Source organism: Thiobacillus thioparus DSM 505, from assembly GCF_000373385.1.
Classification (GTDB): domain Bacteria; phylum Pseudomonadota; class Gammaproteobacteria; order Burkholderiales; family Thiobacillaceae; genus Thiobacillus; species Thiobacillus thioparus.
Window position 1 is genome coordinate 228,674 of the sequence record NZ_KB891326.1, and the last position, 57,019, is coordinate 285,692.

58 protein-coding genes and 1 tRNA gene (2 of these 59 cut by a window edge) are annotated in these 57,019 nt (G+C 59.4%); 46 read left to right on the top strand and 13 right to left on the bottom strand.

The genetic code is table 11. The annotated features are described in order from the left end of the window. The 16 genes from B058_RS0108910 to folK form a co-directional block, all read left to right on the top strand. Window positions 1-949 carry the 3' portion of a 2Fe-2S iron-sulfur cluster-binding protein gene (locus B058_RS0108910; protein WP_026240783.1) on the top strand. 89 nt of this gene lie to the left of the window's left edge, so 949 of the gene's 1,038 nt are visible here — the last part of the coding sequence; its start codon lies off the left edge, out of view; it ends in the stop codon at window positions 947-949. A gap of 10 nt (window positions 950-959) precedes the next feature. Then, a complete protein-coding gene (locus tag B058_RS0108915) occupies window positions 960-1,685 on the top strand; it encodes a cyclic nucleotide-binding domain-containing protein (protein ID WP_018508132.1) in 726 nt (241 codons plus the stop codon). A 146-nt stretch (window positions 1,686-1,831) separates the two neighbouring features. Next, on the top strand, window positions 1,832-2,974 hold the full coding sequence (locus B058_RS0108920) for an ABC transporter substrate-binding protein (protein ID WP_018508133.1): 1,143 nt from the start codon (window positions 1,832-1,834) through the stop codon (window positions 2,972-2,974). Window positions 2,975-3,122: 148 nt separating this feature from the next. After that, complete coding sequence (locus tag B058_RS0108925; protein WP_018508134.1) at window positions 3,123-4,445, top strand: ABC transporter permease subunit; 1,323 nt, start codon at window positions 3,123-3,125, stop codon at window positions 4,443-4,445. Next, window positions 4,445-5,308: an ABC transporter ATP-binding protein gene (locus tag B058_RS0108930; protein WP_018508135.1), complete on the top strand. Its 864-nt coding sequence runs from the start codon at window positions 4,445-4,447 to the stop codon at window positions 5,306-5,308. The genes B058_RS0108925 and B058_RS0108930 overlap by 1 nt, the downstream gene beginning before the upstream one ends. Further along, window positions 5,262-6,134: an ABC transporter permease gene (locus B058_RS0108935; RefSeq protein WP_245539284.1), complete on the top strand. Its 873-nt coding sequence runs from the start codon at window positions 5,262-5,264 to the stop codon at window positions 6,132-6,134. Before B058_RS0108930 ends, B058_RS0108935 begins: the two co-directional genes overlap by 47 nt. 12 nt (window positions 6,135-6,146) lie before the next feature. Then, entirely contained in the window at window positions 6,147-7,061 is a 915-nt protein-coding gene (locus B058_RS0108940) for an ABC transporter ATP-binding protein (protein ID WP_018508137.1), read from the top strand. A 268-nt stretch (window positions 7,062-7,329) separates the two neighbouring features. Further along, the gene (locus tag B058_RS0108945) at window positions 7,330-8,184 is read left to right on the top strand and encodes an amidohydrolase family protein (protein ID WP_018508138.1); all 855 of its coding nucleotides are present in this window, start codon (window positions 7,330-7,332) and stop codon (window positions 8,182-8,184) included. A 48-nt stretch (window positions 8,185-8,232) separates the two neighbouring features. Beyond that, on the top strand, window positions 8,233-8,682 hold the full coding sequence (locus B058_RS0108950; RefSeq protein WP_018508139.1) for a GNAT family N-acetyltransferase: 450 nt from the start codon (window positions 8,233-8,235) through the stop codon (window positions 8,680-8,682). Window positions 8,683-8,776: 94 nt separating this feature from the next. Continuing rightward, window positions 8,777-9,529 carry a sulfite exporter TauE/SafE family protein gene (locus B058_RS0108955; RefSeq protein WP_018508140.1) on the top strand — a complete coding sequence of 251 codons (753 nt, stop codon included), beginning with the start codon at window positions 8,777-8,779 and terminating at the stop codon, window positions 9,527-9,529. Between the two features lie 443 nt (window positions 9,530-9,972). After that, window positions 9,973-10,398: a formate dehydrogenase subunit gamma gene (locus B058_RS0108960; RefSeq protein ID WP_018508141.1), complete on the top strand. Its 426-nt coding sequence runs from the start codon at window positions 9,973-9,975 to the stop codon at window positions 10,396-10,398. Next, complete coding sequence (locus B058_RS0108965) at window positions 10,395-11,957, top strand: formate dehydrogenase beta subunit (protein WP_018508142.1); 1,563 nt, start codon at window positions 10,395-10,397, stop codon at window positions 11,955-11,957. Before B058_RS0108960 ends, B058_RS0108965 begins: the two co-directional genes overlap by 4 nt. Further along, window positions 11,954-14,803: a formate dehydrogenase subunit alpha gene (gene fdhF, locus B058_RS0108970; protein ID WP_018508143.1), complete on the top strand. Its 2,850-nt coding sequence runs from the start codon at window positions 11,954-11,956 to the stop codon at window positions 14,801-14,803. The genes B058_RS0108965 and fdhF overlap by 4 nt, the downstream gene beginning before the upstream one ends. Next, entirely contained in the window at window positions 14,790-15,611 is an 822-nt protein-coding gene (gene fdhD, locus B058_RS0108975; RefSeq protein ID WP_018508144.1) for a formate dehydrogenase accessory sulfurtransferase FdhD, read from the top strand. The genes fdhF and fdhD overlap by 14 nt, the downstream gene beginning before the upstream one ends. Window positions 15,612-15,618: 7 nt before the next feature. Then, a complete protein-coding gene (locus tag B058_RS0108980) occupies window positions 15,619-15,855 on the top strand; it encodes a formate dehydrogenase subunit delta (RefSeq protein ID WP_018508145.1) in 237 nt (78 codons plus the stop codon). Next, window positions 15,852-16,409, top strand: coding sequence for a 2-amino-4-hydroxy-6-hydroxymethyldihydropteridine diphosphokinase (gene folK, locus B058_RS16750; RefSeq protein WP_040723950.1), 558 nt, complete (start codon window positions 15,852-15,854; stop codon window positions 16,407-16,409). Before B058_RS0108980 ends, folK begins: the two co-directional genes overlap by 4 nt. Window positions 16,410-16,453: 44 nt before the next feature. On the opposite strand, the gene folE2 is transcribed toward folK, so the two are convergent. Both folE2 and B058_RS0108995 read right to left on the bottom strand, forming a co-directional pair. Further along, entirely contained in the window at window positions 16,454-17,326 is an 873-nt protein-coding gene (folE2, locus tag B058_RS0108990) for a GTP cyclohydrolase FolE2 (RefSeq protein WP_018508147.1), read from the bottom strand. Between the two features lie 20 nt (window positions 17,327-17,346). After that, on the bottom strand, window positions 17,347-17,895 hold the full coding sequence (locus B058_RS0108995; RefSeq protein ID WP_018508148.1) for an SCO family protein: 549 nt from the start codon (window positions 17,893-17,895) through the stop codon (window positions 17,347-17,349). A gap of 308 nt (window positions 17,896-18,203) precedes the next feature. Between B058_RS0108995 and B058_RS0109000 the strand changes: the two genes are divergently transcribed. The 6 genes from B058_RS0109000 to B058_RS0109025 are packed head-to-tail and all read left to right on the top strand — an operon-like array spanning window position 18,204 to window position 23,911. Next, complete coding sequence (locus B058_RS0109000) at window positions 18,204-20,174, top strand: sigma-54-dependent Fis family transcriptional regulator (protein ID WP_018508149.1); 1,971 nt, start codon at window positions 18,204-18,206, stop codon at window positions 20,172-20,174. 4 nt (window positions 20,175-20,178) lie between these two features. Beyond that, window positions 20,179-20,673: a 6-pyruvoyl trahydropterin synthase family protein gene (locus B058_RS0109005; protein ID WP_018508150.1), complete on the top strand. Its 495-nt coding sequence runs from the start codon at window positions 20,179-20,181 to the stop codon at window positions 20,671-20,673. A 22-nt stretch (window positions 20,674-20,695) separates the two neighbouring features. Next, a complete protein-coding gene (locus B058_RS0109010; protein WP_018508151.1) occupies window positions 20,696-21,247 on the top strand; it encodes a flavoprotein in 552 nt (183 codons plus the stop codon). Continuing rightward, window positions 21,223-22,626 carry a DUF6513 domain-containing protein gene (locus B058_RS0109015; protein ID WP_018508152.1) on the top strand — a complete coding sequence of 468 codons (1,404 nt, stop codon included), beginning with the start codon at window positions 21,223-21,225 and terminating at the stop codon, window positions 22,624-22,626. Before B058_RS0109010 ends, B058_RS0109015 begins: the two co-directional genes overlap by 25 nt. Next, window positions 22,623-23,195 (top strand): DUF447 domain-containing protein, encoded by a 573-nt coding sequence (locus B058_RS0109020; RefSeq protein ID WP_018508153.1) that lies wholly within the window; start codon window positions 22,623-22,625, stop codon window positions 23,193-23,195. The genes B058_RS0109015 and B058_RS0109020 overlap by 4 nt, the downstream gene beginning before the upstream one ends. Further along, window positions 23,192-23,911, top strand: a complete 720-nt coding sequence (locus B058_RS0109025; protein WP_018508154.1) for a (5-formylfuran-3-yl)methyl phosphate synthase — start codon at window positions 23,192-23,194, stop codon at window positions 23,909-23,911. Before B058_RS0109020 ends, B058_RS0109025 begins: the two co-directional genes overlap by 4 nt. 126 nt (window positions 23,912-24,037) lie before the next feature. Here the strand turns inward: B058_RS0109025 and dsrA are convergent, their stop codons facing one another. Beyond that, on the bottom strand, window positions 24,038-25,342 hold the full coding sequence (gene dsrA / locus B058_RS0109030) for a dissimilatory-type sulfite reductase subunit alpha (protein WP_018508155.1): 1,305 nt from the start codon (window positions 25,340-25,342) through the stop codon (window positions 24,038-24,040). Between dsrA and B058_RS17850 the strand changes: the two genes are divergently transcribed. From B058_RS17850 to B058_RS0109060, 6 genes are all read left to right on the top strand, one after another. Further along, window positions 25,335-25,556: a hypothetical protein gene (locus B058_RS17850; protein WP_157265716.1), complete on the top strand. Its 222-nt coding sequence runs from the start codon at window positions 25,335-25,337 to the stop codon at window positions 25,554-25,556. The genes dsrA and B058_RS17850 overlap by 8 nt on opposite strands. 183 nt (window positions 25,557-25,739) lie before the next feature. Continuing rightward, complete coding sequence (locus B058_RS0109040; protein WP_018508156.1) at window positions 25,740-26,249, top strand: MarR family winged helix-turn-helix transcriptional regulator; 510 nt, start codon at window positions 25,740-25,742, stop codon at window positions 26,247-26,249. Further along, the gene (locus B058_RS0109045) at window positions 26,246-27,670 is read left to right on the top strand and encodes an efflux transporter outer membrane subunit (protein WP_018508157.1); all 1,425 of its coding nucleotides are present in this window, start codon (window positions 26,246-26,248) and stop codon (window positions 27,668-27,670) included. Before B058_RS0109040 ends, B058_RS0109045 begins: the two co-directional genes overlap by 4 nt. Next, window positions 27,667-28,809: an HlyD/EmrA/EmrK family protein gene (locus B058_RS16755; protein WP_018508158.1), complete on the top strand. Its 1,143-nt coding sequence runs from the start codon at window positions 27,667-27,669 to the stop codon at window positions 28,807-28,809. The genes B058_RS0109045 and B058_RS16755 overlap by 4 nt, the downstream gene beginning before the upstream one ends. A gap of 10 nt (window positions 28,810-28,819) precedes the next feature. Continuing rightward, the gene (locus B058_RS0109055) at window positions 28,820-30,343 is read left to right on the top strand and encodes a DHA2 family efflux MFS transporter permease subunit (RefSeq protein WP_018508159.1); all 1,524 of its coding nucleotides are present in this window, start codon (window positions 28,820-28,822) and stop codon (window positions 30,341-30,343) included. Between the two features lie 183 nt (window positions 30,344-30,526). Continuing rightward, a complete protein-coding gene (locus B058_RS0109060; protein ID WP_018508160.1) occupies window positions 30,527-30,886 on the top strand; it encodes an Lpp/OprI family alanine-zipper lipoprotein in 360 nt (119 codons plus the stop codon). Window positions 30,887-30,997: 111 nt separating this feature from the next. Here B058_RS0109060 and B058_RS0109065 read toward each other — a convergent pair whose 3' ends face one another. Then, window positions 30,998-31,531, bottom strand: coding sequence for a L,D-transpeptidase family protein (locus B058_RS0109065; protein ID WP_169335088.1), 534 nt, complete (start codon window positions 31,529-31,531; stop codon window positions 30,998-31,000). A gap of 86 nt (window positions 31,532-31,617) precedes the next feature. Here B058_RS0109065 and B058_RS0109070 point away from each other — a divergent pair, with 86 nt between their 5' ends. Then, a complete protein-coding gene (locus B058_RS0109070) occupies window positions 31,618-32,649 on the top strand; it encodes a L,D-transpeptidase family protein (RefSeq protein ID WP_026240787.1) in 1,032 nt (343 codons plus the stop codon). 164 nt (window positions 32,650-32,813) lie between these two features. On the opposite strand, the gene B058_RS17855 is transcribed toward B058_RS0109070, so the two are convergent. Then, on the bottom strand, window positions 32,814-33,020 hold the full coding sequence (locus B058_RS17855) for a hypothetical protein (protein WP_157265719.1): 207 nt from the start codon (window positions 33,018-33,020) through the stop codon (window positions 32,814-32,816). A gap of 12 nt (window positions 33,021-33,032) precedes the next feature. On the opposite strand from B058_RS17855, the gene B058_RS0109075 reads away from it, so the two are divergent. Next, on the top strand, window positions 33,033-33,251 hold the full coding sequence (locus tag B058_RS0109075) for a hypothetical protein (RefSeq protein ID WP_211208671.1): 219 nt from the start codon (window positions 33,033-33,035) through the stop codon (window positions 33,249-33,251). A 23-nt stretch (window positions 33,252-33,274) separates the two neighbouring features. Here the strand turns inward: B058_RS0109075 and B058_RS0109080 are convergent, their stop codons facing one another. Further along, window positions 33,275-34,159 (bottom strand): ADP-polyphosphate phosphotransferase, encoded by an 885-nt coding sequence (locus B058_RS0109080; RefSeq protein ID WP_018508164.1) that lies wholly within the window; start codon window positions 34,157-34,159, stop codon window positions 33,275-33,277. A gap of 202 nt (window positions 34,160-34,361) precedes the next feature. Here B058_RS0109080 and B058_RS0109085 point away from each other — a divergent pair, with 202 nt between their 5' ends. From B058_RS0109085 to B058_RS0109100, 4 genes are all read left to right on the top strand, one after another. Beyond that, window positions 34,362-34,589 (top strand): hypothetical protein, encoded by a 228-nt coding sequence (locus tag B058_RS0109085; protein WP_018508165.1) that lies wholly within the window; start codon window positions 34,362-34,364, stop codon window positions 34,587-34,589. A gap of 435 nt (window positions 34,590-35,024) precedes the next feature. Continuing rightward, window positions 35,025-36,944, top strand: a complete 1,920-nt coding sequence (locus B058_RS0109090; RefSeq protein ID WP_018508166.1) for a PrkA family serine protein kinase — start codon at window positions 35,025-35,027, stop codon at window positions 36,942-36,944. Window positions 36,945-36,954: 10 nt separating this feature from the next. Beyond that, window positions 36,955-38,214: a YeaH/YhbH family protein gene (locus B058_RS0109095; RefSeq protein WP_018508167.1), complete on the top strand. Its 1,260-nt coding sequence runs from the start codon at window positions 36,955-36,957 to the stop codon at window positions 38,212-38,214. Between the two features lie 13 nt (window positions 38,215-38,227). After that, complete coding sequence (locus B058_RS0109100; protein WP_026240789.1) at window positions 38,228-39,754, top strand: SpoVR family protein; 1,527 nt, start codon at window positions 38,228-38,230, stop codon at window positions 39,752-39,754. A 244-nt stretch (window positions 39,755-39,998) separates the two neighbouring features. Here B058_RS0109100 and B058_RS0109105 read toward each other — a convergent pair. Continuing rightward, a tRNA-Ser gene (locus B058_RS0109105) sits at window positions 39,999-40,088 on the bottom strand. Window positions 40,089-40,194: 106 nt separating this feature from the next. Between B058_RS0109105 and mltF the strand changes: the two genes are divergently transcribed. Then, on the top strand, window positions 40,195-41,571 hold the full coding sequence (gene mltF / locus B058_RS0109110) for a membrane-bound lytic murein transglycosylase MltF (RefSeq protein ID WP_018508169.1): 1,377 nt from the start codon (window positions 40,195-40,197) through the stop codon (window positions 41,569-41,571). A gap of 22 nt (window positions 41,572-41,593) precedes the next feature. Here mltF and serS read toward each other — a convergent pair whose 3' ends face one another. Continuing rightward, a complete protein-coding gene (serS, locus tag B058_RS0109115; protein WP_018508170.1) occupies window positions 41,594-42,877 on the bottom strand; it encodes a serine--tRNA ligase in 1,284 nt (427 codons plus the stop codon). A 71-nt stretch (window positions 42,878-42,948) separates the two neighbouring features. Further along, window positions 42,949-46,446 carry a chromosome segregation protein SMC gene (gene smc, locus B058_RS0109120; RefSeq protein ID WP_018508171.1) on the bottom strand — a complete coding sequence of 1,166 codons (3,498 nt, stop codon included), beginning with the start codon at window positions 46,444-46,446 and terminating at the stop codon, window positions 42,949-42,951. A 97-nt stretch (window positions 46,447-46,543) separates the two neighbouring features. Here smc and queF point away from each other — a divergent pair, with 97 nt between their 5' ends. Further along, complete coding sequence (gene queF / locus B058_RS0109125) at window positions 46,544-46,963, top strand: preQ(1) synthase (protein ID WP_018508172.1); 420 nt, start codon at window positions 46,544-46,546, stop codon at window positions 46,961-46,963. 4 nt (window positions 46,964-46,967) lie between these two features. Further along, window positions 46,968-48,239 carry an FGGY-family carbohydrate kinase gene (locus tag B058_RS0109130; RefSeq protein ID WP_018508173.1) on the top strand — a complete coding sequence of 424 codons (1,272 nt, stop codon included), beginning with the start codon at window positions 46,968-46,970 and terminating at the stop codon, window positions 48,237-48,239. A 46-nt stretch (window positions 48,240-48,285) separates the two neighbouring features. Here the strand turns inward: B058_RS0109130 and B058_RS0109135 are convergent, their stop codons facing one another. Both B058_RS0109135 and B058_RS0109140 read right to left on the bottom strand, forming a co-directional pair. Further along, window positions 48,286-48,681, bottom strand: coding sequence for a VOC family protein (locus B058_RS0109135; RefSeq protein WP_018508174.1), 396 nt, complete (start codon window positions 48,679-48,681; stop codon window positions 48,286-48,288). Continuing rightward, a complete protein-coding gene (locus B058_RS0109140) occupies window positions 48,674-49,576 on the bottom strand; it encodes a DMT family transporter (RefSeq protein WP_018508175.1) in 903 nt (300 codons plus the stop codon). Before B058_RS0109140 ends, B058_RS0109135 begins: the two co-directional genes overlap by 8 nt. 41 nt (window positions 49,577-49,617) lie before the next feature. Here B058_RS0109140 and dapC point away from each other — a divergent pair, with 41 nt between their 5' ends. The 5 genes from dapC (at window position 49,618) to B058_RS18510 (ending at window position 53,109) form a co-directional block, all read left to right on the top strand. Then, window positions 49,618-50,823, top strand: a complete 1,206-nt coding sequence (gene dapC, locus B058_RS0109145) for a succinyldiaminopimelate transaminase (protein ID WP_018508176.1) — start codon at window positions 49,618-49,620, stop codon at window positions 50,821-50,823. 28 nt (window positions 50,824-50,851) lie between these two features. After that, complete coding sequence (gene dapD / locus B058_RS0109150; RefSeq protein WP_018508177.1) at window positions 50,852-51,676, top strand: 2,3,4,5-tetrahydropyridine-2,6-dicarboxylate N-succinyltransferase; 825 nt, start codon at window positions 50,852-50,854, stop codon at window positions 51,674-51,676. 29 nt (window positions 51,677-51,705) lie between these two features. Then, window positions 51,706-52,482 carry a M48 family metallopeptidase gene (locus B058_RS0109155; protein WP_018508178.1) on the top strand — a complete coding sequence of 259 codons (777 nt, stop codon included), beginning with the start codon at window positions 51,706-51,708 and terminating at the stop codon, window positions 52,480-52,482. Then, entirely contained in the window at window positions 52,482-52,820 is a 339-nt protein-coding gene (locus B058_RS0109160; protein ID WP_018508179.1) for a DUF4870 family protein, read from the top strand. Before B058_RS0109155 ends, B058_RS0109160 begins: the two co-directional genes overlap by 1 nt. A gap of 91 nt (window positions 52,821-52,911) precedes the next feature. Beyond that, entirely contained in the window at window positions 52,912-53,109 is a 198-nt protein-coding gene (locus B058_RS18510) for a GIY-YIG nuclease family protein (RefSeq protein ID WP_425425241.1), read from the top strand. Between the two features lie 159 nt (window positions 53,110-53,268). Here B058_RS18510 and B058_RS0109170 read toward each other — a convergent pair whose 3' ends face one another. Together B058_RS0109170 and tadA are read right to left on the bottom strand one after the other, a co-directional pair. Beyond that, a complete protein-coding gene (locus B058_RS0109170) occupies window positions 53,269-53,763 on the bottom strand; it encodes a L,D-transpeptidase (RefSeq protein WP_018508180.1) in 495 nt (164 codons plus the stop codon). Next, on the bottom strand, window positions 53,760-54,233 hold the full coding sequence (tadA, locus tag B058_RS0109175) for a tRNA adenosine(34) deaminase TadA (protein WP_281166673.1): 474 nt from the start codon (window positions 54,231-54,233) through the stop codon (window positions 53,760-53,762). Before tadA ends, B058_RS0109170 begins: the two co-directional genes overlap by 4 nt. Before the next feature lie 620 nt (window positions 54,234-54,853). Between tadA and B058_RS0109180 the strand changes: the two genes are divergently transcribed. The 4 genes from B058_RS0109180 to B058_RS16765 all read left to right on the top strand — a co-directional run. After that, complete coding sequence (locus B058_RS0109180; protein WP_018508182.1) at window positions 54,854-55,363, top strand: cupin domain-containing protein; 510 nt, start codon at window positions 54,854-54,856, stop codon at window positions 55,361-55,363. Between the two features lie 45 nt (window positions 55,364-55,408). Further along, a complete protein-coding gene (gene arr, locus B058_RS0109185) occupies window positions 55,409-55,861 on the top strand; it encodes an NAD(+)--rifampin ADP-ribosyltransferase (protein ID WP_018508183.1) in 453 nt (150 codons plus the stop codon). A 124-nt stretch (window positions 55,862-55,985) separates the two neighbouring features. After that, window positions 55,986-56,564 (top strand): class I SAM-dependent methyltransferase, encoded by a 579-nt coding sequence (locus B058_RS17540; protein WP_026240793.1) that lies wholly within the window; start codon window positions 55,986-55,988, stop codon window positions 56,562-56,564. A 137-nt stretch (window positions 56,565-56,701) separates the two neighbouring features. Continuing rightward, window positions 56,702-57,019 carry the 5' end (the start) of a HEAT repeat domain-containing protein gene (locus B058_RS16765; protein WP_211208675.1) on the top strand. The gene runs 360 nt beyond the window's last position, so 318 of the gene's 678 nt are visible here — the first part of the coding sequence; it begins with the start codon at window positions 56,702-56,704; its stop codon lies beyond the right edge, outside the window.

Here is a 57,019-nt window from a genome sequence, read left to right on the forward strand (position 1 = left end):
TGTTGGCCTGCCCTATGAATGTGGTAGTGGAACATGTGGAACGTGCAAGGCGCGGCTGATCTCGGGAGAGATCGTCGATGCTTGGCCCGATGCTCCAGGGCGCAAATACCTAAAGGGCGAGGATGAGTTTCTGATGTGTCAGTGTGCGGCTAAAACTGATGCATCAATCGAAGTGGCAAGCTTTGTTCAGACTATGGAAGCGGGCGTTTGCGTACCTGCTGCATTGAAGGGGAATATAAGTTCGGCAAAGCTGTTGACGTCCGACGTGATTCATCTTCAGATCAAGCTGAGCCAGCCGATGGAGTTTGATGCCGGCCAGTTTGTGATGGTCCAGGTACCCGGCGTGGCGGGGTTTCGCGGTTGGTCAATGGTCAACTATCAGCGTGAAGCGGAAAGCCTCGAATTCATTGTCAAGAAGAAGCCGGGGGGCGGGATATCCGAATGGCTGTTCAATAGCCAGTGCACAGGTGTGGAGGTCGAGGTGTTTGGACCTTTGGGCCATGCGACTTTTTACCCGGGCTTGTCAAAAAACATACTTTGTATTGCCGGCGGCAGCGGCATTGCGGGAATGATATCCATCCTGTCGCGGGCTGCACAGGATGATTATTTCCGCCAATATCGGGGTGATGTGTTCTTTGGTGTGCAGACGCTGAAGGATGCCTTTTTCCTCGATGAGTTTTCTCGATTACGGGCTCAATGCGGTGACAAACTGAATGTGACCATAGCCCTCTCGAAAGAGGATCCTCCTGCTTCAGCCCTGAGCGACTATCCGCACCTGAAGTTCGACACGGGTTATGTGCACGATGTAGCGGGGCGTCATATGCAGGGCAGTTATCAAAACGTCAGGGCCTATCTTGCCGGCCCACCGCCAATGGTGGATGCAACCGTCCGAATATTACTTCAGGCGAGATTAACCACCGACAACATTTGTTATGACAAATTCAGTTAGGAATGGCGGAATGAGCAAGATACGCATATGCAATACGGCTGAAATTCCCAGCAATGGAATGAAAGACTATGACGTCGAGGGCGGGCTCAAAGTCCTCATAGCCAACGCGGGCGATTGTTATTACGCGTATCAGGGAATTTGCCCCCATCAGGAAGTTTGCCTGGCCGAGGGCTATTACGATGGCGCAGTGCTTACCTGCCACCAGCATTTATGGCAGTGGGACATTACCACCGGAAAAGCGCTCGGCCTTGCCGAGGCTCCTCTTGAAAAATACGAAGTCAAGGTTGAGGACGGCGAAATATTCGTATTGCAATCCAGCGCGCTGAAGGCGGCACAGTTGTTCATGGATGTTTCTGGCGACACCCTGAAACGGCTTGATTTGCTTGCCCGTCGTGAGAAATACGAAAGCGGGAGCACCCTCTATAACATCGGCGACCCAACCGATGATCTTTATATTCTAGAGTCGGGTCGCGTTGAGTTTCTCATTGGCCGTGATGGCACCAGCCCTGCCGGTTTTGTTTTGCATAAGGGTGAAGTGTTTGGTTGGGCCGCATTACTCGAGAATCAAGCGCGTCGGATTGCAAAGGCCACCTGCTTGGAAGACTCGGTCCTGTTGCGACTGAATGGCGAGGAAACCTTGAAGGTCCTCGAATCCGATCCGGCATCGGGATATCTCGTCATGCGTAAGCTTTCGACGCTGATCACTCGACATCTGGGTTCCCAAGGAGAGAAATAGCCAAAACACTAATAGCGGGATTAGCACCAAGACTTTGCGTTGCACAGCATATGAATTTCGTACAGATATAAAGAGTAATCAGTATTGATTATGACCCGTACCAGGGAAGTGTCTAACAAGAGGAGAATTTCATCATGACTTGCCTTATGAATTGGTTTGATCGTTGCATTGGTCTCGCATTAGCAGTTTTAGTTGCGACTTTTGGCCTTACTGTCGGGAACGTGTCTTCTGCGTTCGCAGGGGAGAACAGCTATGGGAAAGTGGGTGACCCCATTCACTTGGTCATTGGTTACCAGCCGTATTACACGGAGTCTTGGTCCGGTGTGGTAATGCAGCCCATGAAGTTTTATGAGAAATACCTGCCCAAGGGATCCACTGTTGAATTTTCGATCGGCTTGCAGGGCGCCGTTATCGTCAACGCGATGCTCGCAGGCAAGCAGGATATTGGTTACATGGGAGACATGCCGGCCATCGTCTCGACGACCAAACAGAATGTTGCAGATCTTCGTATCGTTGCCACAGCGGGTTTAGGCCACGATCAATGCAATATCTTCCTTGCAAGGACTGACGCCCCTAAATTTGCCAATCAGACAGAGGCCATCAAATGGCTGAATGGCAAACGGGTGGCCGTGCCAAAAGGCTCTTGTACAGATCGTTTTGCACAAGCCGTGTTCAAAAAAATGGGTATTGAACCTGCAAGTTACCTGAATCAGAACATCGAGGTCATTACCAGCGGTTTCCGGGCTGGCAAGATCGATGCCGCGGTTATTTGGGAGCCTACAGCGTCCCGCCTGGTGCTTGAAGGCCTCGCCAAGCGCGTCGCGTCTGGTACGGCAGTGAATGAAAACGACGGTGGATTCATTGTCATGCGCAACGACCTGATACAGCAGCGTCCAGACGTCGTTAAGGCATGGCTGAATGCCGAACTCGATGCCCAGCAATATTTGGCTGACCCGAAAAACGCACAAAAGATTGCGCGTATGGTGAAGGATCAAACCACGGGCTTCACAGAAAAGGTTCTCTGGACATCGCTGTATGGCGAATATCCGGAAGCCCAAGGGGGTACCGCAGTACGGCTCCAGCTGCCTTACACAATTAGCCCGGAAGCTTCGGCGCTAATCACCAAAGCTGCAGCGTTTCTTTATTCCGTAAAGAGCATTAATACGCCTACATTGCGGCCCGACGCCGTCATGCCGGAGTTCACCGAGGCGATATTGAAAGAGCGTGGCCTGAAGAGTCCGATCGGCGTGGTTAAAGCCTTGCCAGCTTCCGCATATAAAGGCGAGTAACTCTCTCCAACACAATTTATCAGGATTGTTCCCAGCTGTGCGCATGGCTTGACGCGTACGGCTGGCGGGAGTCTTGACTTCTGAAATACATCGGCGCCATCGCCGGCGGCCCAAGATTTCAGACAGTATAGCTTCAAGAGGAATATAAATGGACCAGAACCAAACTGTAGCCTTGCTGAAGCGATCTATGCCGTTCCAGACGGTTCCGAGCGACATGCTCGATGCAATTGCTAAGCTGGCTCGATATGAGTCTTATGCTCGAGGGGATGTCATTTATCACCAGGGCGATTTTGCTGACGATGTTTATATCGTGTCCTCAGGTACGGTACAGCACACGCTTGGGATTGGCTTCCAGGCGACCCACCCGGAAAAAATCCTGCATAGCGGCGATGTATTTGGCTGGGCAGCGGTGCTCGATAATCAGCGCAGCCGTTTGGCGAAGACCGTCTGCATGGAACGGACTGAACTGATCCGGATCAACGGCGAGGAACTGATCAATCTCTTCAGGGCTTCGCCCGAAACCGGCGATATTGTCATGAGTCGCTTCGCGACCATGATCAATAAAGAATACACCATGCCGGAAGAAGTGGCGGGGCATGTCCCGCATTTCACGCAAGTGCCGGTCACCATGGCCACCGGTTTGACCTTGACGATGTTCCGTCTGTCGCAGTGGCTGAAAAGTCCAAAGCCCTATCTGATGTTCACGGGATTCGGAATCCTGTTGGCTACCTGGTATTTCACAGTCGAGGTCTGGAAATTGCCCAGGTTTGTGGACATGCCGGGATTGACCGTGGTGATGAAAGAATGGTTCAGCAAAGACCCGGTATATGGTTTATCTATCTATACGCCTGAGTATTACCAGCATATCTGGGTCAGCGTTCGCCGAATCCTGATTGCATTTTTCCTTGCCACGGTCCTTGGCGTACCGCTGGGGCTATTTCTAGGCTGGTCCAAGACGTTCCGCGAATACGTCTTTCCTGTTTTTGAAACGTTGCGCCCCATCCCAATTCTTGCCTGGGTGCCTTTGGCGATCCTAATGTTTCAGGGTTCCGAAACGCCTGTTATCTACCTTACCTTTCTTGCATCTTTCTATGCCACCGCCCTGAATACCATGCTGGGCGTCGAAACTATCGACGAGTCTTACAGCCGGGCGGCCGCTTGTCTCGGCGCAAGTAAGTGGCAAACCTTTAAGGAAGTGATTGTGCCGGGGGCCATGCCATTTATGTTTACGGGCCTGCAAATATCGATCGGTGTTGCCTGGTTCTCTCTGGTTGCAGGAGAAATGGTATCCGGCGAGTTCGGGCTGGGTTATGTGATCAACACGTCTTATACGATGGTTCGCTATCCGACTATCGTGATCGGCATGATCACACTTGGCATAGTTGGCTACACCTCCAGCGCCCTCGTACGCATGGCAGGTGACTACATGATGCAGTGGCGAGTCCGCGAACTTGCCTTGGGAGGTCGTTAATGAGTGCCGTATTGCAAAAATCTGCGAAGGCTGAAAAAGGAGCATTGAAAGGTGCAATCCGGATTGAGGATGTAGTCAAGATCTATGATCCTGAAGGCGCTGCGGTGATGGCTGTGGACCATTGTTCGCTTGATATTCCCGCTGGCGAAATATGCATGATTGTCGGGCCATCCGGCTGCGGAAAAACCACACTGTTGAATGCCATTGCAGGGTTTCACAGTATCAGTTCGGGCAAGATCTTCCTTGATGACGAACTCCTGTGCGGGCCCGAGAAACCCATGGCCCAACCGGGCTCTGATCGCATTGTGGTGTTTCAGAACGGTGCGCTGTTTCCATGGAAATCCAACTTGGACAACGTCGCTTTTGGCCCGTTGATGCAAGGCAAGTTGGGTAAAAAGGAAATCTACGACAAAGCCCGCAGCATGATGGCAGATGCCGGTCTAAGCGGGACCGAGCACAATTTCCCCGGCGAAGTTTCCTCCGGCTTGCGCCGTCGGGTAGAAATTGTACGGGCCCTGATGAATGAACCCAAGGTATTGCTGTTCGACGAACCTTATCGCGCACTCGACTCGCTCACCAAATCGGTGATGCATGAGGCTCTACTGGAAATTTATTACAAAAACAAAGTCACTATCTTCTTTATCACCCACGATCTGGAAGAAGCGATCTTTCTTGGACATCGACTTGTCATCATGTCCTCGCGTCCATGTAAGCCGAAAAAAATTATTGATGTTGATATCCCTCATCCGCGTGATTACAGCGTACTGACCAGTACACGATATCGCCAATTGATGGATGAGACGATAGAACTCGTACATGAAGAAGCCAAGAAAGCTTTTTCGGCTGGCGAGAAAGAAGGGTAACAATATGAATGCCAAACGTTTGAGAAAAGCACTATTTAATCGATCCAAACTACGTGCTGTCATTGCCATTTTCGTGTTCCTCGTATTGTGGGAGATCGGTTCGCGGTCCAAGGAGTGGTTCGGCTTTGCCGTGCCCTGGATTGGCCATGTTCCCGCGCCAACTGCAGTTGTGGTCGCGTGGTACGGATTGCTGGGTGACCCAGGCTACTGGCAAAGCTGGTATATGAGCACGCTCCGTGTGCTGGCGGGATTCTTTGCTGCCATGGTGGTCGGTATTCCCCTGGGCTTATTCATGGCAGTGAACAGGACATTCAACGGTCTGGTTTTTCCTTCTTTTGAAATATTGCGGCCGATCCCGCCACTGGCCTGGGTTCCGGCATCGATCATTTTCTGGCCAAGCCAGGAATTGTCCATTGCATTCGTTACTTTTCTCGGGGCCTTTTTCACGATCGTGATAAACGTTCTGGGAGGTGCGAAATCCATTGATCCCCGCTATTTCCAGTCCGCACAGTCAATGGGCTCTTCGCAATGGGATGTCTTCCGGCGTGTCGTTCTCCCGGCAACGCTTCCTTCGATCGTCGTGGGGTCTGCCGTAGGCATGGGGATCACCTGGGAAGTCGTGGTCGCTGCCGAAATGATTTCGGGCGGTGGTGGGTCGGGTGGTTCGGGTGGTGGATTGGGCTTTTTCATCTGGAATTCATATGTCGGTGGGTCATACGAACAGATCGTTGTCGGCATGATCAGCATCGGCATCGCTGGATTCATCTCCAGCGAGCTTTTACGAAAACTCGGTAGTTACTTAACCCCATGGTTGAGAAAACGGTAAAGGATGATTCGAATGAACGCTATTACTCAAAATCTATCGCCTGCTTCATCGAAGAGTCCAAATGTGAAGATCAAGGCTGCTGAAATCAAAGTTACAAATGTCAGCAAATCGTATGGCGCGGGCCTCTTTACCAAAGAAGTAATCAAGGATTGTTCGTTCACCATCGAACGCAACAAGCTTACTGTGATGATCGGCCCTTCAGGCTGCGGTAAAAGCACGTTGATACGGCTTCTTGCGGGCTTCGAGAAATCCTCGTCCGGCAGTATCGAAATTGACGGGAAACGAATTACCGGTCCGGGGCGTGATCGTCTGGTTGTTTTCCAGGAATCGGCATTGTTTCCCTGGATGACTACCTACGACAACATCATGTATGGGCCCAAAGCGCGCGGCGAAAATACCCAGCTGAATCGGGATCAAGCTGAATATTTGCTGGAAAAGGTTGGACTGACGGCTTTCAGGGAGAAATATCCTCCGCAACTCTCCGGCGGCATGCAGCGTCGGGCTGAATTGGCTCGTGCGATGATCAATAACCCCGATGTCATGATCCTCGATGAACCGTTTCGAGGCTTGGATTGCATGTCCAAGGAATTGATGTGGGAGTACTACTCAGGGCTTTATGAAGAGTCGCATAGAACGAACTTCTTCGTTACCACGGATATCGATGAAGCAATTTTCCTGGCTGATCGCCTCCTGATCATGTCAAACATTCCGGGACAGGTTCGTGCAACCATCGAAGTCGATTTGCCGCGCCCGAGAAGACTGGCTTTTGTTTTTGATAATGAACGGGCCGTTGCCATAAAAATGGAGGCTTTGTCCATCCTTCACAAGGAAGCGATGAAATCCTTCAGTGGTGGAAGCAAGGCGGCGGCAGATTTTGTCGAAGCTTATTCAAAGCGTTCCAGTGGCAGTGGGCCATCCGAACAATAGATCAATTCATCATATAAAACGCCATGCTTAGTCCTGGATAACGGGTGGATTGCTCACGCTCAAATTCACCGATTTCTCTTGTTTTTGTTTAGGTTTGCTTCACGTCTTAATTTGTAAATATTTGTTTTTCCTGGGGAAAATTTTTTCGTTTGAATTATTTATTCTAAGTAAAACAAGTAATTGTTAAAAGGCAAAACGCAAAATTTCGCATGCTGTCCTCGATGTGTATTTGAATGCTGATCGAAGCTTTTAATATTTGGAGATGAAAATGGGAAAAAAAGTAATTGATATGCGCAGTAGGCCTTCATTTTTGCATGATTTTTATGGGGCGACGCCGGGTACCAATGAGTATGAGGTGGTCAAATGGCTGAATAGGCGTGTGGGTTCAAAAGACGACGAGCACTTTACCCGCTCAAAAGATGTCGAGGGGTTTGTAGGCGAAATCAGGGAAGTGGGCATAACAGCGTCTGTGGTGGTGGGCCGAGACATACCAGGAATTCGGCATACAAATGATGAAATCAGTGAAATAACACAAGGACATAAAGAGCTTGTTGGCATGGGCTCTGTCGACCCCTTGGCATTGGGCGTCAAAGGGTCGATTGCCGAAGTGGAGCGGGCCATTAAAAAACTAGGCTTGAAAGGTATCAATCTCGAGCCTGGATTCGGTAGTGCGCCTATGAAGGCCGACAATCCATTGTTATATCCAATCTATGATGCCTGTGATCAATTGGGCGTTCCCGTTTGCCTTATGTCAGGGCCAACCTCTCCTAGTCTCGAACTGACTGATCCCGCTCCTGTGGGACGGATTGCGAAGGCATTTCCTAACCTGTCGATTATTTGTTATCACGGGTTCTATCCCTATGTGAACGAAATAATCGGGGTTGCCTTCCGCTGGGAAAATGTTTTCCTTGTGCCGGATATGTATATATTTCTTCCGGGTGGAAGTCTTTATGTTGAAGCAGCAAACGGTTTCATGAAAGACCAACTCCTGTTTGGTAGTTCATATCCCTTCCGGGCGATGGGGCAGTCAGTTGATGATTATAGAAACCTTGGATTCAAAGATGATGTTATCGACCAGGTCATGTATAAAAATGCCAAACGGGTACTTAAATTAAAAATCTAGATAAATCTGGAAGCATCCTGAAAAAATTGAATTTTATGGCTATTCGAAATGAACGTTGCGATTAGAGAGGCGGAATTGTCTGACCTTTCTCGGTTGGTCGAGCTTTATAAATTGCTTGACTTCTATCCCGAGGAAGATCAGCCATTCGACAAGCTTCAACAACAGTTTATGCGCCATACAGAATATCCCGACTATCACGTCTTTGTCGCAGAAGAGGACAACGTGATAGTCGGTACCTTTGCGCTAATTGTGATCGAAAGCGCAGCTCATGGTGGGAAACCCTTCGGGATTGTCGAAGATGTTGTCGTTTCGAATAAGTGGCAAGGGAAGGGGATCGGTAAGAAGATGATGTTGTTTGCAATGCAACACTGTCAGGCGCGAGGATGTTACAAGCTTGCGTTGTCGAGCCATTTACAACGGGATGAGGCGCATAAATTCTATGAGTCGCTTGGTTTCGCAAAACATGGTTTCAGTTTTCAGATAGCCTGGGCTGTCTAAGTTAGATGATTACAGAAGGCAGGGGGTTCATCAATCAGGTTCAACGTGGCTTCTGCAATCAATGTATTGTTCTTAATCTGATATTGCCGCATCAATGACAATTGCCTGGCTGCTTGCGGTTTCTCTTGTCGTCGGCATGCTCATCGGCGCTGTAGGTATAGGTGGAATCCTACTCATTCCGGCACTCAATATTCTTGGAGGATTGACAATCCAAGAGGCCATGGCAACCGCATTGGCCACATTTATTTTTACGGGGGTTATTGGGACATTTTCATTTCAACGGCGTGGAAGTATCGACTGGAGCATTACTGTACCGCTGTGCATTGGAGCAGCAATCTTTGGATTTTTCGGCGCCTGGGCAAATGCAAAGATCAATGCACAAGCCCTCTCTTTGATTCTGTCTTCGATTATTGTTTTCGCGGGCATTTACACTTTCTATACGAAAAATAAAAAGAAATCGGTCATATTTCAGAATCGTCCACGATTTCAGCAGGCATTATTGATTGGCGTAGGTGCTGTCGTGGGTTTCGGCTCGGGCCTTACGGGTGTCGGAGGACCCGCTTTGTCTGTTCCCATGATGATTTTGCTGGGATTTCCTCCCCTGAGCACAATAGGCGCAAGCCAGGTAATTCAGATCCTGGCAGCACTCTCAGGGACAGCCGGGAATCTGCAATATGGGTCATTCGATTACAAACTTCTGGTCATTTGCACACTTTTTGAAGTCGCAGGTGTCGTAGCAGGCGTGCGGATCGTACATGCCATGAATGCGCAGGTTTTGCGGGGTAGCGTAGGGGTATTGTGCATTCTTGTTGGTGCGGGGCTCATGGTGCGGGCATTGGGGTTTTGATGGCCTATCGGAGTTCCTATAGGGGGAACTCAGCACACAAGACCAGTGTGTAATAGAGCGTTGTTCACCCATCGACATCCATTGGAAGTACGGATCATGCCTGACCCGGCTGATCAAGAAACGAACTGAAAGCCGGAGTCGCCCAAGGCCAAGCTCATACAACTGGCTCAAACCTACTACAAAGTACCCGGATGATTCATTGTGAATCGTGACGGTGTGACAATTTGTGTCGACTCCAGATCACTTTTCTGCCTGATCTGGCATGACATTCTGTCCTAGTACTGGATCTTCCTGCACTGGATTCGCGTGCTTTGCGATTGATTAGGCGGTTGTTTATGCATGATTTTGCAATCGCCCCGGTTTGAAAAATCGATTGGCACGCGAATTGCAGAGAGCTCTCAAACACCCCGCCCCAATGGTTTTCTTGATTGCTCAGAGGATTTATGTCCAGTACAAATCAAGCCGACTTGTTGCCTGCACTGCACCGGCTACAGGAAAAATTCGGCTATATCCCCGACCATGCCATTGCCGAACTGGCAAAAGCCCACAACATGGCGCAGGCAGAAGTGGTCGGCGTCATCGGCTTCTATCATGACTTTCGCCGTACGCCACCCGGCCGCCAGCGTCTTCGGATATGTCGCGCAGAGTCATGCCAGGCTATGGGCGCGGATGCCCTGGCCCTGCACGCCAGCACGCAACTCGGCGTCGAGTTCGGCGCCACCACGGCCGATGGCGAAGTGACGCTGGAAGCGGCTTATTGCCTGGGCAATTGCGCCTGTTCGCCGGCGGTGATGCTGGACGACGAATTGCACGGCCGGGTCAGCGCCGAGCGCCTCGACGCCATGCTTGCAGAAGGACGAGGGGTATGACGCAACGGATTTTTGTGCCTCGCGATGCCAGTGCCGTATCGGTGGGCGCGGAGCGTGTGTGTCGAACGATCGAGAACGAGGCCCGGAACCGCGGGCTGGATGTGGAAATCGTGCGCAACGGCTCGCGCGGACTGTATTGGCTGGAGCCACTGATCGAGATCGAGCTTGACGGGCAACGTATCGCCTACGGGCCGGTTAATCCTGAGGACGTGCTGGGTCTGTTCGAGGCCGGATGGCTGCAGGGCGGTGCGCATGCCTTATGCCATGGCCCCAGTGAAGAGATTCCATATCTGAAGCGCCAAACCCGGCTCACCTTTGCCCGCATGGGCGTCACCGATCCTCTGTCGCTGGAGGACTATCGTGCGCATGGCGGATTAAAGGGACTGGAGCGCGCGCTCGACATGAAGGCCGAAGACATCGTGGATGCCATCGATACGGGTGGCTTGCGCGGCCGTGGCGGCGCAGGTTTCCCCACGGGAATCAAGTGGCGCACCGTGATGAATGCAGGCGGCGGACAAAAATACATCGTCTGCAATGCCGACGAGGGTGACTCCGGCACATTCTCGGACCGCATGCTGATGGAGGGCGATCCCTTTTGTCTGATCGAAGGCATGATCATTGCCGGCCTGGCAGTGGGGGCGGACACCGGTTACATCTACCTGCGCTCGGAATACCCGGATGCCTGGGACGTGCTCGAGGATGCCATCGTCACGGCCACGCGTGAAGGCATACTGGGCGCCAATGTGCTCGGCTCTGGACGACGCTTCGAACTGAATCTTTTCAAGGGCGCCGGGGCCTACGTGTGTGGCGAGGAAACCTCGTTGCTGGAGAGCATCGAGGGCAAGCGCGGTCTGGTCCGCGCCAAGCCGCCGCTGCCTGCGTTGCAGGGCCTGTTCGGCCGTCCCACGGTGGTCAACAACGTCATCACGCTGGGCAGCGTGCCCTGGATCCTGGCGCATGGCGGCGAAGCCTACAAAGCGCACGGCAGCGGTCGTTCGCGCGGCACGCTGCCGTTCCAGCTTGCGGGCAACCTGAAGCAACCCGGTCTGGTCGAGGTCGCCTTTGGCATGACCCTGCGCGAACTGCTATACGATTTCGGCGGCGGCTCCGCCAGTGGACGGCCAATCCGTGCCGTGCAGGTGGGCGGACCGCTCGGCGCCTATCTGCCAGAGTCGCGCTTCGACCTGCCCCTCGATTATGAGGCGTTTGCGGCAGTCGGTGCCACGGTGGGCCATGGCGGGATCGTTGCCTTCGACGACAGCGTCGACATGGCGAAAATGGCCCGCTATGCCATGGAATTCTGCGCCATCGAGTCCTGCGGCAAATGCACGCCGTGCCGTATCGGTTCGGTTCGTGGCGTGGAGTTGCTGGACAGCATGCTGGCCGCGCGCCCGCAACATTCCAACGACGACACCCTGCTGCGCGATCTTTGCCAGACTATGCTGGAAGGATCGCTTTGCGCCATGGGCGGTATGACGCCGTATCCGGTCCTGTCCGCACTCGATCACTATCCTGAAGATTTCGGCCTGTCGCCGAAGCAAGAGGAGGCCTCCACATGAGCCTGCATTGCCATCACGACCGGGGTACCCCGGCACGCACGTCCACCCAACACGTCACGCTGTCCATCGACGGCGTTCCCATTACCGTTCCGGCCGGAACCTCGGTGATGCATGCCGCCGCCGAAGCGGGAATCGATATTCCCAAGCTGTGTGCGACCGAACAGCTGGAATCGTTCGGCTCCTGCCGACTCTGTGTAGTCCAGGTGAAGAACCGGCGTGGCTACCCGGCTTCATGTACCACGCTGGCGGAGGAGGGCATGGAGGTCACCACCGAGAACGATGCCCTGTTCCGTCTGCGCCGTGGCGTCATGGAGTTGTATATCTCCGATCATCCGCTCGACTGCCTGACCTGTTCCGCCAACGGCAACTGCGAGTTGCAGGACCAGGCCGGCCGCGTCGGCCTTCGCGAAGTCCGCTACGCCGACGGCCAAAACCATCTGCAGGAAGCGACGGATACCTCGAATCCCTATTTCGCCTACGATCCGTCGAAGTGCATCGTCTGCTCGCGCTGCGTGCGGGCCTGTTCCGACATCCAGGGCACCTACGCCTTGACCACCACCGAACGCGGATTCGACAGTCGCATCGCGGCAGCGGGCGGCGAGGATTTCATGTCGTCCGAATGCGTGTCCTGCGGCGCCTGTGTCGCGGCCTGCCCCACAGCGGCGCTGATGGAAAAATCCGTCATCGAGATGGGGCAGCCCCAACGCAGCGTCACAACCACCTGCGCCTATTGCGGCGTGGGGTGCTCGCTCAATGCCGAGTTGCAGGGCGAGAAAGTGATCCGCATGGTGCCCGACCTCAATGGTGGCGCCAATCATGGCCATGCCTGCGTCAAGGGCCGTTTCGCCTGGGGCTATGCCACGCATGCCGACCGTATCACCACGCCGATGATCCGCAGTTCGATCCGCGATCCCTGGCGCGAGGTGAGCTGGGAGGAGGCCATCGCCCACACGGCGAGCGAGCTGCGGCGCCTGCAGGAAAAATACGGGGCCGAGTCGATCGGCTCGATCACCTCCTCGCGTTGTTCCAACGAGGAGACCTATCTGGTCCAGAAGCTGACGCGTGCGGCCTTTGGCGTCAACAACGTCGACACCTGCGCTCGCGTGTGCCATTCGCCAACCGGGTATGGCCTCAAGCAGACGCTGGGCGAATCGGCGGGTACTCAGGACTTCGATTCCGTGATGCAGGCGGACGTGATCATGGTGATCGGTGCCAACCCGACCGATGGTCACCCGGTATTCGGTTCACGCATGAAGCAGCGCCTGCGCCAGGGCGCCAAGCTGATCGTCGCCGACCCGCGCGCCATCGATCTGGTCGACACGCCGCACGTGCGCGCCGCCCATCACCTGAAGCTGCTGCCCGGCACCAATGTCGCGCTGATCAATGCCCTGGCGCATGTCGTCGTGGCCGAGGGGCTGGTCGACGAGGATTTCGTCGTGGATCGCTGCGAGGCGGAGGCCTTCAATAAATGGCGTACCTTCATTGCCGATCCGCGGCATTCGCCGGAAGCGACCGCATCCGTCACCGGCGTGCCGGCGGACGAGGTACGCGCGGCTGCGCGACTGTATGCGACAGGCGGCAATGCAGCCATCTACTACGGTTTGGGCGTGACCGAGCACAGCCAGGGGTCCACCATGGTCATGGGGATCGCCAACCTGGCCATGGCCACCGGCAACATCGGGCGCCCCGGCGTCGGCGTCAATCCGCTGCGCGGCCAGAACAACGTGCAGGGCTCGTGCGACATGGGATCCTTCCCGCACGAACTGCCCGGGTATCGCCACGTTTCGGACGTCGCCACCCGCGAGCTGTTCGAGTCGGTCTGGGGTGTGCCGCTTTCGGACGAACCCGGCCTGCGTATCCCGAACATGTTCGACGCCGCCATCGCCGGCAGCTTCAAAGGGCTCTACGTACAGGGTGAAGACATCGCCCAGTCCGACCCGAACACCGGGCATGTCACCCATGCACTGGAGTCCCTTGAGTGTCTGGTGGTGCAGGATCTCTTCCTCAACGAAACCGCGAAATTCGCGCATGTCTTCCTGCCCGGCGCCAGCTTCCTTGAAAAGGACGGCACCTTCACCAACGCAGAACGGCGCATTTCGCGCATCCGCAAGGTGATGCGTCCGCTTGCCACCTATGCGGACTGGGAAGTGACCCAGATGCTGTCGAACGCACTCGGTTATCCGATGAATTACAGCCATCCGTCCGAGATCATGGACGAAATTGCGCGCCTGACCCCCACCTTCCACGACGTGTCCTACGCCAATCTGGACCGGTTGGGCAGCATCCAGTGGCCTTGCAACGCGGAACATCCGGACGGCACGCCGACCATGCACGTGACGGAATTCGTGCGGGGCAAGGGACGCTTCATGCTGACCGAGTACGTTGCCACGGACGAGCGCGTCAACCGTCGCTTCCCGCTGCTGCTTACCACCGGCCGCATCCTGTCGCAATACAACGTCGGTGCACAGACCCGGCGTACCGCGAATAACGCGTGGCATCCGGAAGACATCCTCGAGCTGCATCCAGTGGATGCCGAGGATCGCGGCATCCGTGACGGCGACTGGGTCGGCGTGCAGAGCCGTGCCGGCGAGACCGTGCTGCGCGCGCGAATCAGCGAGCGCATGCAGCCCGGCGTCGTCTACACCACGTTCCACTGGCCCGGCTCCGGCGCCAACGTGGTGACCACGGAGAACTCCGACTGGGCCACCAATTGCCCGGAGTACAAGGTGACCGCTGTGCAGTTGTCGCGTGTGGAACAGCCCTCGACCTGGCAGAAGCAGTTTGCGCAATTCAGCGAGGAACAGATGAAACTGCTGAAGCAGGAGCCGGCCGGTGCGCCTGTGTGACCTGCCCGGCTCCTCCATGACGCTGCCGTCTCCCTTGGTGGAAACCGCCGCGCGCGGTCCGAGTGGCATGCGAATGGACTCGGTGCCGGAAGAAGTACCGGTCGCCTTGTCCTACAACGGCATCTCGCATGTCGTGATGCTGGCCAGTCCGACCGACCTGGAGGACTTTGCCCTCGGATTCAGCCTGAGCGAAGGAATCCTGGCGGACCCCAGCGAGCTGTATGACCTGGATCTGGAGATCGAAACCCGCGGCGTAGTCGTGCAAATGCGTATTGCCGAAGCGCGGTTCGCCGAACTCAAGAACCGTCGCCGTGCGCTGGCCGGCCGTACGGGATGCGGCTTGTGCGGCGTAGAAAGCCTGGATCAGGTGGCCCGCACCCTGGCGCTGTTGCCAGCCGGCCCCGCCATCGCGGCCGCGGCGCTCCATCGGGCGCTGGCCCAGTTGCAGCAGAAGCAGCCGCTGCATGCCAGCACCGGTGGCGTACATGCGGCCGCCTGGGCAGACGCCGCAGGCGATTTGCTGGCGGTGCGTGAGGACGTGGGCCGCCACAATGCGCTGGACAAGCTGATCGGCGCATTGGCTAAAGACCGGCGCGATCCTGCCGCCGGCTTCGCGTTGGTCACCAGCCGTGCCAGCTTCGAGATGGTGCAGAAGGCAGCCAGCGTCGGCATCCCCATTCTGGCGGCGGTCTCCGCGCCGACAGCCTACGCGATCCGGCTGGCCCAGGAAGTGGGGCTGGCCCTGGCGGGTTTCGTACGCCAGGGCCGTTACACCATTTATTCAACCCCGGAACGAATCGAAACCTGAGCAACACATGAATATTGAACACCTGATCCACATGGCCAATCAGATCGGCGCCTACTTCGAGGCCGAGCCCGATCGGGTGGTCGCAAGCGCGGGCGTTGCGGATCATCTGGCCCGCTTCTGGGAGAAGCGCATGCGCCAGAGTCTTTACGCCTACCTGGATTCGGCGCAGGACAGCACCCTGACGCCGTTGGTCAGCGAAGCCCTGACCCGGCATCGTGAGCAGATACTGGGCAAACTCCAATGAGCCGAGCCTTCGTCGCCCTGGGGGGGAATGTCGACGGGCCCGCAGCTCGCCTGCTTGCCGTCATGGATGAATTCGATTCCCTGCCGCATACCCGCCTGTTGCGTGCGTCGTCGCTCTATCGGACGGCGCCCGTGGGCTATGCCGACCAACCCGACTTCATCAATGCGGCCGTTCTACTGGAAACCGGACTGTCGCCGGATGCGCTGATGGGCGAATTGCTAGCGATGGAGACGCGCCATGGCCGTGTGCGTCACGTGCGCAACGGGCCGCGCACGCTGGATCTCGATTTGCTTCTGTACGATGGCCTGATCCTGGATGGCGATCCGGCGCTGATCGTGCCACATCCGCGCCTGCACCTGCGGTCTTTCGTCCTGGCGCCGCTGGTGGAAATCGAGCCCGAGTGCGTGCTGCCCCGGCATGGCCGGGCGGCTTCGATCCTCGAAAGAATGACGGACCGGGATGAGGTCCGCCGCATCGATTTCCCTGGATTGGACGATGGACTGCAGGTTCTGCGCAGACTTGGCCAGGGATTGATGCCCCGCGCCTACGCCTGACCTATCCGGTTGTCTGGTCCCGCCGGCCCCAATGCAGTCCTGACTTATACGGGAAGCGGTGCGGTGCGCTCAATCAGCGCATAGGCGGAATGATTGTGGATCGATTCGAAATTCTCCGATTCGACCACATAGGATTCGATGCGAGCATCCTCGTTCAGAGCGCTGGCCACATCGCGCACCAGGTCCTCCACGAATTTCGGATTCTCGTAAGCCTTCTCGGTGACGTATTTCTCATCCGGCCGCTTCAGTAGACCATAGAGCTGGCTGGAGGCATTCGCTTCGGCGATGTGGATCAGGTCTTCGATCCAGATGAAATCGTTCGTCTTGACGGTGATCGTTATATGCGAGCGCTGATTGTGAGCGCCGTATTTCGAGATGCCCTTGGAACAGGGACACAGGCTGGTGCATGGCACCAGGATTCTGACAGTCTGGTGATACACACCATCCCGGATTTCTCCGATGAACGTGACTTCGTAATCGAGCAGACTCTTGACGCCCGAGACCGGTGCGCGCTTGTTGACGAAGTAGGGGAAGCTCATCTCGATGTGCCCGGAGCGGGCTTCCAGACGCTCGATCATCTGGCGAAGCATGCTTTCGAAGGATTCCACCGTGATCTCGCGATCCTGGCTGTTCAGGATCTCGATGAAGCGGGACATGTGCGTGCCCTTGAAGTGGTGGGGCAAATGCACGTACATGCCGAAGGTGGCGATGGTGTGCTGGGTGCCGCTGCTCTTATCCCGCACCCTGACGGGATGGCGGATGGCCTTGATGCCGACCTTGTCGATGGCGATCCTGCGGGCATCCGGCGTGTTCTGGACATCGGGGATGGCTGCATCGGCAGGCTGGGCAGGCCTGCGGCCAGGCAGGGTTGAAGGGCAGGGCAGGTCGGTTTCGCAAACGGTGTCGCAGGAGGTCATGAGCGTCCTTGGTCTGTTCATCAAGGCAGCAAGGCCGTGACGAGTTTCAGTACATCCTGGGTGGGGGTGCCGTAAGGAATGATTCTCACGAGCTTGCCCTGGGTGTCGATGAGGAAGATGTTCACCGTATGGTCGACGGTATAGCTGGAGCCCGTCGGCACATAGCGGAAGTGCGCGCCATACTGGCCGGCCACTTTGTGCAACTCCTGCTCGCTGCCGGTCAGCGCCAGAATGCTCTTGTCAAAAAAACCCACATAGGGTTCCAGGACATCGGCGGTGTCCCGTTTCGGGTCAACACTGATAAAAATCGGTTGAACCAGGGAGCGCTTGTCGGCAGGCAGCATGGCCAGTAATTGCTTGAATTGCAGCAGTTCCGTCGGGCACATGTCCGGGCAATAAGTGAAGCCAAAATACAGCAACACAGCCTTGCCCTTGAACGACGAAAGCGAGACTTCCTTGTTCTGTGTGGTGCGGAGCGTGAAATCCCCGCCCAGCGTATGCGACCCGGCCCATGCCAGGGACGTGCAGAACAGGAGCAGGGACACGATGCCATAGCGCACAGAATTCATATTTCTCATTGCCTAACAAGTATCTAGTGCCAGAGGCTGCTGCATGAACCGTGCCATGTAGCCCGATGTCTTATGGATCAGGGTGCAGGTGATCCGTCCATTCGGAGCAATATTGGAGAAAAAGGCTTGTGAACGTTCCAGTTTCGGTACAACCTGTACCGTATATTTCACGCGATCTGTATTTCGATCGGCAACTATTTCAGTTTGTCCCCGTTTTTTGGGGACAAACAACGGAATACGACGTGCGCTGGGCACCTTTGTAATGTTGGTGCGGATATTGCTTCCATATTCACGGTAAGGATTTAGCGATGGAAAGGCACGAAATCTTGGAACATGCCCGTATTGTGAATGCTGTGGTCGAGTCGCGTGGCGACATGAACGCGACGGAAGTCGGGCCGGCGATTGCCCAGTCATGGAATCGATGCGTGCGGGACTTCGGCCTGGATCCGGTTCGCGATGAGCCGGTGGTCGTACTGGACAGCCGAGAACTGAAGGATAGGCAGGAGCCTTTGGAGTCCTTGCGTGCGATCGCGCAAGGCGAGATGGCCACGCTATACCAGCAATTGTCGGGATCCGGTTTTTCGGTGTTGCTGACCTACCGCGAAGGCGTGGTACTGGATTATCTGGGCGATCCCTCGTTTTCCGACGCCGCGAGGCAGTGTGGGATGGTGGAGGGGGCGCTGTGGAGCGAGCAGTACCAAGGCACGAACGGTATGGGCACCTGTGCCATCGAGCAGCGTCCCCTTCTGGTCCACCACCATGAGCACTTTCTGGCACGCAATGTCGGGTTGACCTGTTCGGCTGCGCCTATCTTCGATCATGAAGGCAGGCTGATGGCGGTCCTGGACGCCTCCAGCTTTTCCCATCTCGCGCAGCAACATACCCTGGTTCTGGTCAACATGTCGGCGCAGATGATCGAGAACCGTACTTTCCTGTGCAATTTCCGCGATCATTACGCACTACGCTTCCACAGCCGGCCTGAATTCATCGGGACACTCTGGGAAGGCGCGCTGGCCTTGAATGAGGAAGGCTATATCCTGGCCGCCAACCGGAGCGCCCTGTTCCAGCTGGGTTACAAGAAGCATGCCGATCTGGCTGGACTTCAACTACGTGACCTCTTCAATACGGGTATGGACGCCCTGCTCGGACGGAACAACCAGGGATGGCTTAACCCGGTCGCCCTGTATGAGGCCAAGCGGGGGAACCGCTTCTTCGGCCTTGTCCAGCCGCCCGAGTCGCGCAGTTCTGTCCTGTCCGGACGGGCTGCGCGGCAGGCTGTCATCGAGAACCCGCCTGCGGGCGACGAAAAGGTCATACGCCTAAGTGAGCTCCAGTTCGGCGACCAGACCATGGAACATAACGTTCACTGCGCCAAGCGCGTGCTGGGCCGGGATATCCCCATCCTGCTGCTGGGCGAGACCGGGACGGGCAAGGAGGTGTTTGCCCAAGGCGTCCATCAGGAACAGGCTGGCGGCAAGCGTCCCTTCGTGGCGGTGAACTGTGCGTCCATCCCGGAAACCCTGATCGAGAGCGAGCTTTTCGGCTACAAGTCGGGGGCGTTCACCGGCGCCAACCGTGAGGGTCGTCGCGGGAAAATTCTCCAGGCGAACGGCGGCACCCTGTTCCTGGATGAAATCGGCGACATGCCCGTGATGCTGCAGGCCCGTTTGCTGCGGGTACTGGAAGAACGCGAAGTGATCCCGCTGGGTGGCGAAACGCCCGTCAAGGTCGACATCAAGCTGATCAGTGCCACCCACCGTGACCTCAAGGAACTGGTGGCGGAAGGGCGCTTTCGGGAAGATCTGTACTACCGCTTGCAGGGCATCACGCTGAACCTCCCGCCTTTGCGTGAACGAGGCGACAAGCGCGAACTCATCAACCATATCCTGAGCCTAGAATGCGGGGAAAAGGAACGGGTAGGGTTGAGCAAGGGTGCCTTACGGCAACTCGAATCATACGCTTGGCCCGGCAACATCCGGCAGTTGCGCAATGTCCTGAGGACGGCTCTGGCTCTTTGCGATGGCCCTGAAATCACGATTTACGATCTGCCTGAAGAAATCTGCGCGCAAGCGCCCCGGTCGGAAGCCGATGACAGTGCTGGCAGCAGTAAGGAGACCCCGTTGTCCGCGCTGGAGATGGCGGAACGGGAAACTATTTTGCTGAACCTGGAGAAGAGCCGCTGGAACGTCACGCTCGCGGCCCGAAATCTGAAAATCAGCCGCAACACGCTGTATCGCAAGATGAACAACCTGAACATCCGCATCAACAAGGAGGAATGATTTGATGCCGTCCCCGTTTGTCACCTGGGTTGAGCCTGCCGATCTGGGTTTCAATTCCGCTCACTTCATCACCTATGGCAATGTCTGTGAAAATTTGCACGGCCATAACTTTCACACGCGCGTGACGGCGCATGGCGAGGATACGGGCGAAGGCTACGTCCTGGATTTTGTCGCATTGACCCGCCTGGCGCGGGAAATCTGCCAGGAATTGTCCGATCGCGTGATCTTGCCCGCCACCAGCCCTGTTGTCCGCTTGGCCGAGGAAGACGGCCTGGTCAAGGTTGAAAGCTTCGGCAAGCGTTTCTGGATCGAGAAGGAAAGCTGCGCCATTCTGCAGATACCCAATGCCACAGCGGAGTTGATCGCCCGGCATATCGGCGAACGCCTGACCGAGGCACTTCACCGGGAAAACCTGGCAGGAGGCGTCCATTTGCTGGAAGTCGGAGTGGAGGAGGCCGATCGCCAATGGGGGTTCTCCCGACACGTCTTCCCGCAATGAACCCCGAGGCAAGGCCGTGCTAGTGCAAGAAACGCCCCGCATCGCCTGGGGACTGACAGGTTCGGGACATTACCTTCGCGAAAGCCTGGAAATTATCGAGACGCTTCCGGATGTCGATCTTTTCGTCACGCGAGCTGCGGCCGAAGTACTCGGAATGTATGGCATCCCGCTCAAGAGCCTGCGTGAGAAAATGCGCGTCTTTCAGGACCACACGGCCAGCAGCGTGCCGGTAGGCTTTCTCTATAGCGGCCACTACCACACGCTGATTGTCGGCCCGGCCACGTCCAACACCGTGGCCAAATGCGTGGCCGGAATCTCCGACACGCTGGTCACCAATCTCTACGCCCAGGCGGGCAAATGCCGCATTCCCAGTATCGTGTTTGCCTGTGACTGCGAGCCGACGGTGATCACCGAAGCGCCAGGCCAGACCGTCATGCTGTATCCCCGGCCCATCGATCTGGAAAATACCGAAAGGCTGAAGCGCTTTCCCTATACCCAGGTGGCGGAAAGCATCGAGGCATTGAAGTCTGCCATTGACCAAAGAATGACATGTCTGAGCACATCCTCTTCCTGACGGGCCGCCTGGCCGAACTGCAGTTGAGGCGTGTGCTCACGGACATGGGTGACGCGGGCTTTACCTGGGACGTGCAGGTGCCGGGTGTGCAGGTTGCGGCCTTGTTGACGGGCGACATGATCCGTCGCCGCTTGACGGACACCCGAGGGGCTGACCGCATCCTGTTGCCCGGCCGTTGCCGCGGCGACCTTGCGGCCTTGTCCGAACATTTCGGCATCCCGGTCGAACGGGGGCCCGACGAACTCATGGACTTACCGGCGTTTTTCGGCCGGCAGCGCCGCGCGCCCGATCTGTCGCGCCATGATGTCCTCGTGTTTGCCGAGCTGGTCGATGCGCCGCGCATGCGCATCGAGGCCATACTGGACCAGGCTGCTCGTTACGTTGCCGATGGCGCCGACGTGATCGATATCGGCGGCTTGCCTCAGACACCGTTTCCGCACCTGGAAGAAACGGTGCAGGCGCTGAAAGCGGCCGGTTACCGGGTCAGCGTCGACTCCCTCGATCCGGACGAATTGCTGCGCGGCGGCCGGGCGGGCGCGGATTACCTGCTGTCGCTCACCACGGACACCCTGTATCTGGCCGACGAAGTGGCGGCCACGCCCATCCTGATTCCCGCGCACCATGGAGATCTGAACGATCTGATCGAAGCCATGCAACGGATGGAGGCGAACAATCGCCCGTATTTCGCCGACCCTATTCTGGATCCGCTGCCGTTCGGATTTGCTGCGTCGCTGGCGCGCTACCATGAACTGCGCCGGCGAATGCCCGAGGCCGACATCCTGATGGGCACCGGCAACCTCTCCGAGCTCACGGATGCCGACACAGCCGGCATCCATGCCCTGTTGCTGGGGGTCATGGCGGAGCTGAATATCCGGGCGCTGCTCACCACGGAGGTCAGTCCGCATTGCCGCAGCGCGGTACGGGAGATCGACGCTGCACGTCGGATGATGTTCGCCGCGCGCGAGGGGCAGAGCCTGCCGCGCGATTTGTCCGATGCGCTGCTCGGCATGCATCACCGCAGGCCGTTTCCGTACGACCGAGAAGAAATCGCCGCGATGGCGAGCGCTGTGAAGGATCCCAGCTTCCGGATCCAGATCAGCGAGGAAGGCCTGCACATCTACAACCGCGACGGCATGCACAGTGCGACCGATCCGTTTGCGCTGTGGCCGCATCTCAAACTGGAACAGGATGGCGGCCATGCGTTTTATCTGGGTGTAGAACTGGCCCGGGCGCAGATCGCCTGGCAACTGGGCAAGCGTTACAGCCAGGACGAGGAGCTGACCTGGGGCTGCATGGGACTGCGTCGCAAGGAAGAAAACCTCACGGTTCAATGCGGACCCGGCAGCACGCGCACAACCCCTCAAACGGAGCCATCATGAGCATGATTCTGGAAGCCATCCTGACCACCGCCACGCCGGACGGCGGGACGCATATCGCCCCATTGGGCTTCCGGCGTGAAAACGGATATATCGTCCTGTCGCCTTTTCATCCCTCACGCACACTCGACAACCTGCGCGCCACCGGCGTGGCTGCGATCAGTCACCCCACCGACGTGCGCGTATTCGCCGGTTGCCTCACGGGGCGGCGCGATTGGCCGCTTGTTCCGTGTACCCAGGTCACTTGCGGCCGGCTCGCGGACGCGCTCAGTCACAGCGAGTTGATTGTGGAGCGGATCGAGGAAGACGCGGTCCGGCCCCGTTTCATCTGTCGCGAACTGATCCATGCCAACCATGAAGCCTTCCCCGGTCACAACCGTGCCCAGGCTGCCGTCATAGAGGCCTGCATCCTGATCAGCCGGCTCGGCATGCTGCCTGCCGACAAGGTGAAACAGGAAATGGACTATCTCGCCATTGCGATCGGCAAGACGGCGGGGCCACGCGAATTGGAGGCCTGGAATTGGCTGAAGGAAAAAATCGACGCGCATCGCCAGCAGGAGCAGGCGGCATGACGGGCTGGCTCGCCAGCGTGACGGACGTCGGTGAGGCGCGGCAAGTGCTCGCCGCAGGTGCCGACATCGTCGACGCCAAGAACCCGCATACCGGCGCACTGGGCGCCTTGCCTCTGGATACCGTACGTGCCATCGTCAATGCCGTGGGTGGGCATGCGCCAGTCAGCGCGACAGTGGGTGATTTTCCCACCATGGAGCCGTACGGCGTCGTCCATGCCGTCGACATGATGGCCGCTACCGGCGTCGATTTCGTGAAGATCGGGCTGTTCCGGGCCCCGGCGTTGCATGATTGCCTCGCGGCACTGGCGCCCTTGTGCAGCCAGCACCGTCTGGTTGCAGTCTTGTTCGCCGACCGCAACCCGGATATCGATATCGGACTGGCCGATCGGCTCGCCGAATGTGGGTTTGCGGGCATCATGCTGGACACGCTGGACAAGTCCGCGGGCGGCCTGCTTCGGCATCAGCCAGTCGCACGTCTCACCCGCTTTGTTGACCATGCCAGACACCTGGGGCTGATCAGCGGCCTTGCCGGATCCTTGCGGGCAACGGATATCCCCGTCCTCGCGCCGCTTGGTGCGGACTATCTTGGGTTTCGTGGTGCCTTGTGCCGCAGTCATGCCCGTACCCAGTCGCTGGATGCGGGGGCCATGTTTGCCGTCTCCGATGCCATTGTGAAGATGCGAGGGGTATCCGCACAAACAATGGCCTGCGTATGAGCTTGCGCAAGCCCTCGGACTTTCTGGCCATTTCCATGAGCGGCTACGATGGGAGGGGCCGGTAGGGTAGGGCTGGCAGGCCGACACCTGCCAAGCCACGGCCATCAAGCACGTTCAATATCACCGTCACGCCGTTTTGCTGGCCTTGTATTCCAGCCATTTCTCGACCTGCTCGTCCCAGTCGTCGGAACGGAAGAAGGGATTGGAGCGTGGCTGGACGACCATGTTGGGATCGACCGGCAACTCCAAGCCCTCGAGGAAGTTGGTCAGGCCGATACGCTCGATCATCTCGCCGGTGCGCTCGTGTTCCAGCGCATTTTCCGCAAAGAAGTCGATGACATTGCGGCCCAGTTCATTCAGTTTCTCAAAGTCCTCATCGGTTTCCAGCTTCATGAACGGGATCACGACCGTGCCCATGGTAGCGCCGATCTTCAGCACGCCCTTGCCGCCGATGAGTATCGTGACACCCTTGTCCTTGCCTGGCAGGAGACCGCCAGGCATGACATTCAGACAATGCATGCAGCGCACGCAGTTCTTGTTGTCGATACACATGGTTTTGCCGTCGCCCAGGTTGGCAGCGGACACATGTTCGTCGGCCTTGAACTTGTCGGAAGACACCAGGGCGATGGCCTTGGTCGGGCACTTGGTGATGACGTCATTGATGAGATCCTCCATGCCGTGGACCTTGTAGTAAGCCTGAACCAGTTCTTCATTGACCCGGATGTTGTCGCGCCAAGTGCCGATGGTTGCCAGGTCGGAGCGCATGATGGCGTTGACGCAGTCGTTCGGGCATCCCGAAAACTTGAACTTGAATTTGTATGGCAGCGAAGGACGATGCATGTCGTCTATGTTGTTGTTGATGACGGTACGCAGCGCCTTGGCTTCGTCGTAGCAGGACATTTCGCAACGTGCTGCGCCGACGCACGACATTGAGGTACGCAGCGAGGGGCCCGCGCCCCCAAGATCGAAACCCATCTCGTTCAGGCGGTCGAAGGCCTTCTGGACGTTCTCGGTGCGGATGCCCTGGAACATGATGTCGCCAGACTGGCCATGGAAGGCGATCAGGCCAGATCCCCCCGTTTCCTGCCAAACGTCGCACATCTTGCGCAGGAGATCAGAGGTGTAGTGCATGCCGGCCGGCGGCTGGATGCGCAGCGTGTGGAACTCGGCCGCCTCGGGGAATACAGGCTTGCCGTTCCCGTCCTTCAGTTCGGTGAACCGCGGGATCACGCCACCTCCGTAGCCGAATACGCCGACAGTCCCGCCTTTCCAGTAACCGGTCTTGGTCTTATACGACGTTTCCAGCTGACCCAGCAGGTCATGCATCATGTCGCTCTCTTTTGCCAGACGCTTGAGACCAGTGACAAAACTTGGCCAAGGGCCTTTCTCGAGTTCGTCAAGATTAGGGGTTTCGAACAGGGGCTTGCTCATATCGGTCTCCTTCGCGGGTCGTAAATTGCTGATTGGTCAAATGCTTGCGTATTCCACTTTGCAGAGCGCCGATCCCTGGCTAGCAGAAGGGAATATCGGGCAGGAAGAGGCTGGCGAGATTGCACTGCCACTGCCTCATCAAGCAAAGATAGTTTTTTTCGAATATTTAACAAACGATATTTTTTTCTGGTTATCTATCGCATATTTCGATTGATGGAGCCAAATGGGATCGCTCAGGCCGGATGAGCACATGCCTTATTACGCACCGGCTGAACTTGCCGGTCTGAATCCATTACTTCGCATAATGTATATTATGTTAAATAATAAGAATAGTTACATTTGAAACCATTTCTGACACTATGATACTAACCAACCAACTGGCTAGCATGGCAAAGACGTGAACCTGGATTTCACCTATTTCGAGAATGGTATCGGCCGCATATCCGGGCAACTGCCTGGCATGCCCCAGGACCGGGTTGTGTTGAACCGTCTGTTCTTTTATGTTTTCAAGGAATTGGACGATGTTTATAACCAACATCTTTTAGAGTTTGGGCTCAACAGTTCCACCTTCCTGGCGCTCGCCATGATTTTGAGCAGCGAGGACAACCGGCTGAATCCCAGCCATTTGAGCGACGCGCTGATTGCATCCCGCACCAATGTGACCCGTTTGGCGGATGACCTGGTCGGTTCGGGCTGGGTCAGCCGCAAACCGTGCACGCAAGACCGCCGACGGGTGGAACTGTCGCTGACGCCGTCAGGACGGAAACTGATCCTAGTCGTGTTGCCAGTCATCTGGCAACGGATCGAGCAGCAATGGATCGATTTCAGCCCGGCCGAGATCGCCGAGTTCGACCGCTTGCTGAGGAAGATGCTGGAAGGTTTGCGGCGCTTCAGGGTGGCCTCGTGAAGCGACTGCTGCCCAGCGTGTTCCTGGTGTTCATCGGCTGTGCCGAACTGCCGCACGACTTGCCGGCCCGGCCGGCGCTGAAGGCGCCCGAGACGGCGACCACGCTGTCGGCTTTGTCTAACACGTCCGCGGACACTGATATTCCGCTTCTCCAAGAACACTGGTGGACGTCCTTCGGGTTGACCAACCTGGACCGATTGATCGAAACAGCCTTGCAGGATGCCCCCGATCTGGCCGCCGCGCAGGCGCGCCTGCGCACGGCCGATCAAGCCGAACGCCTGGCCCGCCTCGACGCCCAGGTGCACTATGAAACCGATGCCTCCATTGCCCGCGAACATCTGAGCAAGAATGGGCTGTTTCCGCCGCCCATCGGCGGTAGTACCTTTACTCAGACCGATATCACCGAAAACCTTTCGTACACGCTCGACTGGTGGGGCAAGAACCGGGCGTTGATCCAAGCTGCGGGCAACGAGCGGCAGGCAGCACGCGACGAAGCTGATGCCGTCCGCCAGACCCTGGCGGCAGCGGTCGCCGATACGTATTTTACCTGGGCCGATGTCGAGGCGCGCCTGGCAGCCGCGCGCGCATTGACCCAGAGCCACCGCAAGGAACATGCGCTGCTCAAGGCACGTTTCGACCTGGGTCTGGATTCTGCCCAGCCCCTGATCGATGCGCGCAAAAAGTTGGATCTGGACGAGGACTGGACCCGCAGTCTGGACTATCTGGCGCGCGCGCTGCGCTATCGCATGAGCGCCCTGATCGGCAGCGACCCGGACCACGCTGCCAGTCTGCCGATGCCTGAACTCGACGCCCGGCTCCCAGCCCTGCCAGCCCGTCTGCCGTTGGACTGGCTGGCCCGCCGACCCGATGTGGCGGCGTTGCGCAGCCAGGTTGAAGCCGCTTCCGACCGGAGTGCGGCAGCCAAGGCGGATTTCTACCCCAATCTGGATCTGCGCATGATGATCGGCCTGGAAACCCTCGATCTCAGCAAGCTGTTCCAGGCCAACAGCCTGTCCGCATCGATCGGTCCGGCCCTGCATCTGCCGATCTTCAACCGCCAGACCCTGAGCGCGAAACTCGGCATGCGCGAAGCGGATTACGCCGCATCCGTGGCGGTCTATAACCGCACCATCCTGGAAGCTGCCCGCCAGGCCGCCGATGCGTATGCCCTGATTGCGAGCCTGGAGCACCGCAGTCAGGCGCAGCGACTGGCGCTGCATGAAACCGAACAGACCCGTTCCCTGGCGGAACAGCGCCGGCAGATCGGGTTGGCCAGCCCGCTCGACGCACTCGAAGCGAACAGTGCCGTCCTCGCCCAGCGCATGAATGAGATCGAGGTCCAGGCCGCCCGCCTGCGCGCCCGTGTGGCGCTGTTCAAGGCATTGGGCGGCGACGCCCTCCACAAGGACCCTGCCCCATGACCATTGATCCTCCGGAAGCCAATCCGGCCAAACGCAAACGCCTGCTGACGATCCTGGCCCTGATTTTTCTCATTGCCGGGACGATTTGGGGCGTACGCTGGTTCCTGCACAGCCGCGGACACGAAAGTACCGACGACGCCTACGTGGCCGGCAACCTGGTGCGAGCCACGCCGCGTGTCGCCGGTTCGGTGGTGGCGGTACTGGCCGACGACACCGACTTCGTCAAGCAGGGCCAGGTCGTGGTGAAGCTGGACGATACCGATGCCAGGCTGTCCCTCGCCAAGGCCGAGGCCGATCTGGGGGAAATCGTGCGCCGGATCAGCCAGACCTTCGAGGCCCACGCCCAGCAGACCGCCAATCTGGCCGTGAAGCAACGCATCCTGGAACAGGCCGAGGCCGATCTGGTGCGGCGCGAGCGGGCGGTCGCCGTCGATGCGATCTCGCGCGAGGAAGCCGAGCATGCCCGCGCCGCGCGTGACCTGGCCCGATCCGAGCTCGATCTGGCGCGCGCCCAGTTGGCAGCTTCGAAAGCCGAAGTGGGTGGCACCTCGGTGGCGACTCATCCGGCCGTCAAACAGGCTGAAGCCCGGCTGCGCGAAGCCTGGCTGGCCCTGAATCGCTGCGAGATCCGGGCGCCTTCCGATGGACAGGTGGCCAAGCGCTCGGTCCAGGTCGGCCAACAGGTTGCACCCGGCATGGCGCTCATGGCCATCGTGCCAATGACCCAGCTGTGGGTGGAGGCCAATTTCAAGGAAGACCAGCTCAAGGGCATGCACATCGGTCAGCCGGTGCAACTGGTTTCCGATCTCTACGGCAGCGGCACGATCTTCCACGGCACCGTCGCGGGCCTGTCGCCCGGTACGGGCAGCGTGTTCTCCCTGTTGCCGGCACAGAACGCCAGCGGCAACTGGATCAAGATCGTCCAGCGCCTGCCGGTGCGCATCGCCCTCGACACCAAGGAATTGGCCGAACATCCTTTACGGGTCGGCTTGTCGATGAAAGTTGAAGTGGAAACCGCTGCAGCCGGCAAGGCAGACTCGCATCCCGCAACCCGTTACGTCACGCCGGTGGAAGACGCGACCGGTGCGGATGCACTGATCCGCTCCATCCTGCGGGCCAACCTGGTCCATACGGGCTGAGCCGGGCGCCATGGCCCATCCTCCGTTGCACGGTCCCACTCTGGTCCTGCTGACTCTGGGCCTGAGCCTGGGCACCTTCATGCAGGTACTGGACACGTCGATCGCCAACGTCTCGCTGCCGGCGATTTCAGGCGACCTGGCCGTGAGCCCGAACCAGGGCACCTGGGTCATTACTTCCTTCGCCGTCAGCAACGCCATCGCCCTGCCGCTGACCGGCTGGCTGTCGCGTCGTTTCGGCGACGTCCGACTGTTCGTGCTGTCCACCCTGCTGTTCACCCTCGCCTCCTGGCTGTGCGGCCTGGCCTCCAGCCTGCCGGTCCTGATCGCCGCGCGCGTCCTGCAGGGCGCCGTGGCGGGGCCGATGATCCCGCTCTCGCAGAGCCTGCTGCTGAACAATTACCCGCCGGAAAAGAAGGGACTCGCGCTGGCGCTCTGGTCGATGACGGTCATCGTCGCGCCCATCCTGGGGCCGATCCTCGGCGGCTGGATTACTGACAACATCAACTGGCCGTGGATCTTCTACATCAACCTGCCGGTCGGCCTGCTGTCGGCCTTCCTGACCTGGACGATTCTCGGCAAGCGCTCCAGCGCAACCCAGGTCGTGCCCATCGACAAGGTGGGCTTGGTGCTGCTGGTGCTGGGCGTGGGCGCGCTGCAGATCCTGCTGGACAAGGGCAACGAGCTGGACTGGTTCGAGTCCGGCACCATCGCCGCCCTGGCGGTCGTCTCCGTGGTGGCACTGAGCGTGCTGGTAGTCTGGGAGCTGACCGACCGCCACCCGGTGGTGGACTTCCATCTGTTCGGCCAACGCAACTTCCTGGTCGGCACGGTCATCCTGAGCGTCGGCTACCTGGTGTTCTTCGGCAACGTCGTGATCCTGCCGCTATGGCTGCAGACCAACATGGGCTACACCGCCACCTGGGCGGGCATGGCCGCCGCGCCCATCGGCATCCTGCCGGTGTTCCTGTCCGCGTTCGTAGGCAAGTACATGCACAAGGTCGACCTGCGCATCTGGGCCACCTTCAGTTTCATGGTGTTCGCCGCGGTGTCGTTCTGGAACAGCAATTTCAACTCCGACGTCACTTTCCAGCACATCGTGATTCCGCGCCTGCTGATGGGCTTCGGCGTCGCGAGCTTCTTCGTGCCGCTGACCGCCCTTACGCTGGCGGATATTCCGCCCCACATGATGCCTAGCGCCACCGGCCTGTCGAACTTTTCCCGCATCCTGGCCGGCAGTTTCGGTACCTCACTCAGCATCACTCTTTGGGACCGCCGCGCCGAGTTCCATCACAGCATCCTGACCTCGCATGTCTCGGCTTTCGACCCGTCGGCTGCCGACGCCCTCGGCAGCCTGGGCAATCCGGCCACGGACCCGGCCATGCTGGAGCGGATCATCAATCAGCAGGCGGTACTGCTGGCAACCAATGATATCTTCTGGCTGTCAGGCTGCTTCTTCGTTGCCCTGATGTTGATGGTCTGGCTGGCCCGTCCGCCCAAACGGGGGAGCGCACCGGTCGCCAGCGGTGCTCATTGAGCGGGAATCCGGCTCTGGCTGGGCGATTACGGAACCAAAATCCGATTTTTATTTCTACATGCTGCCCATTCTCTAAGATGAGCACATCAGCCGCACCGCTCCGGCAGTGTCCGACTGATTGTCACGCCGCGTTCTGGCTTGTGCGGCGCTTTCCAAGACCTTTAATAATTCTGGAGCAAAAAAATGAACCAAGCACGCTCGTACAAAATGTTTTCCCTCCTCGGTATTTCTTTGGTTTGCGCAGCCTTGCTGGGCGGCTGCGCCACGACCGACGCACTGAACAAGGCTCAGGCCACGGCAGACCAGGCATCGAAAAAAGCCGATGAGGCCAATGCCAACGCCAATGCCGCCAAGACTGCCGCCGCCCAGGCTTCGCAAAAGGCTGACCAGGCCAACGCGACCGCCGACGGGGCCAAGTCGACTGCCGACCAGGCCAACTCCACTGCCAATGCGGCGAAGGCCGAAGCCGACAAGGCCATGCAGGAAGTCGACAAGCTGGCCGAGAAAATCGACCGCATGTTCAAGAAAACAATGCAGAAGTAATTTTTGCTGGTCCGACGGACAGACGGCCTGGGACCGTCTATCCGCCGGCATCAATCAAGTCGGACTGGTTTGAGTGGCCGATACCGATACGTTGGAGCGGCAGCGGGAATTTCAGCGAATGATCACGCGCGTACCCACATGCATCCATTGGGCAAGCCGCCGGATGTCGCGGTTGGTGAGCGCCACGCAGCCGTTGGTCCAGTTGACCGCCTGTTGGACGTCGGGGTTGCCGCCACCGAGTCCATGGATTCCAATCTGGCCGCCGAGCGGCGTATCCTGGGGTGGCGTGCGGTGATGTCGCAAGGCCTGCATGATGGCATCGAATTGCGCCTGACTGAGAGTGCCGGCGTCATACGCATGGCGGGCGACAGGAGCAGACGGGTAATCGAGGCCGTAGAAGGTGTTGAAGCGGCTGTGGCGATCGATCCAGGTGACGTGGAATATGCCGCGCGGCGTGGTTTCGTCGCCCCGGCGATGGATTTCGGCGACGCCGCCGCTACCGATCGCGATGTTGTGGAAACGGGCCAGGACACGGTTTTCAGCGGAAAACACCGTCAGGGTCAGCGCCTGGGTATCCACCAGCACCCAGTCCACCCCTCCGGCTGCCCGGGAGATCGTGGATATCCCCAGGATGACGGCAGCCAACAACGCATTCAAACTGAATCGCAATTCAGGACCTCCATGATCAACCCATGAAATGCATCATGCACTCCCCTTCTCCGACCGCTATCTTGCGTTCAGTTCCCGGCCTGCAAGTGCTTGTCCTGCTGCTGGCGTGGTGGGTCACCCCAGCTTGGAGCGCGACGTTTCCGTTGCCAACCGATGGCAGCAACCTCGTCGGCCGGCTGCAGGTGGTGACGGCTGACGCCCGTAACACCTTGCTGGACATCGCCCGGCATTATGACCTCGGCTATGACGAAATCACCCGCGCCAATCCGGGAATGTCGGTCTGGCTGCCTGGCGAGGGAACCCCGGTCGTCGTTCCGTCCGAATTCATCCTGCCGCCGCGGCCATGGGTCGGTATCGTCGTGAACATTCCCCAGCGCCGGCTTTATTATTTCCCGCGCCACAAAGCCAATGAAGCGGCAACGGTGGTCACCTTTCCCATTGGAATCGCCCGTCCTGGCTGGCCAACGCCGCTGGGCAGTACCCGGATCATCGCCAAATACAAGGATCCCGCCTGGATCGTTCCCAAGGACATCCAGGCCGAGCATCATCGACAGGGCGAAGCCAATTTTCCCGATTACTTTCCCCCTGGACCCAACAATCCCATGGGCATGCTCGCCCTGGAAACCGGGTTTTCGCAAATCTTCATTCACGGCACCAACCGGCCGTGGGGCGTAGGGATGGAAGTCAGCCATGGCTGCGTCCATCTGTATCCCGAGAATGCGGCCTATCTGTTTCCCAAGGTGCCCAAGGGCACGCCAGTGAGGATCATCAACCAACCGGTGCTGGCGGGATACCGCAAGCATCAACTCTATCTCAGCGTATCCGCACCGGTGGGGGAATATCCCGGCGACCAGGACAGCCTCCTCATGCGCGCGATCGATGCCATCTCGCAGTCCAGAAGCCGGGACTGGCCGACCATCGATTGGGACCGTGTGCGGCAGGTCGTCGATGCCAGACAGGTCGTACCTGTTCCCGTCAACATTGGCGCACCCAGCCTCGACCGCCTCATTGCGTCGATCAAGCCGGAACACTACAGCTTCGAGCCCTACGGCATCGAGGCCAACGACGCGGCGCCACCGGATGCTCCGCGCTGACCCTTGATTTCCGGAACTGGGGGGATGCGTTCGGGTCAATGCCATCAACCAGCCAGGCTGTAGATGTTTCGTATCCAGACGACGTGACCGAACGCTCTCTTTCTTCTTTCCGGCAATATCCGAAGGCATCCTGTGTTATCGAACTCGATTCCTATTTGTGCCCGCTATGCGGACAGCACGGATTGATCCGGATCCGCCGTCGCCTCATCGACCGGATCCTGAGCCTCTTCGTCAGGCAGCGGCGATTTCGCTGCACGCAACCCGGATGCCAGTGGCAAGGAAACCTGCGCGAGAAGGCCGCACGCCGGAAATCGTGAGGGCGCAATCAAGAATGCCCCGTAACAAACTGATTTGACGGATTTATTCAACATGTTGCACCCGCCGTGCGCGAGACCACAATGAGCATGTCGACAATTTTATGGGGATTGCTTTTCGGCTCGATCGGGCTGGGCTTCTTCTTGTACGGCAAGAAGCAGCAGGCGATCGTTCCGTTATTTTGCGGGCTTGCGCTCATGGTCTTTCCGTATTTCGTTTCCAACACCTTCCTGTTGGTCGCCATCGGGGTCGCATTGACCGCGCTCCCCTATTTCGTCCGGATCTGAGATGCCATCAATCTGGCGAGGCCTCAGTTATCCCGGGCTTCGTTCACCAGTTGCTGACGGATCGACAGCAATTCCTGCCGATGCTTGGCGTCGGTCTTGGGGTACTGCATCCGGAGCGATCTGAAGGTATCGACAACGATCCGGGCAATGATCAACCGGGCATTTTCCTTGTCGTCGGCAGGTACCACGTACCAGGGCGCGCGCTGGGTGCTCGTTGAACTCAGGCACGCCTCATAGGCCTTCATGTAATCGTTCCAGAACCCGCGCTCGACGAGATCCGCCTGGCTGAACTTCCAGTTTTTATCGGGCTCGTCGATGCGATCGATGAAGCGTTTCCGCTGTTCTTCCTTCGAGAGGTGCAGAAAAAACTTGATGATCCGCGTGCCGTTTCGGTGGAGATGGTTTTCCAGGTCGACGATGGAACGATAGCGTTCCTTCCAGATCGTTTTTTCATTGAGTAGCCCGTCCGGAATCCCCTGGCTGCGGAGAATCTCCGGATGGACACGCACGATCAGCACTTCCTCGTAATAGGAGCGGTTGAAGATGCCGATGCGACCGCGTTCCGGCAAGGACTGCGTGGTTCGCCATAGAAAATCATGCTCGAGCTCGGTCGCGCTCGGATGCTTGAAGCTGAATACCTGGCAGCCTTGGGGATTGATTCCGGACATCACGTGCTTGATGGCGCCATCCTTGCCGGCGGCATCCATGGCCTGAAAAATCAGCAGGACCGCATAGCGGTTGGACGCATAGTGCAGCTGTTGCAGCGCGCTCAGTTCAGACACTTGGTCCTCAAGGAGCTTTTGGTACTGCTCCTTGGATTTGTAGAGCGGTTTCACGCGTGTCGGCCACTTCTTGAGGTTGACCTTGTCCCCTTCCTGTACCTGGAAATCCCTGGATTTGATTTTCATCCCCGTCCTTTCGGTCGTCATTGAGGCGATTCGTTTCCGGTCGTTGCCTGTCCGCTGCGGCCGCGGGCGGGCGATGTGAACCGCTGGGTTTGGGCCGGCCGTTGACCCTGTCCTTATTATCCCTGCCAAGGTAGCGAGCGACTTGTATAAACGAGTAGCATTAAAACCAGCGGTTTCCAATACACAAAAAGGATAAATTGCGATGAGAAAGACACCTTCCGAAGCCTATCTTGAAAAAGCCAGACACCTGTCCAAGGAAGAAACCGAGCGACTGCTGTCCAGAATGCGCGAGAAACTGACGCGCAGGCTGGAAGACAAAAAACTGAGCGCGCTGGAAGTCGTGGCGATACAACTGGAGATAGAGGATGAGGCCTTGAACGAATGGCGGGAACGGATGCAGGAAATCAGGAAAAAACCCAAGTCCAAATAACCCGCTTATCGTTCGAAATCCTGGCAGCGTCAATATTGCCGCTGCCCGCGGCGAAGCACTCAGACCCATGAAACCGAATTATCGGCAGGCATGCGGAGACGGGGTATCTTGCCGTCCATCTACGTTGTAAATCATCCGGCCCTCCCCGCTCAACCGATCTCTACTGGAATCGAATCAACCCTGGTCTACTCTCCGTAGTATGGATGGGAGGTCAATTTTCTGCTCGATTCCGCCCCATGCCGGTGCGAGTGACAGAAATATGCCCCATGCCTGTGCAGCTTCCGGGAGATGCACTGGTTTTGATCGGCATGCATTTCTTCCGTCGCACTATTTGTGCTCAACCCGGTCGAACTTTTGGCCGCTAAAAAGAACATGGCACGATCATTGCGACAGCAGGATCAGGCCTAACATCGATTCACCGAACAGGAGGACTCCATGAGCTTGTTCAACCAGTACATCGAACGCTACCGCAGAGAAGAAGAGGAATTCACCCTCGAGGAATTCCTGGATATCTGCAAGCAGGACCGGATGGCTTACGCGAGCTCCGCCGAACGCATGCTGGCGGCGATCGGCGAGCCGGAACTGGTGGATACCCGGAAGGATCCCCGATTGTCCCGCCTGTTCTCCAACAAGGTCATCAAGATCTATCCGGCCTTCAAGGATTTTTACGGCATGGAAGACACGATCGAGCAGATCGTGTCCTATTTCCGGCATGCGGCACAAGGCCTGGAAGAGAAAAAGCAGATCCTCTATCTGCTGGGCCCGGTGGGCGGCGGAAAATCCTCGCTGGCGGAGAAGCTCAAGCACCTGATGGAGAAGGCGCCGTTCTACGCCATCAAGGGCTCGCCGGTGAACGACTCGCCGCTGTCACTGTTCTCGGCCGACGAGGATGGTGACATTCTGTTGCAGGAATATGGCATTGCACTCCGCTATCTCGGCAAGGTACTGTCGCCCTGGGCGGTGAAGCGGCTGCATGAGTACAACGGCGACATCACCAAGTTTCGCGTGGTCAAGCGCTGGCCTTCGGTGCTGGGCCAGGTCGGCATATCCAAGACCGAGCCGGGCGACGAGAATAACCAGGACATCTCCTCACTGGTTGGCAAGGTGGATATCCGCAAGCTGGAAAAATATTCGCAGGACGACCCCGACGCCTACAGCTATTCGGGCGGACTGTCCCTGTCCAACCAGGGCCTGATGGAGTTCGTCGAGATGTTCAAGGCGCCGATCAAGGTGCTGCATCCGCTCCTGACCGCCACACAGGAAGGCAACTACAAGGGCACCGAGGGCTTCGGCGCAATTCCCTTCGACGGCGTGGTGCTGGCGCACAGTAACGAGTCGGAGTGGACCACCTTCCGCAACAACAAGAACAACGAGGCCTTCCTCGACCGCATCTACATCGTCAAGGTGCCCTACTGCCTCCGCGTGTCCGAGGAGGTGAAGATCTACGAGAAACTCCTGCAGCACAGTTCGCTGTCGGAATCGCCCTGCGCGCCCGGCACGCTGGAAATGCTGGCGCAGTTCTCGGTCCTGACCCGTTTGAAAGAGCCGGAAAATTCCAGCATCTATTCCAAGATGCGCGTCTATGACGGCGAGAACCTCAAGGACACCGACCCCAAGGCCAAGAGCTACCAGGAATATCGCGACTTCGCCGGCGTCGACGAAGGCATGACCGGCATCTCGACCCGTTTCGCCTTCAAGATCCTGTCGCGCGTGTTCAACTTCGACCACAGCGAAATCGCCGCCAACCCGGTGCATCTGCTCTACGTGCTGGAACAGCAGATCGAGCAGGAACAGCTTCCGCCCGAGGTGGAGCAGCGCTATATCGCCTACCTGAAAGAATACCTGTCGCCACACTACGCCGAGTACATCGAGAAGGAGTTGCAGACCGCCTACCTGGAGTCCTACTCGGAATATGGCCAGAACATCTTCGACCGCTACGTGACCTACGCTGACATGTGGATCCAGGATCAGGAATTCCGCGACCCCGACACCGGCGAGGTTCTCGACCGCGCCCAGCTCAATACCGAACTGGAGAAGATCGAAAAGCCTGCCGGCATCGCCAACCCGAAGGACTTCCGCCACGAGGTGGTCAACTTCGTGCTGCGCGCACGCGCCCAGAACCACGGCAAGAATCCGGCCTGGACCAGCTACGAGAAGCTGCGCGTGGTGATCGAGAAGCGCATGTTCTCCAGCACCGAGGACCTGCTGCCGGTGATCTCGTTCAACGCCAAGGCGTCCAGCGACGAACAGAAGAAGCACCAGGACTTCGTCCAGCGCATGGTCGACAAGGGTTACACTGACAAGCAGGTGCGCCTGCTGGCCGAGTGGTATCTGCGCGCGCGAAAGGCGTCCTGAGAGGTAAGTCATGAACCGGCTTGTAGACCGTCGTCTCTCCGGCAAGAACCGCAGCGCCGTCAACCGGCAGCGTTTCCTGCGCCGCTTCAAGGCGCAGATCCGCAAGGCGGCGTCGGATGTCGTGTCCGGCCGCAAGGTGACGGATCTGGAGCGCGGCGAGAAGATCTCCATTCCCTCCAAGGATCTGTCCGAGCCCATCTTCCACCATGGCCCCGGCGGCCGCCGCAACATCGTGCTGCCGGGCAACCGCGACTTCGTCACCGGCGATCGGGTGGATCGTCCTGAGGGCGGCGGCGGAGCCGGAAGCGGCGGCGGTCCGGCTGACGAGAGCATGGACGACTTTGTGTTCGAGCTGTCCAAGGAAGAATTCATGGACTACTTCTTCCAGGATCTGGCGCTGCCGGACCTGGTAAAGAAACAGCTCGCCGCCGTCCCTGAAGTGAAGAAGGCCCGTGCCGGCTTCGTCAGCCAGGGCAACCCGTCCAACCTGCACGTGGTGCGCTCGATGAAGCAGGCCATCGGGCGCCGGCTCGCCATGGCAGCCGGTCCGCGCGACGCGCTGAGGGAGGCCGAGGAAAAGCTTGCCGAGCTGGAGGCAAACGGGCTGGGTGCGAGCACGGAAGCCGACGAACTGCGCGAGGAGATCGCGTCCTTCAAGGCCCGGCTTGCCGCCGTCCCCTTCATCGACACCTGGGATCTGCGCTACGCCAACCGGGTCGACCAGCCGACACCCAGCAGCCAGGCGGTAATGTTCTGCCTGATGGACGTGTCGGGCTCGATGGACGAGGACCGCAAGAATATCGCCAAGCGCTTCTTCATGCTGCTCTATCTCTTCCTGACCAAGAGCTACGAGCGCATCGACGTGGTGTTCATTCGCCACCACACCGTGGCCAAGGAAGTCGACGAGGAGGACTTCTTCAGTTCACGCGAAAGCGGCGGCACCGTGGTATCGAGTGCCCTCGAACTGATGCACGACATCATCCGCGAACGCTACCCGAGTGCCAACTGGAACATCTATGCCGCCCAGGCTTCGGATGGCGACAACTGGCAGGATGACTCGCCGCGCTGTCGCGAGCTGCTGCTGCAAAGCATCCTGCCGCTGACGCAGTACTTCGCCTATGTGGAGATCGAGGCCGAGGAGCCGCAAAGCCTGTGGCACGAATACGAGCGGGTGAAGGCGGCGAGCCCGCGCTTCGCCATGCAGCGCATTCTCACGCTGGAAGATATCTATCCGGTATTCCGAGAACTGTTCAGGAAGAAGGTGGCCTGAGATGGAACCCGAAATGGAATCAGACATCGCGCCGATCCCGCCCGTCGCTTCACGCCAGCCCCTGTCCGAAGGCTCCGAATGGGGCTTCGAGTTGCTCGACCGCTACGACCGCGAAATCGCGCGGGTGGCCGCGCACTATGGCCTCGACACCTATCCTAGCCAGATCGAGATCATCACCTCCGAGCAGATGATCGATGCCTATTCCTCGGTCGGCATGCCGGTAGGCTATCACCACTGGTCCTACGGCAAGCAGTTCCTCGCCACCCAGAAAGGCTACAAGCGCGGGCAGATGGGGCTGGCCTACGAGATCGTCATCAATTCCAGCCCCTGCATTGCCTATCTGATGGAAGAGAACACGATGACCATGCAGGCGCTGGTGATCGCCCATGCCGCCTATGGCCACAACTCCTTCTTCAAGGGCAACTACCTGTTCCGCACCTGGACCGATGCCGAAGGCATCCTCGACTATCTGGTGTTCGCCCGCAACTATATCGCCGACTGCGAACAGCGGCACGGCGAAGAAGCCGTCGAGGAACTGCTCGATTCCTGTCACGCCCTGATGAACCTCGGCGTCGACCGCTACAAGCGCCCGACCCGGCTCTCGATGGCCAAGGAGCAGCTGCGCCAGACCGAACGCGAGGCCTATCTGCAATCCCAGGTCAATGACCTGTGGCGCACCCTGCCGACCAGGCAGGCGGCAGGGCAGGAAAAACTTGCGGCCCGCTTTCCCAGCGAACCGCAGGAGAACCTGCTGTATTTCATCGAGAAGAATGCGCCGCGATTGGAGCCCTGGCAGCGCGAGATCGTCCGCATCGTCAGGAAGATCGCGCAGTATTTCTACCCGCAGCGCCAGACCCAGGTGATGAATGAGGGCTGGGCCACCTTCTGGCACTACACCCTGCTGAACCACCTGTACGAGGAAGGCAAACTCACCGATGGCTTCATGATGGAGTTCCTGCAGTCGCACACCAACGTGGTCTACCAGCCGCCCTACAACAGCCGCCATTACAATGGCATCAACCCGTACGCGCTGGGCTTCGCCATGTTCACCGACCTGCGTCGCATCTGCGAACACCCCACCGAGGAGGACCACCGCTGGTTCCCCGAGCTTGCCGGCAGCGACTGGGTGAAGTCGCTGGACTTCGCCATGCGCAACTTCAAGGACGAGAGCTTTATCGCGCAATATCTCTCGCCCAAACTGATCCGCGACTTCAAGCTGTTTACCATGGTCGACGACGACACCGAGGAGAAGCTGGAAGTCACCGCGATCCACGACGACGCCGGCTACCGCGCCGTCCGTCAGCAGCTCGCCGAGCAATACAATCTGGGCAATCGCGAGCCCAACATCCAGGTCTACGAGGTCGACGTTTTCGGAAACCGCTCGCTCAGCCTGCGTCACTATATGCACGACCGCCGTCCATTGGGCGAGTCGACACCGGAGATGTTGCGCCACGTCGCCCGCCTGTGGGGCTACACCGTGCGCATCGACAGCGTGGACCAGGACGGGGTATCGCACATGACGGCCGTCAGCGAGGTCTGACTCGCCCATCTTGCCGGCATACTCAACTGTCGAGACCGGGCCAGCACGACGCGGGCTTCGAATCGGTATCGAGTTCTCGCGTGCGTAACCTACAGGTTTCCGCGTTTGGCAATATCGGGAATGTTGTTTTTACGTCTGCTGGACGAATCCGGGCGACACCCTGGTGTAGCTGCCGCGCTGATACCGTCCGCTTATTTACAAGACTTCCAGTAAATTCAAGCGTCTAAAGCGACGGGACGGTAATTGGCGGAGAGGGTGGGATTCGAACCCACGGTGAACTTGCGCTCACGCCTGATTTCGAGTCAGGTACATTCGACCACTCTGCCACCTCTCCGGCGGCGCGTATTGTAACCGAGTCTGGCGGTTTGCTGGACGAAAATTTCGCTCTCGTTCAGACTGTATTCATGCCCATCATAAAAACAAAGGGATGGATCGGGAGATTGGCTGCACTGGCGCTGACACTGGCACTGGCTGCCTGCGGTCGTCCCATTCCACCGTCCGAAACCAGCGGCGAATTGCAGGTGGGCGTACGCAACAGCCCTGCGACCTACTATATCGCCCGTAACGGCGAGGCTGCCGGCTTCGAACACGATTTGATCCAGGCATACGGCCAGTCGCAGAACTGGACGCTCGCGTGGACGACGAAGCCCCGGCCCGAAGCCCTGTTCGACTTGCTTGAGAACCGCCAGATCCATCTGGCGGCAGCGACCTTGCCGCAAGCGGTAGTCAAGGATCGCCATCTGATTGCCGGCCCGGTTTTATTCGAGACACCGGTCCATATCGTCTATCGCGCCAGCGAGCAGGCACCTCGCGACATCGCTGCCCTGTCCGGCAAGAAGCTGGCATTGATCATCGGTTCCGGCCATACGCCCATGCTGATGCGTCTGAAGCGCAAGTATCCCAAGCTGTCCTGGTCCGCGCTGGACAATGTCTGGCCGGACGAACTGCTGGCGCAACTGCAGGCCGGCAAATACGACGCGGTGGTCATCAACGGCATGGATTTCGATCCCGTGCGCACCTTCTATCCCGAACTGGCGGTGGCCTTCGACCTGCCCGACACCCAGAAGATCGTATGGGCGCTGCCGAAACACAGCTCGCTCATCCTGCGCAATTCGCTGGTCCGCTTCATCGAACAGGCGCGCAGGGACGGCACCATCAAACGCATCTACGAGCGTTACTTCGGCCACGTCAAGCGGCTGGACAGCACGGACATCCTCGGTATCATGCAACGCCGTCCACAACGCCTGCCGGATCTGCGCCGATATTTCCAGGAAGCCCAGACGCTCACCGGCATCGACTGGCGTCTGCTGGCCGCGATCGGCTATCAGGAATCACAGTGGGATCCGTCTGCCACCTCGCCGACCGGTGTGCGTGGTTTGATGATGCTGACCGCCGAAACGGCCGACCGCATGGGGATCGGCAATCGGCTCAATGCACGTCAGAGCATCCTCGGCGGCGCACGCTACCTAGCCATGCTGAAGGATGCACTGCCTGCCCGCATTCCCGAGCCCGATCGCACCTGGCTGGCGTTGGCTGCCTACAACCAGGGGCAGGGCCATCTGGAAGATGCGCGACGCATCGCGCAAGCGCGCGGCGGCAGTCCGGACAGCTGGGCGGACGTGAAAGCGGCCCTGCCCTATCTGGGCCGCGGCGACTTTGCCAAGGTAATGAAATACGGCTATGCCCGCGGCACCGAGGCATTGCTGTTCGCCGAGAACATCCGCAATTACTACGACATCCTGATGCGGCTGGAGCCCGAATACAACCCGCTGATCAATCTGGGAAACAGCGAAGCCGGCCTGCCTACACCCGGCTGACCTGCCACGCCAAAAGTCCCCTTCATGCGGCGGTCAGCCGCTCCAGCCCGCCCATCCACGGCCGCAACGCCTCCGGCACGGTCACGCTCCCATCGGCATTCTGGTAGTTCTCCAGGATCGCCACCAGCGTGCGCCCCACCGCCAGTCCCGACCCGTTCAGCGTGTGCAATAACTCAGGCTTGCCCTGCCCCGCCTTGAAACGCGCCTGCATGCGGCGCGCCTGGAAGGCCTCGAAATTCGAGCAGGAGGAAATCTCGCGGTAGGTGTTCTGCGCGGGCAGCCACACCTCGAGGTCGTAGGTCTTGGCCGCCGAGAAGCCCATATCGCCGCTGCACAGCGCCATCTTGCGATACGGCAGACCGAGCTTCTGCAGGATCGCCTCGGCGTTGGCGGTCAGCGCCTCCAGCGCGGCGTAGGAGTCCTCCGGCTTCACCATCTGCACCAGTTCCACCTTGTCGAACTGGTGCTGGCGGATCATGCCGCGCGTGTCGCGGCCGTAGGAACCCGCCTCCGAGCGGAAGCACGGGGTGTGGGCGACGAACTTCAGCGGCAGCGATTCGGCGGGAACGATCTCGTCACGCAGCAGGTTGGTCACCGGGACTTCGGCGGTGGGGATGAGGTAGAGCTTGTCGGCGTCCGGCCGCGGGACCTGGAATAAATCTTCCTCGAACTTGGGCAGGTTTCCGGTACCGCGCATCGAATCGGCGTTGACCAGATACGGCACATAGACTTCCGTGTAGCCATGCTCCGTCGTGTGCACGTCGAGCATGAACTGGGCGAGCGCTCGGTGCAGCCGCGCCAGCGGCCCCTTCATCACGGTGAAGCGGCTGCCGGTGATTTTCACCGCTGCCGCGAAATCGAGCTGGCCGAGGCCTTCGCCGAGGTCGACGTGATCGCGCACCGGGAAATCGAACTGCTTCGGCGTGCCCCAGCGGCTCACCTCGACGTTGGCCGTCTCGTCCAAGCCGTGCGCCACCGATTCGTGCGGCAGGTTCGGCACGCCCATGAGGAAATCGTTGAGCTCGGCCTGCAATTCGGACAGGCGCGATTCCAGCTGCTTCTGCTCGTCGCCCAGACCCGCCACCTCGGCCATGACCGTCGTGGTGTCCTCGCCCTTGCCCTTCATCATGCCGATCTGCTTGGACAGGGTGTTGCGGCGGCTTTGCGCTTCCTGTGTGCGGGTCTGGATCGTCTTGCGTTCGGCTTCCAGGGTTTCGAAGCGCGCCGTATCAAGAACAAAACCGCGCGCGGCCAGGCGCTCGGCGACGATGGCTGCGTCTTTGCGCAGCAACTGGATATCAAGCATGGGAGTATGGGAAAGCGCCAAAAGCGCCATTTTCGCCGATAGCTGCGGCTATCGGCTAGAGGTGCGTGAAATTAGGCCGCTTCGACCATCCCTACCGCTTCATCCACATCGACCGCGACGATGCGCGACACGCCCTGTTCCTGCATGGTGACACCGGCCAGGTGCTGCGCCATTTCCATGGTGACGCGGTTGTGGGTGATGAAGAGGAACTGCGTATGGTCGGACATCGCCTTGACGAGGTTGCAGTAACGCTCGGTATTGGCGTCGTCGAGCGGCGCGTCGACCTCGTCCAGCAGGCAGAACGGCGCCGGGTTGAGCTTGAACATGGCGAACACCAGCGACAGCGCGGTGAGCGTCTTCTCTCCGCCGGACAGCAAGTGGATCGAGGCGTTCTTCTTGCCGGGCGGCTGCGCGAACACCTGCACGCCGGCATCGAGCAGTTCGTCGCCGGTGAGAATGAGCCGTGCCTGGCCGCCACCGAACAGCTGCGGGAACAGCTCGCCCATGTGCTGGTTCACGGTATCGAATGTTTCCTTGAGCCGCGCGCGCGATTCCTGGTCGATGCGGCGGATCGCGTCTTCCAGCGTGGTGACGGCTTCTAGCAAGTCGGCACATTGCGCGGCGAGGTATTCGGAACGCTCCTGCGCCTGGGTCAGCTCGTCCAGTGCGGCGAGGTTGACCGCACCGAGCGCGGCGATCTCGTTCTGCAGGCGGTTGATATCGGCCTGCAATTGGCTGGGCTTGGGACTGTCGGCCAGGCCCGATTCGAGGCTGGCCTCGTCGGCAGCTGCCTCGCGCAGTTGCAGTTCGAACTGCGACTGCATCAGCATGGCTTCCTGGTTCTTGAGTTTCAACTGCTCGATGCTGCGGCGCAGCGGGTCGAGCCCCTGCTCGCAGGCCATCCGGGCCTCGTCATGACCGCGCAGTTGGGCGGTCAGCCCTTCCAGTGCATCGCGCGCGGCGGCCAGCGCGGCTTCGGTTTCGGTGCGCGTCGCCAGGGCTGCCTGCAACTCGGCATCCAGCGCGTCGGCTGGCAGGTGGCCCAATTCGTCGCGTGCCTGGGCCAGTCGGGCATCGTCGTCGGCGATTTCCTGTTCGATGCGTGCCAGCGTCTCGGCGAGTTCCTGGATCTTGTTGGTGCAGGTGGTCAGCGCGAAGCCGGCTTCCTGATGCCGCCGTTCGGCCGCTCGCTGCAGTTCGCGCGCATCGAACACCGCACGGTCGGCCTGGTCGCGCTGCTGACGCGCGGCATAGAGCGCTTCGCGGGCGGCCTCGTCCTGTGCGCGGTAGTCCTTGAGGCGAGCATCCAGTGTTTCCAGCATGGTGCGCTCGCCGGTTTGCTGACGGGTGACTTCCTCGAGTTCCTGCGTGATCTGCGCCGCCCGGCTCTGCACCCGCTCCACCGCCTGTTGCAGCCGCAGTAGTTCCATCTGTGCGGTGTGGTGGCGGTTTTGCGTCTGGCCGGTTTGCGCGCGCAAGGCCTGGATATCGCGCTGGCGCTCCATGTAGCCCTGCTGCGCCTCGGCGTAGGCGGCTTCGAGTTGGGCGACTTCATCACGCAACCGTACCGCATCCGTCGTCAGCCGTTCGAGTTCGCGCCCGCGCGCAAGAATGCCTTCCACCGCAGTATGCGGCCCGTGGAACGTGACGCTGTGGCGGGTGAAGAGATGGCCTTGCGGCGTCACGACCGTTTCCCCGGCTGAGAGATTCGCTGTACGCGCGCGCGCAGCGTCCGCATCGTCGGCCCAGTACACGCCGGCCAGCCAGTCGGCAAGCGCTGCGTGCGCAGCGGCATCGTCGCTGGCAATCTTGCTGCTGAGCAGGTCCGACGCGCTGGCAGTCGCCGCGCCTTGTCCGGTCCATACGGTGAGGCGCGCGGGCGGCGCGTCGGCAAACCATTCCGAGGTGACATCGGCTGACACGGACTGCAGGCGTTCTCGCAGCACCGCCTCGACGGCCGCTTCCCAGCCAGGGGTGACACGCAGTTTTTCCCACAGGCGCGGCGCGCTATCCAGGCCGCGCTGGCGCAGCCAGGCGCCAAGCTTCTCGTCGGCCTTGAGACTTTCCTGCAGTTTTTTCAGTGCCGCGAGTTCGGCCTCGGTCTGGTGCAGCGCTTTGCGTGCGGCCTCGAGATCGCGCATGTGCTGCGCGCGTGCCGCGTCGAGTTCGGGCAATGCCGTCTCGGCATCCTTGAGCCCGGTCTGTGCCGTGGCCAATATCTGCGCCAGTTCCTCGAGCTCGGCTTGTTTTTGCGCCAGGCCGGCGGCATCCGGGCGCGGCAGCTGCGCCTGTTCCTGGGCGAGCCGGCGCTGGCGCACATCCAGTTGCTCGAGCTGGCGCTTGGTATGGCCGAGGCTGTTTTCGTCGACCTGGCGCGACTGGTCCAGTTGCGACACCACGCGCTGCGCCTCGCCCACGCCTTGTTGCGCAACGCGCAGCGCAGCTTCCTTCTCCGGCAGGGTGCTGTCGGTGGCCTGACGTGCGGCGGCCTCGGCTTCCATCAACGCGGCTTCGAGACCGGGCTGCTGCGCGTTGACCTCGTGCAGCGCATCCTGCGTGGCGGTCCGACGCGCCTGCTGCGCCTCGACGCGCGCGCCCAGATCCTGCACCTGGCGATACAACCGTTCGCGGGTGGCGTTCTGGTGCGCCATGGTCTGCTCGATGCGCGCCACTTCGGACTGTGCCTGGTAATACGCCGCCTGCGCGGTGTTGAGCGTGTCCTGACCGGCGAACTGGGTCTGGCGCGCGGTTTCCAGAATCGATTCGATGTGACGCAGGCGCGCGGTTTCGGCTTCCAGTTTGTTCTGCGCTTGGGTGAGATCCTTGTCGATGCGCGCGCGCTGCTGGGCGGCGTCGTGCTTGCGGGCGAACCATAGACGATGCTGCGAGAACGTCAAATCCGCTTGCAGACTGCGGTAATGCTGGGCGACTTCGGCCTGCGCGGCGAGCTTCTCGACCTGGGTCTTGAGTTCGCGCTGGATGTCCTCGACGCGGTTCATGTTGTCGCGTGCGTCCTTCAGCCGCGACTCGGTTTCCTTGCGGCGCTCCCGGTACTTGGAGACGCCCGCGGCTTCTTCCAGATAACCGCGCAGTTCCTCGGGCTTGGCCTCGATCAGGCGCGTGATCATGCCCTGCTCGATGATAGCGTAGGCGCGCGCACCGACGCCGGTGCCGAGGAACAGGTCGGCGACGTCGCGCCGCCGCACCCGCATGTTGTTGATGTAATAGGTGGAGTCGCCGCTGCGGTCGAGCACGCGCTTGACCGAGATCTCGGCATATTGCGACCACTGCCCGGCGGCACGGCCGAGTTCGTTGTTGAACGCCAGCTCGACCGAGGCGCGTGACGCCGGCTTCCTGGTGCCCGAGCCGTTGAAGATCACGTCCTGCATCGATTCGCCGCGCAGGTGCTTGGCCGACGATTCGCCGAGCACCCAGCGCACAGCGTCGATGACGTTCGACTTGCCGCAGCCGTTCGGCCCCACCACCCCCGTCAGCTGGGCGGGGACAGGAATCACGGTGGGATCGACGAAGCTCTTGAAACCGGCAAGTTTGATGTGGGTTAAACGCAAGACAGCGGACCTAAGCTTTTATAATGGGTGTCGTCTCAATGCGCCGTTAGATTTTTACGGCGTTCTGTTTTCGACACATTCTACACCGAGCCTCCCCATGCCCTCCACGCCCGCCAAAACCCTGGAAACCTTCCCCAACCCAAAACCCGGACGCGACTTTCATATCCACATGGAAGTTCCTGAATTCACGTGTCTTTGTCCCAAGACCGGACAGCCGGATTTCGCCACGCTGATTCTCGACTACATTCCCGACAAGACCTGCGTCGAACTGAAGAGCCTCAAGCTCTACATGTGGAGCTTCCGCGAGGAAGGCCACTTCCATGAGGACGTCACCAACCGCATCCTCGATGATCTGGTCAAGGCGACCAAGCCGCGCTACATGTGCCTCACCGCCAAGTTCTACGTACGCGGCGGCATCTTCACCAACGTGGTCGCCGAGCACCGCAAGAAAGGCTGGCAGCCAGCCCCGCGCGTCGATCTCACGCAGTTCGAGCACCAGTCAAATACACGCGGATAAGCCATTGTATTTTCTAGGTATTGACTTTGGCACTTCGGGCGCGCGCAGTTGTGTAATCGACGCCGAAGGCGCGATCGTCGTCGAGGACAAACGCGATTTCGGCGCGCTGGACGACTACGAGCGCGCCGGCATCTGGCGCGAGGCGCTGTGGGACCTGGTCGCGTCGCTGCCGCCGCCGATCCGCACCCAGTTGTCGGACATCGCGCTCGACGGCACCTCCGGCACCATACTCGCCTGCGACGAGGAACTCAGCCCACGCCATCCGCCGCTGCTGTACAACGACGACCGCGCGGTCGAGGAAGCTGCCCTGATTGCGAAAACCGCCACGCCGGGCCACCCTGCCGCCGCGGTTACCTCGGGGCTGGCCAAGATCCTGTGGCTGAAAAAGCGGCTCGGCCTCACCGGTGCGCGGCTCTATCTCAACCAGGCCGACTGGCTCTCCGGCCTGCTGACCGGCCGGGTCGGGATGACCGACTACCACAACGCCCTCAAGATGGGGCTCGACCTCGACGCGCTGAAATGGCCGGACTGGGTCGAATACCTGGCCGACGTCGACTACCTCCCGGTGCCCATCGCGCCCGGTGCCCGGCTCGCCACCGTGTCGCGTCCGCGTGCGCGCTACCTCGGCATCAACCCCGGCTGCATGGTGCACGCCGGCACCACCGACTCCATCGCCGCATTTTTGGCAGCAGGCGTGACCCGAAGCGGTGACGCCGTCACCTCGCTCGGCAGCACGCTGGTCCTGAAACTGCTGTCCGACACCCCGGTGGAATCGACCGGGCACGGTGTCTATTCGCACTGGTTCGGCAACCGCTGGCTGGCTGGCGGTGCGTCCAACGCCGGCGGCGCGGTGCTGCGGCAGTTCTTCGACGACCGCCAGCTGGCTGCGCTCAGCGAATCAATCGATCCGGCCCTTGCCAGTCCGCTCAACTACGTTCCGCTCCCAAAACCCGGCGAACGTTTTCCGGTCAACGACCCGCAGCTTTCGCCGCGCCTGACGCCGCGCCCCCTCGACGACGCCGAATTCCTGCACGGCCTGCTGGAAAGCCTTGCCCGCATCGAGGCGCGCGGCTACGGCCTGCTCGCCGAACTCGGCGCCACCCCGGTTGGCCGGGTCAACACGGCCGGCGGCGGCGCCCGCAATCCTGTCTGGACACGCATCCGCGAGCGTCTGCTCGGCGTCCCGGTCGCGCGCGCCGCCCATACTGAAGCCGCTTACGGCGCCGCCCTGCTGGCGCGGGATGGCCTGCGGCTATTCGACCCGATCTACCCGTAAAGGGCAGGCCGTGGTTGTAAAGCCAACAAATTGGCAACAACCACGCTCAGCTGACTTCGACGAACTCGAGCGTATTCATATCGGGATCACGGCAGAACAAGGCCGCCCGTCCCGACTTGCTGGCTGTGTACGTCACGCTTGCCGCATCGAGTCGGCGCTTCAATGCAGCCATGTCGCCCACCGCCAGCGCGATGTGGCGGTCGCGGCCGCCATGCTCGGGACGTAACGAACCGGTATCGGGGTTGGGCAGCTGCATCAGGTGTAGTTGCTGGCCGCCGCCCAGGTCGTACCATTCGCCGGGGTAAGGCAGATCGGGCCGGTTCGGATGCCGCGTCAGCCCCAGCACCGATTCGTAGAAGGTTTTTGCGCGCGCGAGATCCGACACCAGCAGGCCGGCATGCAGCAAGGCCGTGACGCGCGTGGAAGGCAATCCGTCAGACATGGCTTTCCCCTTTCGATTGGTCGTTTTCCATATGGCCGGAAAACAGGCTGGCGGTGACGATCATGACGGCGCCGATCCATTCCTGCACACCCATGCGCTCGTCGGAGAGGAAATAGGCCGCCACAGCAGCGACCACCAGTTCGAACAAAAAGATGACGATGGCCTGGTTGGCCGGTACACGCGCCAGGCCATATTGCACGGCATAGGTCATGCTGCCGATGGCAATCCCCACCCCCATCAGCAACAGCCAGGTGGCGGGCGCGGCATCCGCCATGAAACCGAGCTCGGCAGGCCTGAATGCCAGACCGATCGTGGTCAGCACCGCCACCCCTGCCCATACCGACACGGCCTTGGCACCCTCCGCCACGCCCTCCAGATGGCGGCTGATGACGTTGCTCGCCGCGAACATCACCCCCGCCGACAGACCCAGCCATTCGGCGCGACTGGCCGGCAGCGGCCAGTCGCCGGGTTGCCACAACATCACCAGTGCGCCGCCCGCGGCCAGCGCCATCACCGCCCAGCCGGCGCGATTGAGCTTCTCATGCAGCAGAAAACGGGCAAACAGCACGGTCCACAGAGGCGACAGATAAAACAGCAGCAGTACCCGGACCACTTCGCCTTCGAGCACCGCCAGCACATAGGCCAGGTTGGTCCAGCCAGCCGTCAGACCGATCGCGGCAAGCCACAGCCAGCGGCCGCGCGCCTCACGTAGCACATGGCCATGCAGCCAGCCGATCAGCAGCAGGGGCGTCGCATAGGTGAACAGGCTGGACGCGATGCCGCCTACGCCCGCCTCACTCAACAGGCGATAGGGATACCATACCAGTCCCCACAGTGAGGCAGCGTAGACAAGACTGCTGATGGCGAGCGTGCGCTGCAAGGGAATCGACGGCATGGGGCTTTATAATATGTGGCTTGGTTAAATTCCGTACAGCAATGAATCCGCGTCTCGATCAACTTCATCCGTATCCGTTCCAGAAACTGCGCGAGCTGTTCGCCGGCGTCACGCCGGATGCCGGACTGTCGCCGATCAACCTGTCGATCGGCGAGCCCAAGCACCCCACGCCCCAGTTCATCAAGGACGCGCTGATCGCCGGACTTGGCGGGCTGGCGAATTATCCCATCACTCAGGGCTCGGATGCGCTGCGCACTGCCATCTCAGCGTGGGCCGAGCGACGCTATGGCGTGAAACTCGACCCGGCGACCGAGGTACTGCCGGCCAACGGTTCCAGAGAAGCGCTGTTCGCCTTCGCCCAGGCCGCCGTCGATTCGAGCCGCCATGGCCGCCGCACGGTCGTCTCGCCCAACCCCTTCTACCAGATATACGAAGGCGCGGCGCTGCTCGCCGGCGCCCGCCCTTTCTTTCTCAACACCTTGCCCGAAAACGGCTTTCGCATGGACTGGTCACGCGTGCCGGAAGACCTGTGGGAAAGCATCAGCCTGGTCTACGTGTGTTCGCCCGGCAACCCCACCGGCAAGGTGATGTCGCTGGCCGACTGGAAGGAACTGTTCGAACTGTCCGACCGGCATGGCTTCGTCATCGCGGCCGACGAATGCTATTCGGAAATCTATTTCGAGGAAGGCAAGCCGCCCTTGGGCGCGCTCACCGCCGCGCAGCAGCTCAGCCGGGGCCTTAAAAATCTCATCGTGTTCAACTCGCTGTCCAAGCGCTCCAACGTACCCGGCCTGCGTTCCGGCATGGTGGCGGGCGACGCCGAGGTGATGAAGAAATTTCTGCTCTACCGCACCTATCACGGCAGCGCGATGAGTCCGGCAGTGCAAGCCGCCAGCGTCGCGGCATGGAACGACGAAGCGCACGTGATCGAGAACCGCCGCCAGTACGCCGAGAAGTTCGCCGCCGTGATGCCTCTGCTGAAGGACGTGCTGCAATTCGAGGCGCCCGATGCTGCCTTCTATCTGTGGGCGCGCGTGCCGGGCGGCGACGATGCCGCCTTTGCGCGCGGCCTGTATGAGAAACAGCACGTCACCGTGCTGCCGGGCAGCTACCTCGCGCGCGACGCCGCCAACGTCAATCCGGGCAAGGGCTTCGTCCGCATCGCGCTGGTCGACAGCCTGGACGCCTGCGTCGAGGCTGCACACCGCATCGCCATTCACGCAAAATCCCTTACCTCTCACGCCTGACCCCTCACTTATTTTCAAGGAAACCATCATGCAAGACCTGCAGAAAATCATCGAAGACGCATTCGAACGCCGCGCCGACATCACCCCGCGCAACGCCGACGCCACCGTCAAGGATGCCGTCATGTCGGTGATCGACATGCTCGACCACGGCCAGCTTCGTGTCGCCGAGCGCACTGACGGGCAGAACTGGACCACGCACCAGTGGATCAAGAAGGCCGTGCTGCTGTCGTTCCGCCTGGAAGACAATGCCTTCATCAAGGGCGGCTTCACCAACTACTTCGACAAGGTGCCCTCCAAGTTCGCCGACTTCAACTCCAAGGACTTCCGCGAGGGCGGCTTCCGCGTGGTGCCGCCGGCGGCCGCGCGCAAGGGCTCCTACATCGGCAAGAACGTGGTGCTGATGCCCTCCTACGTCAACATCGGCGCCTATGTCGGCGAAGGCACCATGGTCGACACCTGGGCCACGGTCGGCTCCTGCGCGCAGATCGGCAAGAACGTGCACCTCTCCGGCGGCGTCGGTATCGGCGGCGTGCTCGAACCGGTGCAGGCCAACCCCACCATCATCGGCGACAACTGCTTCGTCGGCGCGCGTTCCGAGGTGGTCGAGGGCGTGATCGTCGAGGACAACTGCGTGATCTCGATGGGCGTCTATATCGGCCAGTCGACCAAGATCTACGACCGCGAAACCGGCGAAGTCATGTACGGCCGCGTGCCCGCCGGCTCGGTGGTGGTGTCCGGCAACCTGCCGTCGAAGGATGGCAGCTATAGTCTGTATTGCGCGGTGATCGTGAAGAAGGTCGACGAGAAGACCTTGTCCAAGGTCGGCATCAACGAACTGCTGCGCGGGATCTGATCGACTGGATGCCGGTACAAGGAGACGCCATGAAGACACTTTTCGCCGTCATCGTTTTGCTCGCCGCCGGCCTGACGGGCTGCCAGACCAACCCGGTCTCCGGACGCTCGCAACTGGTGCTGGTCTCGGAAGAGCAGGCGCAGGCCTCGTCCGCGCAGGCCTATGCGCAAACGGTCAACGAGGCACAGCAGAAGGGCAAGCTCAGTACCGACGCGGCGCTGAACGCCCGGGTCAAGCGCATCACCGACCGGCTGATCGTGCAGGCGGGCACCATGTACCCGCCGAGCCGCAGCTGGAAATGGTCGGTCGCGGTGATCGACGAGCCCACGCTCAATGCCTGGTGCATGCCCGGCGGCAAGATGGCGATCTATACCGGCATCATCACCAAGCTCAAGCTGACTGACGACGAAATCGCCCAGGTCATGGGCCACGAAATCTCCCACGCGCTGCTGGGGCACGGCCGCGAGCGCATGTCGCGCGCGATGGCCACACAGGGCGGTCTGCAAATCGGCTCCATCCTCGCCGGGCGCGATCTCACCGTGCTGGCGCCGGTGGCCGACATTGCGTTGACCCTGCCCAACAGCCGCGAGAGCGAGAGCGAGGCGGACCGCTACGGCATCGAGCTTGCCGCTCGCGCAGGCTACGACCCGCACGCCGCGATCAGCCTGTGGGAAAAAATGAGCCAGGCCAGCGGCAACGGCCCGCCGCAGTTCCTCAGCACCCACCCGGCGCCGACCAACCGCATCCAGGCGCTCAATGCGCTGGTGCCGAAGATGATGCCAATCTACGAGAAAGCCCGTAATTGATGGACACCCCGACCGACGACAAACTTGCCAGCCTCAAAACCCTGAGCACCGTCATTTATGCGCTGTACGCGCTGTCGCTGTTTTCCGGCGTCACCGCCATCGTCGCCATCGTGCTGAACTACATCAAGCTCGACGATACCAGGGGCACCTGGCTGGAAAGCCATTTCCGCTGGCAGATTCGTACCTTCTGGTGGGGCCTGGTGTGGTTCATCCTCGGCGGGCTGACCTGGATCATCCTGATCGGCTGGGTCGTCCTTGGCGTCGCCTGCATCTGGTTCATCTACCGCATCGCCAAGGGCTGGCTCAACCTCAACGACGGCAAGCCCATGCCGTTGTAGGCATGGCATTCTGGGCCTATCTGCTGCGCTGCGCGGATGGCTCGTACTATGCGGGCATACTGACGATCTCGACAAACGCATTGGCGAACATGTGGCCGGTATCTGCGTCGGCCATACAGCGACCCGGTTGCCGGTTGAACTGGTTTGGAGCCGGGAATGCGCCACACGTATCGAGGCGCTGACATTCGAGCGGCGGATCAAGGGTTGGAGCCGCGCGAAGAAAGAGGCGTTGATAAAGGGTGACTGGGAGGAGGTCTCCCGGTTAGCCAGGAACCGATCGGGGAAATAAGCCCTAGTGGCAATTTGAAATGTGGTTCGACAGGCTCACCACGAACGGACCAAAGGCCAGTAGCCTAATCCAGGCTTACCGATGGATTCACCCAAGTACCCAACTTTCAGCCCGTTCGCCATGAGCTTGTCGAAGGGCTGCCCGTCCCCTACCCTAACCCTAAGAAATCCGCACCTCCGTCCCCACCTTCACCAGATCGAACAGTTCCGCCACGTCCGCATTCTTCATGCGGATGCAGCCGTGCGAGGCGGGTGTGCCGATCCGGTGTTCCTCGTGGGTGCCGTGGATATAGATGTAGCGGTTGTGGGTGTCCACCGTCCCGCCCTTGTTCCTGCCCGGCTCCAGGCCGTCCAGCCACAGGATGCGTGTCAGGATCCAGTCGCGCCCGGGGTTCGCGGCGTCCAGTTCCGGCGTCCAGATTTCGCCGGTGGGCTGGCGTGACTTGAAGGCCGCGCACAGCGGCGCGCCGGCGCCGATTTTTTCCGCGATGCGATGCCTGCCGCGCGGCGTGCAGAAGCTCCCGTCCTGCTCCCCCGCCCCGTTCGCCGCAGTGGAAACCGGGTACTGCCGGATGAGTAGATCGCCGTCCGGAAAGGGTTCCCACAGGTACAGCTGCTGCAGGCGCATGTCCACCTCGATGACCAGTTCGCTCATTGCGCCGTCTCCCTTTTCTGCTGCCGGCGCGATTCGAAGAACCCCGAGATCATCGCCGCGCATTCGTCCGCCAGCACCCCGCCGACGATGTCGCAATGATAGTTCAGGCGCGGCTCGGCAAACACGTCGATGATGCTGCCGTGCGCACCGGTCTTGTATTCGCGCGCGCCGTACACCACCCGCGCCACCCTTGAATGCAGGATCGCCCCCGCGCACATCACGCACGGCTCCATCGTCACATAGAGCGTGCAGCCCACCAGCCGGTAATTGCCCAGCCGCCCCGCCGCATCACGCAGCGCCATCACCTCGGCATGCGCCGTGGGGTCATGGCTGGAAATCGGCCGGTTGAACCCGCGCCCGACGATCTCGCCGCCACACACCACCAGCGCCCCCACCGGCACCTCGCCGGCGTCCCGGCCCTGGCGGGCCAGTTCGAGCGCGGCGCGCATGTAGTCCTCGTCTTCTGTCACGCCTTGCCTCATATCAAATACCGTGAAATTTTAACGCAACGTGAATCGCACATTCCCGGACAAGGGGACGCTTCGAAAACCCGAACTCGGCAATATCCTTGACAGGCCCAAAAACCAGCAGGTAGATTCCGGCTCTAGAAGCGGTCGACGCAAAGTACGTCGATTGTCATGCGGAAAACCACAGTCGTTCTCAAATGCTGCCTGAGGAGAGCCGCATGAACTATCGTTTACCCGTACAGAGTCCGTTCGTCTTGTCCGCTTGATTTCCTGACCAAGCTCCAACACTTCGTCAGGCCAGCTGAGTGACATGGCTTGGTCTTAGCCATGTCCTGCCACAGTTGTATTCGTGCTCACTCAAGGTTTTTTAAGCTCAAAAGTAACAGCATGCACCTTAAAACAAACTTTGTGAGCCTACTGAAGTGACGGTTCGGACATCGGGACTCATCACATCATGAAAGTAATTCTTGCGACATTGATCATTTATTTTATGGCGACGGCTGCTATCGCCAGTGTGGGTAATGCATCAGCACATCGCCTATACGGAAAATGGGTGTGGGCTTAACCCTACGCTCAAGCGTGATGCCTGCCGACAAGCCGCACCACCGAGAGAGGAGTACGCGATGAATGAACATGCCAAAATGTTGGCATCAGCGCTGATTCGGAACTTCAATAAAGTCCAAATGGAGTTGTTCGTCCGCGAACCACTCTATGGTGGCCGGTCGGCCCGCCTTGCACCTGGAACAGCTGCCCAAAAGCTTGGAGCCACCATCGATATAGTGGCTCCAGGCAAGAGAGACTGCCCCTATCACTTTCACCATGCTCAGGAGGAGATGTTCGTCGTATTAGAGGGGGCAGGCACTCTTCGCGTTGCGGGCGAGGAACTCCCCATCGTGCAGGGCGATGTAATCTTCATTCCCCCCGGACCAGAGTATCCGCACCAGATCATCAACACTTCGGATCAGCCGCTGAAGTACCTCTCGATCAGCACGAAAGACTTGCCCGAGATCGTCGAATATCCAGACTCAGGAAAGTTCTTGGCTATGGCCGGCAAACGCGGCGCGCCTGAACTGGATTTCGATATCATGCAATTCAAGTCGCAAAGCGCCGACTACTGGCTTGACGAGCCGTAGCAAGAGTGCTGCCTAATCCATTTCCCTTACCCATGGAACCTACAAATGCCGAATGATTGGATTCCCATATCGCATGAGAATTACCAGCAGGTGCGCGGACCGTTCTATCATGGCACCAAAGCCAATCTATCGATTGGCGACTTGATAACCACGGGGCACCCGTCCCACTTTGAAACTGACCGTGCTCTTAAGCACGTCTACTTTTCAGCCCTGATGGAGCCTGCCATTTGGGGAGCGGAGCTTGCAATGTCGTTGTCACGCCTAGATGGTCGCGGCTACATATACATCGTCGAACCAACTGGGCCATTTGAAGACGACCCGAATCTTACGAATAAAAGATTTCCTGGAAATCCAACGAAGTCCTATCGCACGTGCGACCCACTAAGAATTGTCGGGTCAGTCGAAGACTGGCAAGGGCATCCCATAGATGTATTGCAGCAAATGCTGAAATCTTTGGAGGATCTGAAGCGCCGCGGCTTCGCCATCATTGAAGACTAGCAATTCACTGCCTAACAATTCAGTCAAGTTCGTTCCGGCCTTAGGCCTCCACGGGACGCGCCGCAAGCGGCGCACCCCTTACCTTAAACGTTGGGCCGCAAGATCAGCACGGAGATAGTCACAGATGGATTCTGCTGAAGCATACGAATCTAGAGCGCATGAATTTCTGCGTAGCCGAGATCCGTCATCAATCGGCACGCAGGTTGTAGATCAATGGGCTCGTAGTCTTCGTAGGGGCGCAACGGTCATTGAGTTGGCATGTGGGGGCGGCTATCCAATATCGCGAGTTCTCGATGCCGCCGGGCTGAAATTATGGGCTGTCGATAGCTCGCCAACCTTGCTTGCTGAGTTCCAGTCACGTTTCCCCAATATTCCAATTCAATGTGCAAGGGTGCAAGAGAGTGACTTCTTTGGACGGAATTTCGATGGCGTCATCGCAATAGGTCTTCTCTTTTTGTTGTCAGAATCTGACCAGATCGACTTGATTGCTCGGGTCGTGGAGATACTGGTACCGAACGGTCGGTTCCTATTCATGGCCCCTATCCAGGTGGGCATTTGGAAAGACTTGAGTACGGGGGTTGAGTGCTCATCTCTTGGGCAAGAACGTTACGGTGAATTGCTCAGGAATGCAGGCTTTCGCGTTCTCGCCACATATACAGACAAGGGCGAAAACAATTACTACGATGCTGAAAAGATCGGGTGAGCACGATGGAATGCCGCCCAACCCATCCATCTACACGGACGCTGCGCGATGAAGCCGTGCAGCACCGGTTATGTCAGACGTTGGGCATCACACGAACACGGCTCGGGCGACCCTGTAGCCTATAGTTATCAATAGGATTGCCTACTGTCCATCACTGCGCGAACCATGAACTCAACGGAAACAGACTTGATCGCCGCTTTAGCCGCAACGAACGCATCTACGCGGCTCAAGGCTGCACTGGCAATCGGCACCAGCCCCGCCCGGGGCTGGTCGATACACTGATTGCGCGATGCGCTATCGAGCCTGACTTCTATGTGCGCGACATGCTCACGTGGGCGCTTACCCGGTATCCGCCGGAGACCACCCTACCGCGACTGATCGCGGAAGTGAGCTCGGGGAGTGCACAGGCCCGAAGTCAGGCGCTGCACACTCTGTCGAAGATTAGAGAGCATAGT

Coding starts and splice junctions, on each gene's coding strand:
- B058_RS0108915 (WP_018508132.1), top strand. CDS start 960: ATGAGCAAGATACGCATATGCAATACGGCTGAAATTCCCAGCAATGGA.
- B058_RS0108920 (WP_018508133.1), top strand. CDS start 1,832: ATGAATTGGTTTGATCGTTGCATTGGTCTCGCATTAGCAGTTTTAGTT.
- B058_RS0108925 (WP_018508134.1), top strand. CDS start 3,123: ATGGACCAGAACCAAACTGTAGCCTTGCTGAAGCGATCTATGCCGTTC.
- B058_RS0108930 (WP_018508135.1), top strand. CDS start 4,445: ATGAGTGCCGTATTGCAAAAATCTGCGAAGGCTGAAAAAGGAGCATTG.
- B058_RS0108935 (WP_245539284.1), top strand. CDS start 5,262: ATGAAGAAGCCAAGAAAGCTTTTTCGGCTGGCGAGAAAGAAGGGTAAC.
- B058_RS0108940 (WP_018508137.1), top strand. CDS start 6,147: ATGAACGCTATTACTCAAAATCTATCGCCTGCTTCATCGAAGAGTCCA.
- B058_RS0108945 (WP_018508138.1), top strand. CDS start 7,330: ATGGGAAAAAAAGTAATTGATATGCGCAGTAGGCCTTCATTTTTGCAT.
- B058_RS0108950 (WP_018508139.1), top strand. CDS start 8,233: ATGAACGTTGCGATTAGAGAGGCGGAATTGTCTGACCTTTCTCGGTTG.
- B058_RS0108955 (WP_018508140.1), top strand. CDS start 8,777: ATGACAATTGCCTGGCTGCTTGCGGTTTCTCTTGTCGTCGGCATGCTC.
- B058_RS0108960 (WP_018508141.1), top strand. CDS start 9,973: ATGTCCAGTACAAATCAAGCCGACTTGTTGCCTGCACTGCACCGGCTA.
- B058_RS0108965 (WP_018508142.1), top strand. CDS start 10,395: ATGACGCAACGGATTTTTGTGCCTCGCGATGCCAGTGCCGTATCGGTG.
- fdhF (WP_018508143.1), top strand. CDS start 11,954: ATGAGCCTGCATTGCCATCACGACCGGGGTACCCCGGCACGCACGTCC.
- B058_RS0108980 (WP_018508145.1), top strand. CDS start 15,619: ATGAATATTGAACACCTGATCCACATGGCCAATCAGATCGGCGCCTAC.
- folK (WP_040723950.1), top strand. CDS start 15,852: ATGAGCCGAGCCTTCGTCGCCCTGGGGGGGAATGTCGACGGGCCCGCA.
- folE2 (WP_018508147.1), bottom strand. CDS start 17,326: ATGACCTCCTGCGACACCGTTTGCGAAACCGACCTGCCCTGCCCTTCA.
- B058_RS0108995 (WP_018508148.1), bottom strand. CDS start 17,895: ATGAATTCTGTGCGCTATGGCATCGTGTCCCTGCTCCTGTTCTGCACG.
- B058_RS0109000 (WP_018508149.1), top strand. CDS start 18,204: ATGGAAAGGCACGAAATCTTGGAACATGCCCGTATTGTGAATGCTGTG.
- B058_RS0109005 (WP_018508150.1), top strand. CDS start 20,179: ATGCCGTCCCCGTTTGTCACCTGGGTTGAGCCTGCCGATCTGGGTTTC.
- B058_RS0109015 (WP_018508152.1), top strand. CDS start 21,223: ATGTCTGAGCACATCCTCTTCCTGACGGGCCGCCTGGCCGAACTGCAG.
- B058_RS0109020 (WP_018508153.1), top strand. CDS start 22,623: ATGAGCATGATTCTGGAAGCCATCCTGACCACCGCCACGCCGGACGGC.
- B058_RS0109025 (WP_018508154.1), top strand. CDS start 23,192: ATGACGGGCTGGCTCGCCAGCGTGACGGACGTCGGTGAGGCGCGGCAA.
- dsrA (WP_018508155.1), bottom strand. CDS start 25,342: ATGAGCAAGCCCCTGTTCGAAACCCCTAATCTTGACGAACTCGAGAAA.
- B058_RS16755 (WP_018508158.1), top strand. CDS start 27,667: ATGACCATTGATCCTCCGGAAGCCAATCCGGCCAAACGCAAACGCCTG.
- B058_RS0109055 (WP_018508159.1), top strand. CDS start 28,820: ATGGCCCATCCTCCGTTGCACGGTCCCACTCTGGTCCTGCTGACTCTG.
- B058_RS0109060 (WP_018508160.1), top strand. CDS start 30,527: ATGAACCAAGCACGCTCGTACAAAATGTTTTCCCTCCTCGGTATTTCT.
- B058_RS17855 (WP_157265719.1), bottom strand. CDS start 33,020: ATGTTGAATAAATCCGTCAAATCAGTTTGTTACGGGGCATTCTTGATT.
- B058_RS0109080 (WP_018508164.1), bottom strand. CDS start 34,159: ATGAAAATCAAATCCAGGGATTTCCAGGTACAGGAAGGGGACAAGGTC.
- B058_RS0109085 (WP_018508165.1), top strand. CDS start 34,362: ATGAGAAAGACACCTTCCGAAGCCTATCTTGAAAAAGCCAGACACCTG.
- B058_RS0109090 (WP_018508166.1), top strand. CDS start 35,025: ATGAGCTTGTTCAACCAGTACATCGAACGCTACCGCAGAGAAGAAGAG.
- B058_RS0109095 (WP_018508167.1), top strand. CDS start 36,955: ATGAACCGGCTTGTAGACCGTCGTCTCTCCGGCAAGAACCGCAGCGCC.
- B058_RS0109100 (WP_026240789.1), top strand. CDS start 38,228: ATGGAATCAGACATCGCGCCGATCCCGCCCGTCGCTTCACGCCAGCCC.
- serS (WP_018508170.1), bottom strand. CDS start 42,877: ATGCTTGATATCCAGTTGCTGCGCAAAGACGCAGCCATCGTCGCCGAG.
- queF (WP_018508172.1), top strand. CDS start 46,544: ATGCCCTCCACGCCCGCCAAAACCCTGGAAACCTTCCCCAACCCAAAA.
- B058_RS0109135 (WP_018508174.1), bottom strand. CDS start 48,681: ATGTCTGACGGATTGCCTTCCACGCGCGTCACGGCCTTGCTGCATGCC.
- B058_RS0109140 (WP_018508175.1), bottom strand. CDS start 49,576: ATGCCGTCGATTCCCTTGCAGCGCACGCTCGCCATCAGCAGTCTTGTC.
- dapC (WP_018508176.1), top strand. CDS start 49,618: ATGAATCCGCGTCTCGATCAACTTCATCCGTATCCGTTCCAGAAACTG.
- dapD (WP_018508177.1), top strand. CDS start 50,852: ATGCAAGACCTGCAGAAAATCATCGAAGACGCATTCGAACGCCGCGCC.
- B058_RS0109155 (WP_018508178.1), top strand. CDS start 51,706: ATGAAGACACTTTTCGCCGTCATCGTTTTGCTCGCCGCCGGCCTGACG.
- B058_RS0109160 (WP_018508179.1), top strand. CDS start 52,482: ATGGACACCCCGACCGACGACAAACTTGCCAGCCTCAAAACCCTGAGC.
- B058_RS0109170 (WP_018508180.1), bottom strand. CDS start 53,763: ATGAGCGAACTGGTCATCGAGGTGGACATGCGCCTGCAGCAGCTGTAC.
- B058_RS0109180 (WP_018508182.1), top strand. CDS start 54,854: ATGAATGAACATGCCAAAATGTTGGCATCAGCGCTGATTCGGAACTTC.
- arr (WP_018508183.1), top strand. CDS start 55,409: ATGCCGAATGATTGGATTCCCATATCGCATGAGAATTACCAGCAGGTG.
- B058_RS17540 (WP_026240793.1), top strand. CDS start 55,986: ATGGATTCTGCTGAAGCATACGAATCTAGAGCGCATGAATTTCTGCGT.